Annotated in this window: 55 protein-coding genes and 9 pseudogenes (1 of these 64 running past the window's edge); 33 read left to right on the forward strand and 31 right to left on the reverse strand. The window is 56.2% G+C overall.

What is annotated here, in order from left to right; genetic code table 11:
* The 3 genes from AAEZ06_RS03360 to AAEZ06_RS03370 form a co-directional block, all read left to right on the forward strand.
* Positions 1-235, forward strand: partial view of a c-type cytochrome gene (locus AAEZ06_RS03360; protein WP_350612824.1) — the 3' end only. Its footprint begins 416 nt before the window's first position; 235 of the gene's 651 nt are visible here — the last part of the coding sequence; its start codon lies beyond the left edge, outside the window; its stop codon occupies positions 233-235.
* Positions 232-1,158 (forward strand): c-type cytochrome, encoded by a 927-nt coding sequence (locus AAEZ06_RS03365; protein WP_350612826.1) that lies wholly within the window; start codon positions 232-234, stop codon positions 1,156-1,158. Before AAEZ06_RS03360 ends, AAEZ06_RS03365 begins: the two co-directional genes overlap by 4 nt.
* A 72-nt stretch (positions 1,159-1,230) precedes the next feature.
* The gene (locus tag AAEZ06_RS03370) at positions 1,231-1,461 is read left to right on the forward strand and encodes a hypothetical protein (RefSeq protein ID WP_149414658.1); all 231 of its coding nucleotides are present in this window, start codon (positions 1,231-1,233) and stop codon (positions 1,459-1,461) included.
* 9 nt (positions 1,462-1,470) lie between these two features.
* Here AAEZ06_RS03370 and AAEZ06_RS03375 read toward each other — a convergent pair whose 3' ends face one another.
* Both AAEZ06_RS03375 and AAEZ06_RS03380 read right to left on the reverse strand, forming a co-directional pair.
* Positions 1,471-1,752, reverse strand: a complete 282-nt coding sequence (locus tag AAEZ06_RS03375; RefSeq protein WP_133102678.1) for a hypothetical protein — start codon at positions 1,750-1,752, stop codon at positions 1,471-1,473.
* A gap of 146 nt (positions 1,753-1,898) precedes the next feature.
* A complete protein-coding gene (locus tag AAEZ06_RS03380) occupies positions 1,899-2,084 on the reverse strand; it encodes a hypothetical protein (RefSeq protein WP_016969599.1) in 186 nt (61 codons plus the stop codon).
* A gap of 307 nt (positions 2,085-2,391) precedes the next feature.
* Here AAEZ06_RS03380 and galU point away from each other — a divergent pair, with 307 nt between their 5' ends.
* Together galU and gorA are read left to right on the forward strand one after the other, a co-directional pair.
* Positions 2,392-3,231 carry a UTP--glucose-1-phosphate uridylyltransferase GalU gene (galU, locus tag AAEZ06_RS03385; RefSeq protein ID WP_149414657.1) on the forward strand — a complete coding sequence of 280 codons (840 nt, stop codon included), beginning with the start codon at positions 2,392-2,394 and terminating at the stop codon, positions 3,229-3,231.
* A gap of 131 nt (positions 3,232-3,362) precedes the next feature.
* Positions 3,363-4,721, forward strand: a complete 1,359-nt coding sequence (gene gorA, locus AAEZ06_RS03390) for a glutathione-disulfide reductase (protein WP_350612829.1) — start codon at positions 3,363-3,365, stop codon at positions 4,719-4,721.
* On the opposite strand, the gene AAEZ06_RS03395 is transcribed toward gorA, so the two are convergent.
* Positions 4,722-5,729, reverse strand: coding sequence for a DNA-binding protein (locus tag AAEZ06_RS03395; RefSeq protein ID WP_149414655.1), 1,008 nt, complete (start codon positions 5,727-5,729; stop codon positions 4,722-4,724).
* A gap of 173 nt (positions 5,730-5,902) precedes the next feature.
* Here AAEZ06_RS03395 and AAEZ06_RS03400 point away from each other — a divergent pair, with 173 nt between their 5' ends.
* From AAEZ06_RS03400 to ahpF, 3 genes are all read left to right on the forward strand, one after another.
* The gene (locus tag AAEZ06_RS03400; RefSeq protein WP_149414654.1) at positions 5,903-6,835 is read left to right on the forward strand and encodes a site-specific integrase; all 933 of its coding nucleotides are present in this window, start codon (positions 5,903-5,905) and stop codon (positions 6,833-6,835) included.
* A gap of 133 nt (positions 6,836-6,968) precedes the next feature.
* Positions 6,969-7,532, forward strand: a complete 564-nt coding sequence (gene ahpC / locus AAEZ06_RS03405; protein WP_133102672.1) for an alkyl hydroperoxide reductase subunit C — start codon at positions 6,969-6,971, stop codon at positions 7,530-7,532.
* A gap of 131 nt (positions 7,533-7,663) precedes the next feature.
* Positions 7,664-9,229: an alkyl hydroperoxide reductase subunit F gene (gene ahpF / locus AAEZ06_RS03410; protein WP_149414653.1), complete on the forward strand. Its 1,566-nt coding sequence runs from the start codon at positions 7,664-7,666 to the stop codon at positions 9,227-9,229.
* 62 nt (positions 9,230-9,291) lie between these two features.
* Here the strand turns inward: ahpF and gloA are convergent, their stop codons facing one another.
* The gene (gene gloA / locus AAEZ06_RS03415; protein ID WP_149414652.1) at positions 9,292-9,813 is read right to left on the reverse strand and encodes a lactoylglutathione lyase; all 522 of its coding nucleotides are present in this window, start codon (positions 9,811-9,813) and stop codon (positions 9,292-9,294) included.
* Between the two features lie 199 nt (positions 9,814-10,012).
* Here gloA and AAEZ06_RS03420 point away from each other — a divergent pair, with 199 nt between their 5' ends.
* Positions 10,013-10,549, forward strand: a complete 537-nt coding sequence (locus tag AAEZ06_RS03420; RefSeq protein ID WP_149414651.1) for a DUF4946 domain-containing protein — start codon at positions 10,013-10,015, stop codon at positions 10,547-10,549.
* Positions 10,550-10,774: 225 nt separating this feature from the next.
* Here AAEZ06_RS03420 and AAEZ06_RS03425 read toward each other — a convergent pair whose 3' ends face one another.
* The 3 genes and pseudogenes from AAEZ06_RS03425 to AAEZ06_RS03435 all read right to left on the reverse strand — a co-directional run.
* Positions 10,775-11,140 carry a histone-like nucleoid-structuring protein, MvaT/MvaU family gene (locus tag AAEZ06_RS03425; protein WP_149414650.1) on the reverse strand — a complete coding sequence of 122 codons (366 nt, stop codon included), beginning with the start codon at positions 11,138-11,140 and terminating at the stop codon, positions 10,775-10,777.
* A gap of 197 nt (positions 11,141-11,337) precedes the next feature.
* On the reverse strand, positions 11,338-12,879 hold the full coding sequence (locus tag AAEZ06_RS03430) for an EAL domain-containing protein (protein WP_149414649.1): 1,542 nt from the start codon (positions 12,877-12,879) through the stop codon (positions 11,338-11,340).
* A gap of 122 nt (positions 12,880-13,001) precedes the next feature.
* Positions 13,002-13,340 (reverse strand): annotated as a pseudogene (locus tag AAEZ06_RS03435) (LysR family transcriptional regulator substrate-binding protein); the annotation flags it as partial.
* Here AAEZ06_RS03435 and AAEZ06_RS03440 point away from each other — a divergent pair.
* Both AAEZ06_RS03440 and hppD read left to right on the forward strand, forming a co-directional pair.
* A pseudogene (locus AAEZ06_RS03440) lies at positions 13,333-13,653 on the forward strand (EamA family transporter); the annotation flags it as partial. The pseudogenes AAEZ06_RS03435 and AAEZ06_RS03440 sit on opposite strands and share 8 nt — an antisense overlap.
* Positions 13,654-13,926: 273 nt before the next feature.
* Positions 13,927-15,003, forward strand: a complete 1,077-nt coding sequence (hppD, locus tag AAEZ06_RS03445; RefSeq protein WP_149414648.1) for a 4-hydroxyphenylpyruvate dioxygenase — start codon at positions 13,927-13,929, stop codon at positions 15,001-15,003.
* 66 nt (positions 15,004-15,069) lie between these two features.
* Here hppD and rarD read toward each other — a convergent pair whose 3' ends face one another.
* Positions 15,070-15,951, reverse strand: coding sequence for an EamA family transporter RarD (rarD, locus tag AAEZ06_RS03450; RefSeq protein ID WP_149414647.1), 882 nt, complete (start codon positions 15,949-15,951; stop codon positions 15,070-15,072).
* A 132-nt stretch (positions 15,952-16,083) separates the two neighbouring features.
* On the opposite strand from rarD, the gene AAEZ06_RS03455 reads away from it, so the two are divergent.
* Positions 16,084-16,560 (forward strand): Lrp/AsnC family transcriptional regulator, encoded by a 477-nt coding sequence (locus AAEZ06_RS03455; RefSeq protein ID WP_149414646.1) that lies wholly within the window; start codon positions 16,084-16,086, stop codon positions 16,558-16,560.
* A 79-nt stretch (positions 16,561-16,639) separates the two neighbouring features.
* Here AAEZ06_RS03455 and AAEZ06_RS03460 read toward each other — a convergent pair whose 3' ends face one another.
* Positions 16,640-17,650: an aldo/keto reductase gene (locus tag AAEZ06_RS03460; RefSeq protein WP_149414645.1), complete on the reverse strand. Its 1,011-nt coding sequence runs from the start codon at positions 17,648-17,650 to the stop codon at positions 16,640-16,642.
* A gap of 120 nt (positions 17,651-17,770) precedes the next feature.
* Positions 17,771-19,081: an MFS transporter gene (locus tag AAEZ06_RS03465; RefSeq protein WP_149414644.1), complete on the reverse strand. Its 1,311-nt coding sequence runs from the start codon at positions 19,079-19,081 to the stop codon at positions 17,771-17,773.
* A 171-nt stretch (positions 19,082-19,252) separates the two neighbouring features.
* Here AAEZ06_RS03465 and AAEZ06_RS03470 point away from each other — a divergent pair, with 171 nt between their 5' ends.
* The 3 genes from AAEZ06_RS03470 (at position 19,253) to AAEZ06_RS03480 (ending at position 22,201) form a co-directional block, all read left to right on the forward strand.
* Positions 19,253-20,353 carry a sugar diacid recognition domain-containing protein gene (locus AAEZ06_RS03470; RefSeq protein ID WP_149414643.1) on the forward strand — a complete coding sequence of 367 codons (1,101 nt, stop codon included), beginning with the start codon at positions 19,253-19,255 and terminating at the stop codon, positions 20,351-20,353.
* 111 nt (positions 20,354-20,464) lie between these two features.
* The gene (locus AAEZ06_RS03475; RefSeq protein ID WP_350612837.1) at positions 20,465-21,610 is read left to right on the forward strand and encodes a glycerate kinase; all 1,146 of its coding nucleotides are present in this window, start codon (positions 20,465-20,467) and stop codon (positions 21,608-21,610) included.
* Between the two features lie 78 nt (positions 21,611-21,688).
* Positions 21,689-22,201 (forward strand): GNAT family N-acetyltransferase, encoded by a 513-nt coding sequence (locus tag AAEZ06_RS03480; RefSeq protein WP_350612839.1) that lies wholly within the window; start codon positions 21,689-21,691, stop codon positions 22,199-22,201.
* Here AAEZ06_RS03480 and AAEZ06_RS03485 read toward each other — a convergent pair.
* The gene (locus tag AAEZ06_RS03485; protein ID WP_149414640.1) at positions 22,198-22,890 is read right to left on the reverse strand and encodes an aspartate/glutamate racemase family protein; all 693 of its coding nucleotides are present in this window, start codon (positions 22,888-22,890) and stop codon (positions 22,198-22,200) included. The two genes, AAEZ06_RS03480 and AAEZ06_RS03485, sit on opposite strands and share 4 nt — an antisense overlap.
* Positions 22,891-23,016: 126 nt before the next feature.
* Here AAEZ06_RS03485 and AAEZ06_RS03490 point away from each other — a divergent pair, with 126 nt between their 5' ends.
* Complete coding sequence (locus tag AAEZ06_RS03490) at positions 23,017-23,511, forward strand: hypothetical protein (RefSeq protein ID WP_149414639.1); 495 nt, start codon at positions 23,017-23,019, stop codon at positions 23,509-23,511.
* A gap of 49 nt (positions 23,512-23,560) precedes the next feature.
* Here the strand turns inward: AAEZ06_RS03490 and AAEZ06_RS03495 are convergent.
* Positions 23,561-23,781: pseudogene (locus AAEZ06_RS03495) on the reverse strand (cbb3-type cytochrome c oxidase subunit 3).
* A gap of 14 nt (positions 23,782-23,795) precedes the next feature.
* Complete coding sequence (locus tag AAEZ06_RS03500) at positions 23,796-24,962, reverse strand: cbb3-type cytochrome c oxidase subunit I (RefSeq protein WP_350613418.1); 1,167 nt, start codon at positions 24,960-24,962, stop codon at positions 23,796-23,798.
* On the opposite strand from AAEZ06_RS03500, the pseudogene AAEZ06_RS03505 reads away from it, so the two are divergent.
* The 8 genes and pseudogenes from AAEZ06_RS03505 to AAEZ06_RS03540 all read left to right on the forward strand — a co-directional run.
* Positions 24,908-25,114: pseudogene (locus AAEZ06_RS03505) on the forward strand (cell wall hydrolase); the annotation flags it as partial. The gene AAEZ06_RS03500 and the pseudogene AAEZ06_RS03505 sit on opposite strands and share 55 nt — an antisense overlap.
* Complete coding sequence (locus tag AAEZ06_RS03510) at positions 25,111-25,404, forward strand: hypothetical protein (protein ID WP_149414638.1); 294 nt, start codon at positions 25,111-25,113, stop codon at positions 25,402-25,404. The pseudogene AAEZ06_RS03505 and the gene AAEZ06_RS03510, both read left to right, overlap by 4 nt.
* Positions 25,401-25,721: a hypothetical protein gene (locus tag AAEZ06_RS03515; protein WP_256666355.1), complete on the forward strand. Its 321-nt coding sequence runs from the start codon at positions 25,401-25,403 to the stop codon at positions 25,719-25,721. The genes AAEZ06_RS03510 and AAEZ06_RS03515 overlap by 4 nt, the downstream gene beginning before the upstream one ends.
* Positions 25,688-25,771, forward strand: a pseudogene (locus AAEZ06_RS03520) (DUF2514 family protein); the annotation flags it as partial. The gene AAEZ06_RS03515 and the pseudogene AAEZ06_RS03520, both read left to right, overlap by 34 nt.
* Before the next feature lie 509 nt (positions 25,772-26,280).
* Positions 26,281-26,373, forward strand: a pseudogene (locus tag AAEZ06_RS03525) (peptidase S24); the annotation flags it as partial.
* A gap of 464 nt (positions 26,374-26,837) precedes the next feature.
* On the forward strand, positions 26,838-27,047 hold the full coding sequence (locus tag AAEZ06_RS03530) for a hypothetical protein (protein ID WP_069553013.1): 210 nt from the start codon (positions 26,838-26,840) through the stop codon (positions 27,045-27,047).
* 484 nt (positions 27,048-27,531) lie between these two features.
* Complete coding sequence (locus AAEZ06_RS03535; protein ID WP_226926062.1) at positions 27,532-27,855, forward strand: hypothetical protein; 324 nt, start codon at positions 27,532-27,534, stop codon at positions 27,853-27,855.
* Positions 27,856-27,880: 25 nt separating this feature from the next.
* Complete coding sequence (locus AAEZ06_RS03540; protein WP_226926060.1) at positions 27,881-28,168, forward strand: transporter; 288 nt, start codon at positions 27,881-27,883, stop codon at positions 28,166-28,168.
* 35 nt (positions 28,169-28,203) lie between these two features.
* Here AAEZ06_RS03540 and AAEZ06_RS03545 read toward each other — a convergent pair whose 3' ends face one another.
* Complete coding sequence (locus AAEZ06_RS03545; protein WP_256666354.1) at positions 28,204-28,332, reverse strand: hypothetical protein; 129 nt, start codon at positions 28,330-28,332, stop codon at positions 28,204-28,206.
* A 222-nt stretch (positions 28,333-28,554) separates the two neighbouring features.
* A pseudogene (locus AAEZ06_RS03550) lies at positions 28,555-29,105 on the reverse strand (IS5 family transposase); the annotation flags it as partial.
* Positions 29,106-29,353: 248 nt separating this feature from the next.
* Here AAEZ06_RS03550 and AAEZ06_RS03555 point away from each other — a divergent pair.
* A complete protein-coding gene (locus tag AAEZ06_RS03555; protein ID WP_092230483.1) occupies positions 29,354-29,686 on the forward strand; it encodes a DUF2790 domain-containing protein in 333 nt (110 codons plus the stop codon).
* A 394-nt stretch (positions 29,687-30,080) separates the two neighbouring features.
* Here the strand turns inward: AAEZ06_RS03555 and AAEZ06_RS03560 are convergent, their stop codons facing one another.
* From AAEZ06_RS03560 to AAEZ06_RS28515, 4 genes are all read right to left on the reverse strand, one after another.
* Positions 30,081-31,061 carry a hypothetical protein gene (locus tag AAEZ06_RS03560; protein WP_146427313.1) on the reverse strand — a complete coding sequence of 327 codons (981 nt, stop codon included), beginning with the start codon at positions 31,059-31,061 and terminating at the stop codon, positions 30,081-30,083.
* Positions 31,062-31,506: 445 nt separating this feature from the next.
* Positions 31,507-32,430 carry an NAD(P)/FAD-dependent oxidoreductase gene (locus AAEZ06_RS03565; protein WP_092230476.1) on the reverse strand — a complete coding sequence of 308 codons (924 nt, stop codon included), beginning with the start codon at positions 32,428-32,430 and terminating at the stop codon, positions 31,507-31,509.
* 839 nt (positions 32,431-33,269) lie between these two features.
* Positions 33,270-33,659, reverse strand: a complete 390-nt coding sequence (locus AAEZ06_RS03570; protein WP_226926058.1) for a DUF305 domain-containing protein — start codon at positions 33,657-33,659, stop codon at positions 33,270-33,272.
* A 92-nt stretch (positions 33,660-33,751) separates the two neighbouring features.
* A complete protein-coding gene (locus tag AAEZ06_RS28515) occupies positions 33,752-34,132 on the reverse strand; it encodes a four-helix bundle copper-binding protein (RefSeq protein ID WP_478219646.1) in 381 nt (126 codons plus the stop codon).
* Between the two features lie 462 nt (positions 34,133-34,594).
* On the opposite strand from AAEZ06_RS28515, the gene AAEZ06_RS03575 reads away from it, so the two are divergent.
* The gene (locus AAEZ06_RS03575; RefSeq protein ID WP_034114901.1) at positions 34,595-34,933 is read left to right on the forward strand and encodes a DUF2790 domain-containing protein; all 339 of its coding nucleotides are present in this window, start codon (positions 34,595-34,597) and stop codon (positions 34,931-34,933) included.
* 215 nt (positions 34,934-35,148) lie between these two features.
* Positions 35,149-36,477: an OprD family porin gene (locus AAEZ06_RS03580; protein WP_034114902.1), complete on the forward strand. Its 1,329-nt coding sequence runs from the start codon at positions 35,149-35,151 to the stop codon at positions 36,475-36,477.
* A gap of 595 nt (positions 36,478-37,072) precedes the next feature.
* On the opposite strand, the pseudogene AAEZ06_RS03585 reads toward AAEZ06_RS03580, so the two are convergent.
* From AAEZ06_RS03585 to AAEZ06_RS03605, 5 genes and pseudogenes are all read right to left on the reverse strand, one after another.
* Positions 37,073-37,426, reverse strand: a pseudogene (locus AAEZ06_RS03585) (ATP-binding protein); the annotation flags it as partial.
* A 212-nt stretch (positions 37,427-37,638) separates the two neighbouring features.
* Entirely contained in the window at positions 37,639-40,797 is a 3,159-nt protein-coding gene (locus tag AAEZ06_RS03590) for an efflux RND transporter permease subunit (RefSeq protein WP_149414636.1), read from the reverse strand.
* Complete coding sequence (locus tag AAEZ06_RS03595; protein WP_034114904.1) at positions 40,794-42,269, reverse strand: efflux RND transporter periplasmic adaptor subunit; 1,476 nt, start codon at positions 42,267-42,269, stop codon at positions 40,794-40,796. Before AAEZ06_RS03595 ends, AAEZ06_RS03590 begins: the two co-directional genes overlap by 4 nt.
* Positions 42,266-43,522, reverse strand: a complete 1,257-nt coding sequence (locus tag AAEZ06_RS03600; RefSeq protein ID WP_034114905.1) for a TolC family protein — start codon at positions 43,520-43,522, stop codon at positions 42,266-42,268. The genes AAEZ06_RS03595 and AAEZ06_RS03600 overlap by 4 nt, the downstream gene beginning before the upstream one ends.
* Before the next feature lie 100 nt (positions 43,523-43,622).
* Entirely contained in the window at positions 43,623-43,964 is a 342-nt protein-coding gene (locus AAEZ06_RS03605; protein WP_080758782.1) for a hypothetical protein, read from the reverse strand.
* A gap of 350 nt (positions 43,965-44,314) precedes the next feature.
* On the opposite strand from AAEZ06_RS03605, the pseudogene AAEZ06_RS03610 reads away from it, so the two are divergent.
* A pseudogene (locus tag AAEZ06_RS03610) lies at positions 44,315-45,451 on the forward strand (MFS transporter).
* 29 nt (positions 45,452-45,480) lie between these two features.
* On the opposite strand, the gene AAEZ06_RS03615 reads toward AAEZ06_RS03610, so the two are convergent.
* Together AAEZ06_RS03615 and AAEZ06_RS03620 are read right to left on the reverse strand one after the other, a co-directional pair.
* Positions 45,481-45,948, reverse strand: a complete 468-nt coding sequence (locus tag AAEZ06_RS03615) for a DUF411 domain-containing protein (protein ID WP_069553036.1) — start codon at positions 45,946-45,948, stop codon at positions 45,481-45,483.
* Positions 45,938-46,594 carry a c-type cytochrome gene (locus tag AAEZ06_RS03620; RefSeq protein ID WP_083272243.1) on the reverse strand — a complete coding sequence of 219 codons (657 nt, stop codon included), beginning with the start codon at positions 46,592-46,594 and terminating at the stop codon, positions 45,938-45,940. Before AAEZ06_RS03620 ends, AAEZ06_RS03615 begins: the two co-directional genes overlap by 11 nt.
* A gap of 18 nt (positions 46,595-46,612) precedes the next feature.
* Between AAEZ06_RS03620 and AAEZ06_RS03625 the strand changes: the two genes are divergently transcribed.
* A protein-coding gene (locus AAEZ06_RS03625; RefSeq protein ID WP_115128421.1) for an IS5 family transposase occupies positions 46,613-47,466 on the forward strand; the annotation gives its coding sequence in 2 pieces (ribosomal slippage) (positions 46,613-46,954 and positions 46,957-47,466; 852 coding nt in all).
* Positions 47,467-47,664: 198 nt separating this feature from the next.
* Here the strand turns inward: AAEZ06_RS03625 and AAEZ06_RS03630 are convergent.
* From AAEZ06_RS03630 to AAEZ06_RS03645, 4 genes are all read right to left on the reverse strand, one after another.
* Positions 47,665-48,765, reverse strand: a complete 1,101-nt coding sequence (locus AAEZ06_RS03630; RefSeq protein WP_169850847.1) for a copper resistance protein B — start codon at positions 48,763-48,765, stop codon at positions 47,665-47,667.
* On the reverse strand, positions 48,737-49,009 hold the full coding sequence (locus AAEZ06_RS03635) for a hypothetical protein (RefSeq protein ID WP_139273583.1): 273 nt from the start codon (positions 49,007-49,009) through the stop codon (positions 48,737-48,739). Before AAEZ06_RS03635 ends, AAEZ06_RS03630 begins: the two co-directional genes overlap by 29 nt.
* A 12-nt stretch (positions 49,010-49,021) precedes the next feature.
* Positions 49,022-50,893 (reverse strand): copper resistance system multicopper oxidase, encoded by a 1,872-nt coding sequence (locus tag AAEZ06_RS03640; protein ID WP_115128420.1) that lies wholly within the window; start codon positions 50,891-50,893, stop codon positions 49,022-49,024.
* Between the two features lie 218 nt (positions 50,894-51,111).
* On the reverse strand, positions 51,112-51,318 hold the full coding sequence (locus tag AAEZ06_RS03645) for a co-regulatory protein PtrA N-terminal domain-containing protein (protein ID WP_034114927.1): 207 nt from the start codon (positions 51,316-51,318) through the stop codon (positions 51,112-51,114).
* 399 nt (positions 51,319-51,717) lie between these two features.
* Here AAEZ06_RS03645 and flgB point away from each other — a divergent pair, with 399 nt between their 5' ends.
* Positions 51,718-52,131: a flagellar basal body rod protein FlgB gene (gene flgB, locus AAEZ06_RS03650; protein WP_092237211.1), complete on the forward strand. Its 414-nt coding sequence runs from the start codon at positions 51,718-51,720 to the stop codon at positions 52,129-52,131.
* A 269-nt stretch (positions 52,132-52,400) separates the two neighbouring features.
* On the opposite strand, the gene AAEZ06_RS03655 is transcribed toward flgB, so the two are convergent.
* A complete protein-coding gene (locus AAEZ06_RS03655; RefSeq protein ID WP_034114911.1) occupies positions 52,401-52,601 on the reverse strand; it encodes a heavy-metal-associated domain-containing protein in 201 nt (66 codons plus the stop codon).
* Between the two features lie 627 nt (positions 52,602-53,228).
* On the opposite strand from AAEZ06_RS03655, the gene AAEZ06_RS03660 reads away from it, so the two are divergent.
* From AAEZ06_RS03660 to dmeF, 3 genes are all read left to right on the forward strand, one after another.
* Positions 53,229-53,468, forward strand: a complete 240-nt coding sequence (locus AAEZ06_RS03660; RefSeq protein ID WP_092237208.1) for a hypothetical protein — start codon at positions 53,229-53,231, stop codon at positions 53,466-53,468.
* Positions 53,469-53,878: 410 nt separating this feature from the next.
* Positions 53,879-54,154, forward strand: coding sequence for a metal/formaldehyde-sensitive transcriptional repressor (locus AAEZ06_RS03665; RefSeq protein WP_092239330.1), 276 nt, complete (start codon positions 53,879-53,881; stop codon positions 54,152-54,154).
* Positions 54,155-54,173: 19 nt separating this feature from the next.
* Positions 54,174-55,082, forward strand: a complete 909-nt coding sequence (gene dmeF / locus AAEZ06_RS03670) for a CDF family Co(II)/Ni(II) efflux transporter DmeF (RefSeq protein WP_092239333.1) — start codon at positions 54,174-54,176, stop codon at positions 55,080-55,082.
* Positions 55,083-55,130: the final 48 nt, after the last annotated feature.

Genomic DNA, 55,130 nt, shown 5'->3' on the forward strand with positions numbered 1-55,130 from the left:
CGCCTGTGTCAGCTGCCATGGGCCGTCAGGTGTTGGTGTCGGGGAGGCTTTTCCACCATTGGCAGGCCAGTCTGCGGCTTACTTGGCTGGACAGTTGAATGCCTGGCAGAGCGGGGCGCGGCACAACGATCCCAATGACCTGATGGGGCACATCGCCAAATCCCTTACGGCTGAAGAAGTGCAAGGCGTGGCCACTTACTTCGCTTCGCTGAGCGGTCAGGAGGTCAAGCCATGAAGATCTTTTCGTTTGTATCCCTGCTGGGTTCTTTGGTCAGCTTGCCCGCGCTGGCTGCCACCGTCGTCATGGAAGATCAATCGCAACTGCAGGTGCCGGCGGCGTCGCATCCGACCATCACCCAGTTCCAGCCACCCCAGGAAAGCGAGTTGCCAGATAATGCCTACGGCAAGCTGGTGATGCAGGGGTATGCGTTGTTTGTCGACACCAAGCGCCTGGCGCCGCAGTTTGTCGGTAATGGCCTCAATTGCAGCAACTGCCACCTGGACCAGGGCCGTCTGGCCAATTCGGCGCCGTTATGGGGCGCTTACCCGCTGTACCCGGCCTATCGAAAAAAGAACGACAAGGTGAATACCTTTGCCGAGCGCCTGCAGGGTTGCTTCCAGTTCAGCATGAATGGCGGCAAGCCGCCTGCTTCGGACAGCCCGGAGATTACTGCGCTGTCGGTCTATTCCTATTGGTTGGCAAGCAAGGCGCCATTGGGCGTCGAGTTGCCGGGGCGAGGTTATCCTGATGTGCCGCAACCGGCCAAGGGATATGACCTGGCCGGGGGCGCCGAGGTATACAAGGGCCAGTGTGCGGTGTGTCATGGTACTGAGGGGGAGGGTCAGAAAGTTGGTGACAGTTATGTGATGCCGCCGTTGTGGGGTAAGGACTCCTACAACTGGGGCGCCGGTATGCACCGGATCAACACCGCGGCTTCTTTTATCAAACACAATATGCCCTTGGGCAAGGGTGGCAGCTTGACCGATCAACAGGCGTGGGACGTGGCAGCGTACGTCAACCGCCATGAACGGCCCCAGGACCCGCGCCTGGTGGAGGGTTCCGTGGAGAAGACCCGGGTCAAGTTCCACGCCAATGATGGGGTCAACCTGTATGGGCAAACGGTCGACGGCGTGTTGATTGGCCAAGGCATCCGTTAAACTGTCGGTAACCCACAAAAAATGCCGCTGAGGCCTGAGGTTTTAGCGGCATTGTTTTTTCGGAAATAAGATATGAAACGCGAGCAAGTCAGAGAGCGGCATGCAGAGAATCACATCTCGGCGACCCATGTGATTCAAAATCCGGCCGATCCAGGGGAATGGATTGTATTTTTCAAGAAAAGCGCCGGGCGTAGCTTTTTCCTGGTGGATGATCAGGACGAGGTCGAATCTTTTGCGCACCTAGACGACCTGATCGACACCATTCGTGGCCTGGGTATCAAGTTCGCCGAAATTCACATGTAATCGGCAAGCTTACTTGCAGACCACCACCACGCTGCGGCCTTTGAAGTTGCCGACATCCGCGCCCAAGGTCTTGTCGCTTTCCTTCAGGGACGGCGTGCCCTCGGTGCCGACGATACGGTAGCCGGTGCCCGCGCAAGAAGCTTCGGCTTTTTCGTAGCAGCTGGCCCAGGAATTGGCTTCGCCGGAGCAGTCGATGGTCAGCCCTTGTTCGCCGTTGTTCAGGTAAGTGTCGGAGGCGGTGGTGCAGCCGGTGAGCGCCAGTACCGCAATCAGTGCCAGAATCTTGTTCATGTGAGAGTCGTCGTCAAAAGGTGTTGAAGGGGGGCGCTGACACTGTCGTGGGGCGTTTCGAGGGAGATTATAGCGAACGGCCATCAAGGTACAGGCAAACACAAAAAAGCCCCGTTCACCGGGGCTTGATGCGCAGGGCGGCAGGCTTACTTGCCCTTCGGTCTTTTGCTCGACGCGTGGCCAGCTTCATCCACAAACACTTCGGCTACCGCAATGGCTTCGCGTTCGGTCGCAAATGTTCCGGCGACGCTGTCACCGTGGAAGTTGATCAAGTGCCAGCCATCCGCTCGCTGTGTGATCAGGTAGCCGTTCACGCCTTTTGGTTCTGACATCTATCAATCTCGTTGTTTGGTTCAAGGGTGCAATGATAGCGCCAAACGCGATGGGGTCGCGCAAGTTGTTGCAGGTCAGTGCCGATATCCCCCAAAGCATGCTAAAAAGGTTGCAGACCTTTGAAATAACGAGGTGCAGCCGATTTTGATGGTGCCATTGGTGAGGCTTGTTGGAAGATGAGCGGAACTAACGCCGACATTTTTTCTCTATGTTGACATCGCAACGCCAGCAGCACCCATTGTAAGGTGACTGCGGCCTGATTAGACTGCGCCGAATTTCGTACGCACAGCCCTTTTAAGGACTCATATGATCAAGAAATGCTTGTTCCCAGCAGCCGGTTACGGTACTCGCTTCCTGCCAGCGACTAAAGCCATGCCCAAAGAGATGCTGCCGGTGGTAAACAAGCCACTGATCCAGTACGGCGTCGAAGAGGCACTGGATGCCGGTTTGAATGAAATCTCCATTGTGACCGGCCGTGGCAAGCGCGCCCTGGAAGACCACTTCGACATCAGCTACGAGTTGGAAAACCAGATCAAGGGCACCGACAAGGAAAAGTACCTGGTCGGTATCCGTAAACTGCTCGACGAGTGCTCGTTCTCCTACACTCGCCAGACCCAAATGAAGGGCCTCGGCCACGCGATTCTGACCGGTCGCCCGCTGATCGGTGATGAACCTTTCGCCGTGGTGCTGGCGGATGACTTGTGCGTTAACCTGGACGGCGACGGTGTGTTGACTCAGATGGTCAACCTGTACAAGAAATACCGTTGCACCATTATTGCCGTTCAAGAAGTCGATCCTCAGGAAACCAACAAGTACGGTGTGATCGCTGGCGATGACATCGGTGATGGCCTGATCCGCGTGCGTGACATGGTCGAGAAGCCAGCTCCGGAAGATGCGCCATCGAATCTGGCGATCATCGGTCGCTACATCCTGACTCCGGACATCTTCAAGCTGATTGAAGAGACCGAGCCAGGCAAGGGCGGCGAAATCCAGATCACTGATGCGCTGATGAAGCAAGCCAAAGACGGCTGCGTGATTGCCTACAAGTTCAAAGGTCGACGCTTTGACTGCGGCGGCGCTGAAGGCTACATCGAAGCGACCAACTTCTGCTTCGAACACTTCTACAAAACCGGCAAGGCTTACTGATTCACGGTTGCCTGCTGATCTCAAGAAAGCCACCTTCGGGTGGCTTTCTTGTTTTCCGGGTCCGTATTTCGGGTCATGTATTGCCTAGTGAATGGCAGCAGGTATGCTGATGTCCTGCCGAGGAGAGTGAAATGGCCTACGATTTTGATCTTTATGTAATTGGCGCCGGTTCTGGCGGTGTGCGGGCTGCGCGGTTTGCTGCCGGGTTTGGAGCCAAGGTGGCCGTGGCGGAAAGCCGCTACCTGGGTGGCACCTGCGTCAACGTTGGTTGCGTGCCAAAAAAGCTGCTGGTGTATGGCGCGCACTTCGCCGAAGACTTCGAGCAAGCCAGTGGTTTCGGCTGGTCCCTTGGGGAGGCGAATTTTGATTGGGCGACCTTGATTGCCAATAAGGATCGCGAGATCAATCGCCTCAATGGCATTTATCGCAACCTGCTGGTCAACAGTGGCGTGACCTTGCATGAGGGGCATGCGCGGCTGGTGGATCCGCATCAGGTGGAAATCAACGGTGAACGCTTCACCGCCAAACATATTCTGATTGCCACCGGTGGCTGGCCGCAGATCCCGGAAATTCCGGGGGGCGAGCATGCCATTGGCTCCAATGAGGCCTTCTTCCTTAAAGAGCTGCCCAAGCGCGTGCTGGTGGTGGGCGGTGGTTACATCGCGGTGGAGTTCGCCGGGATTTTCCATGGCCTGGGTGCCCAGACTACCTTGCTGTATCGCGGCGACCTGTTTCTGCGCGGTTTTGATGGCGCGGTACGCAAGCATTTGCAGGAAGAGCTAACCAAGCGTGGTCTGGACCTGCAATTTAATGCCGATATCGAGCGCATCGACAAGCAGGCCGATGGCAGTCTCAAGGCCACCTTGAAAGACGGTCGCGTGCTGGAGGCGGATTGCGTGTTCTACGCTACCGGCCGGCGGCCGATGCTCGACAACCTGGGGTTGGAAAACACCAAGGTCAAGCTGGACAAGCGCGGTTTCGTCGAAGTCGATGATCTGTACCAGACTGCCGAATCGTCGATCCTGGCCATTGGCGATGTCATCGGGCGTGTGCAGCTGACGCCTGTAGCATTGGCTGAAGGCATGGCTGTGGCTCGCCGCCTGTTCAAGCCTGAGCAGTATCGCCCGGTGGATTACGCGATGATTCCGACGGCGGTGTTCAGCTTGCCGAATATCGGTACTGTCGGCTTGAGTGAAGAGCAGGCAAAGGCTGACGGTCACAAGGTGCAGATATTCGAAAGCCGTTTCCGGCCGATGAAGTTGACCCTGACCGACTGTCAGGAGCGTACGTTGATGAAGCTGGTGGTCGACGCCGAGACCGACAAGGTTCTGGGTTGCCACATGGTCGGGCCGGATGCCGGCGAGATCGTCCAGGGCCTGGCGATCGCCCTCAAGGCGGGTGCGACCAAGCAACATTTCGATGAAACCATCGGCGTGCACCCGACGGCCGCGGAAGAGTTCGTCACCATGCGCACGCCTGTGGCTGGCTAATCAGTCCTTGGCAGTTGCCTCTGGCGCCGTCGCAACGACGGCCGCCAGGCGCAACGTTTCGATACTGGCCTGGGCTTTGGCCAGATTCAGTTCCAGAGTCTTGTTGGTCTGCTGGTGTTCGGTCAGCGCCTCCTGGCGTGACTGAGTTTCCAGCAGGGCGACGCGCAGGCGTTCCTGGAGAAGCGTGCGCTCGCTATCGATCAGGCTGACCTGTTCGCTCAGTTGGCGCTGTTGCTCACGGTCCTTGCGGGACTGCTCTTGCAGTGTGCCCAGCTCCTTTATGGTAACGCGATGCTCAATCAGCAGCCGCTCGTTATCGCGGTGCAATTGGGTGATCTCGTCCTGGCGCACCATTGCGCTCTGCTGCGCCTGACGCAGTTCTGCCTGCACCTGCTGCAACTGACCCTCATGACGCCGCTGCTCCTGCTCGCGCTGATCCTTGATCGCGTTGCGGTAATGCTCCAGTGCATCTCGCGCATGCAGGTGCTTTTCTTCCAGTGAGCGAACCTGCTCGTCCTTGTCGTTGATCCGTAGTTCGTAATCACTGCAGGCCTGGCTCAGGCCTGCATTGCGGGTTTGTTCGGTCTGCAGGCTAGAGCGGGTGCTCTGCAGTTTGGCGCTTTCATCGGCCAGTGCTGCGGCTTGTATATCGCACTGCTGCTTGAGTTGCCCGTGAGTCAGTCCCAGTTCTTCAAGCTGGGCGAGCAGGGCGCTCTTCTGCTGTTCGAATTGCGCCAGGGCATGATCAATGGGTTCCTGGGCTTTGTCCTTGAGGCGCTGGGCCAGCTGCGCCACCAGCTCTGCCAGCTCGTCATCGATAGGCGCCTGGGTAATGGTTTGCCGGGAGTCGCTTTCGTCCAGTTCTTTCAAATAGCGGTGAATCGTGGTTTTCGAGCCGGTATTGCCCATTTCGATGCGTACCGCGTCGATGCTGGGGTTTTCGCCGCGGGCGATGATCGCCAGGCGGGCCGTTTGAACGACTGCTTTGTTAATGCCACCACGAGCCATGGAGTCTCCGTCGATTTCGTACTGTGTTACGTAGTATGTATATACATACTGTATCACGATAAGATATTCATTTAAATTGGTGATTTAACAGCTGGGATATTGGCGTATTATCCCGTGTTATAAGCATTTTTGAAGGGTTCTCACCCAATGGCCGTACACATAAGGTCTTCGCCGTGAGCGAGCTGGATCGCTATCTAAACGCGGCCACCCGCGACAACACCCGTCGCAGCTACCGCGCGGCCATCGAACACTTTGAGGTGAGCTGGGGTGGCTTCCTGCCGGCCACCAGCGACAGCGTGGCGCGCTATCTGGTGGCGCACGCTGGCGTGTTGTCGGTCAACACCCTGAAGCTGCGTCTTTCTGCCTTGGCGCAGTGGCACACCAGCCAGGGGTTTCCCGATCCGACCAAGGCCCCGGTAGTGCGCAAGGTATTGAAGGGCATTCGCGCCTTGCACCCGGCCCAGGAAAAACAGGCGCAACCTTTGCAGCTCCAGCATCTGGAACAGGTTGTTGAGTGGCTTGAACGCGAAGGCAATGAGGCAAGAAGCGTTGATGATCAGCCAGGATGGCTGCGCGCCAAGCGCGATGCGGCCCTGATCCTGCTGGGTTTCTGGCGTGGCTTTCGCAGTGATGAACTGTGCCGAGTTACTATCGAGCACGTGCAAGCGGTGCCCGGCTCGGGGATCAGCCTGTATTTGCCTCGCAGCAAAAGCGACCGGGAAAACCTCGGTAAGACTTACCAAACCCCAGCCTTGCTGCGCTTGTGCCCAGTCCAGGCCTACAGCGAATGGCTCAGCGCGTCGGCCCTGGTGCGTGGCCCGGTGTTTCGCGGCATCGATCGCTGGGGCAACTTGAGTGAGGAGGGCTTGCATCCCAACAGCGTGATCCCGTTGTTGCGCCAGGCTCTGGAGCGTGCAGGGATTGCCGCCGAGCAGTACACCAGCCACTCGCTGCGACGCGGCTTTGCCACATGGGCCCATCGCAGTGGTTGGGATTTGAAGTCGTTGATGAGTTACGTCGGCTGGAAGGACATGAAATCCGCCATGCGCTATGTTGAAGCAACGCCTTTTCTCGGCATGACCGTGACCAATGACAAGCTGATTTGAAATTTCTTCTATTAATACAGTCCGTTGATAGCGAAAACCAATCGTCAGCATCAGGTTTGCCAATGAGCCATCGACCGCGAGACTGGGTAGGATTCATCTCATCAACTTCTTAACCCCTGACGGAGAGTCAACGATGCCTATCATCAACAGCCAAGTAAAACCGTTTAAAGCCACCGCTTACAAAAACGGCAACTTCGTAGACGTGTCGGACGCTGACCTGAAAGGCAAGTGGTCTGTCGTATTCTTCTACCCAGCCGACTTCACCTTCGTCTGCCCAACCGAACTGGAAGATCTGGCTGACAACTACGCCGAATTCCAGAAACTGGGCGTCGAAATCTACAGCGTGTCCACCGACACCCATTTTGCCCACGCGGCCTGGCACAACACTTCGCCAGCCATCAGCAAAATCCAGTACACCATGATCGGCGACCCAACCCTGACCATCTCCCGCAACTTCGATGTACTGATTGAAGAAGCTGGCCTGGCGGATCGCGGCACTTTTGTGATCAACCCAGAAGGTCAGATCAAAATCGTTGAACTGAACGACGGCGGCGTTGGCCGTGACGCTTCCGAGCTGCTGCGCAAAATCAAGGCCGCTCAGTACGTTGCTGCTCACCCAGGTGAAGTCTGCCCAGCCAAGTGGAAAGAAGGCGAGGCCACTCTGGCTCCTTCCCTGGACCTGGTCGGCAAGATCTAAACCTGTGAAACGCTACAGGGCGGGTTTTACCGCACCCAAGTAAGCTGTACCGCCCTCAAAAACGCCCGGGCGAGATTCGCTCGGGCGTTTTTTTTCGACCGTATTAAATGAATTAATAGGAAATCGCCCGTATGTTGGACGCCAATCTTAAAGCTCAGTTGAAGTCATACCTGGAACGGGTCACCCAGCCGATCGAGATCATCGCCTCCCTCGACGACGGTGCGAAATCCCAGGAAATGCTTGCCATGTTGCAGGACGTCAGCAGCCTCTCGACGCTGATTACCCTGCACAGCGATGGTACCGATGCGCGTAAGCCATCGTTCTCCATCAACCGTCCGGGTGCCAATATCAACCTGCGTTTTGCCGGCATCCCCATGGGTCATGAATTCACTTCGTTGGTGTTGGCACTGCTGCAAGTCGGCGGCCACCCTTCGAAAGCCAGTGTCGAAGTGATTGAACAGATCCGCGCCCTGAAAGGCGAGTTCAGCTTCGAGACTTACTTCTCGCTGTCGTGCCAGAACTGCCCGGACGTGGTCCAGGCACTGAACCTGATGGCCGTGCTCAACCCGAACATCCGCCACGTTGCTATCGACGGCGCGCTGTTCCAGGCCGAAGTCGATGATCGTCAGGTCATGGCCGTGCCGAGCGTCTACTTGAATGGTGTGAACTTCGGCCAGGGCCGCATGGGTCTGGAAGAAATCCTCGCCAAGCTCGACACCAGCGGTATCGAAAAACAGGCCGAAAAAATCAGCGCCAAGGCAGCCTTTGACGTACTGGTGGTCGGCGGTGGCCCAGCTGGTGCGGCGGCGGCGATCTACGCCGCTCGTAAGGGTATTCGTACCGGTGTTGCCGCCGAGCGTTTCGGCGGTCAGGTGTTGGACACCATGGCCATCGAGAACTTCATCTCGGTCCAGGAAACCGAAGGGCCGAAGCTGGCCAGTGCCCTGGAAGAACACGTCAAGCAGTACGACGTCGACATCATGAACCTGCAACGTGCCAGCGCACTGATTCCGGCGAAGAATGCCGGTGAGTTGCACGAAATTCGTTTCGAAAGCGGTGCCAGCCTCAAATCCAAGACCGTGATCCTGGCGACCGGTGCAAGGTGGCGTGAAATGGGCGTGCCGGGCGAGCAGCAATACAAGGCTAAAGGTGTGTGCTTCTGCCCGCACTGTGATGGCCCTCTGTTCAAAGGCAAACGTGTTGCCGTGATTGGCGGCGGTAACTCCGGCGTTGAGGCGGCGATTGACCTGGCGGGTATCGTCAGCCACGTCACCTTGCTGGAATTCGACAGCAAGCTGCGCGCTGATGCGGTATTGCAGCGCAAGCTGTACAGCCTGCCCAACGTTGACGTGATCACCAATGCGCTGACCAGTGAAGTCAAAGGTGATGGCCAGAAAGTCATCGGCCTGGTGTACAAGGACCGCAACTCGGACGACTTCAAGACCGTCGACCTGGATGGTATCTTTGTGCAGATCGGCTTGCTGCCCAATACCGACTGGCTAAAGGGTACCGTTGAGCTGTCGCCCCGTGGCGAGATCATTGTTGACGCCCGTGGCGAGACTTCACTGCCTGGCATATTTGCTGCCGGCGACGTCACCACCGTGCCGTACAAGCAGATCGTGATTGCGGTAGGCGAGGGCGCCAAAGCGTCCCTGAGCGCTTTCGATTACCTGATTCGCAGCTCTGCTCCGGAATAACGGCTGGCCTGAAAATAAAAAACCCCATGAGCAATCATGGGGTTTTTTATGGCCGGCAGTATTTACATCGGCGCGGGCTGGATGATTTCGACCCAGTACGCATCCGGGTCCTTGATGAACGCCAGGCTTTTCATGCGACCGTCAGTCAGGCGCTTCTGGAAGTCGCAGCCCAGCGCTTCGAAGCGCTCGCATGCAGTGACGATGTCCGGCACCGAGATGCAGATATGGCCAAAGCCGCGCGGGTCGGTGTTACCGTTGTGATAGGCGAAGTCGGCATCGTTTTCAGTGCCGTGGTTGTGTGTCAGTTCGAGAATTCCCGGAATCGACTTCATCCACTGGGTGCGTTCGGCAGCGTCGGCGGGGATCTGGGATTTTTCCACCAGGGCCAGGAAGTACAGGCTGAATTCAGCCTCTGGGAAATCGCGTTTTTCCACCAAGGAGAAGCCGAGGACGCGGGTGTAGAAGTCCAGCGACTTGGTGATGTCCTTGACCCGCAGCATGGTGTGGTTGAACACGAAGTTCGAGGTGGCGGTGTCCGGTTGGGCGGTGACGCCCGGGAAGGTGTTCAGTTCGTGCAGGCTCATGGGCCCTCCAGAAAAAATGGGGCAAACGCGACTCAAGACATGAGCGGTCCCTTGGTGTGCGGTTGCCAGGCGTCCGTGCAGCGGGTCCATGATACGCAGGCCCCGTCTGCCGCGCCAAATGAAAAAGGTCGCGCGGGCCTTGCGGCTAGCGTGCGCTGGGGCTAAAACTTTGTCCCTTGGCCAGCGAGTGTTTTTCACAATGACCCGATTCCGCAAATCGCTGTTGAGTATCCTGTGCCTGTTGCTCGGCAGCACTGCTGTGTTGGCTGCCGACCCGCAAATTCACTGGCCCAGTGGCTGGCAGGTGGAAGAGGTCGTACCCGACGATGAGGCGCCTACCCAGCCCTCGACGGTTTCCCGTCAGCGTGCGATAAAAAACGATGAAAACGGTACGACGCTAATGGTCATGGAATTGACGGGCACCCCCATTGCGGCCGGGCATAAAGTCAATTTGCAGGGTGTGCTACTGGAGATGCGCAAGACCATCCAGAAGGATTTCGCTCGCACGGGTTATCAAAGCGTCTGCAGCAAGATTCATCCGACAACATTAAGCCGTTTTGAGGCTCTGGAAACTACCTGCGTCATCACCGAAAACGGCCGGCATGTGTTGTCGCAAACATTGGTGGGGGCTGTTGATACCGATAAGGCTTATGTTCTTTCATACGCCGGGCAGGCCGAGGCTTATGCCGCGAGCAAGGATGAAGTCAATTCTGTGCGCGACAGCCTGAAACTTTGATCCCTCAGACTAGAGCATCAGATTTTTCCGATGATAGCCAGCGGGTGCAACTTAGTGGCTATATCGTGGCGTTGCGGGTGAGTGGTGTTATTGGTATTTTTACAAAATGAAATGTTTTTTAAAGTTGATTATCGAAAGCGCCAAGCAACGGCTTTTTCTTCGAAAGCGAGTACCCCAAAACAAAAAAAGCCCTGCAGGTGCAGGGCTTTCATTAGTACCTTTGTACTAGCCGCGAAGCCAGGAATCTACAGTGGCTGCGCCGTACTGTTCTTTCCAGGCCTTCAGGCCGCGGTGGTTGCCGCCTTTGGTCTCAATCAACTCGCCGGTGTGCGGGTTGTGATAGACCTTGACCACGCGTGCGCGGCGCTGTTTTGGTGCGGTCGCCACTTTAATGCCAGACTTGCCCAGGTTTGGATCAAGGATGGCGATGATGTCACGCAGGCTCTTGCCGTAGGTTTTCATCAGGCCTTGAAGCTTTTCTTCGAATTCGATTTCTTTCTTCAGGCCGGCGTCGTTCTTCAGGGATTCCAGCTGGGCGAGCTGCTCTTGAAGGGCTTTTTCTGCTGCGCGAAATTCGGCGAGTCTGGACAAAATCTGTACTCCAATAGTGTATTTGGCTGATACCAACTGCATACAAAGCTATAAGCCAAGAGCCTTAAGGTGACTCAACGAAAGTGACCCTCCTGTCAGTTTTGCACAGGCAGGAAAAATTGTAGTAGTTAATTCGTTAAGAGTAAATCATGACGTTTGTATAAATAACGATATTTCATTCAGAGGGTAGATGGCTATCAATGGCTGTGCAGGCTTTGAATAAACTCAGCACACGGCATGGGTCGCCCAAACAGATAACCCTGCAAAAAATCCACACCCTGCGCTGCAAGATACTGGCATTGTTCGTCTGTTTCGACCCCTTCGGCGACGATGCCCAGCTCAAGCTTGGCGGACAGTTCAATGATGCTGTCGAGTATATGCCGCGATAGAGCATCGGCCCCGATCATCGCCACAAAGCTTTGGTCGATCTTCAAGTAGTCGACGTTGAAGTTGCGCAAATAGCCCAGGCTGGAATGGCCGGTACCGAAGTCGTCAATGGCAATCATGACTCCCAGGTTGTGCAGGGCTTCGAACAGTTGGCGAGTGATGTCGGTGGGCTCGATCAGCTCCCGTTCGGTCAACTCCAGCACCAGCGTGACCTGGCCCGGAGGGAAGGCGGCGAGAAATTCCCGGCAGTCCTCTACCAGCTCCAGGTCGTGGCAATGGCTGGCGGTGATATTGATGCCCACATGGAAGCCGGCAATCAATGAATCGGCGTGTGGCGCCAACTGCGCGGCGGTCTGGCGCATCAATGCACGGGTCATCGGGACGATTAGCCCCGAATGTTCGGCCAAGGGGATAAACAGGTCAGGACGCACCAGGCCTTCCTTGGGGTGCTTCCAGCGCATCAGTACTTCACAGCCGGCCCATTGGCGTGTATCGCCGCGAACGACCGGCTGGAAGTAAGGCACAAACTCGTTGGCTCCCAACGCTCGTTGCAGCTCGCGGGTAGGGGAGGATGAGCGCTTTTGCAACCAGTGCGCGAGGATGCCCGCCAGTACGCCGAAGAACACCACCAGGCTGAACAGCGCCGGATATCGGGCCTCCATGTAGCGCCACACCTCACCTTCGGGCATGCCGGCTTCGATGCTGTAGACGTACCGTTTGGAGTCAAGTTGATAATGGGCCACGGCAAACACAGGGGGGGTCGTGTCATGGACTTTTCCGTCGGACGCCAGCCAGTTGGGCCCGACCTGCAGCAGCAGGTCCGCGTAGCGGCTGATCAGGCGCAAAGCGTTCGTCAGGTGGTAGCCGTCGATGGAGGCAAAGGCGCCCTGATCGCCTTGCGTGAGCCGGTACACCAGCAACGCCGTGTCGGGTGTCACCGGATTGCCATTCATCAACCACAGGCGGCCGTTGACGTAGTCGTCCGGATTGACCGGTGACACGTAATTGCCGCCGAACAATGAGCTGCAATAAATGCTCTTTTGCCACGACAAGGTGGTAGCGCGCACGAAGGGGCGGCGGGTGACCTGTTCGCGCAGGGCCAACTGCGTCTGGTTGTCACATTCATGACCGGCCAGCGGCAGCAGTTCCTGGGCGGCAAGGGCGGTGTTGTCGAGCATCAGGTCGAACTGGCGCACCGCTTCCCCAGCAGTTTCGGCGGTGCTTTGTTCCAGCGTGCGCTCGGCCTGCAAGTACAGGATCACTACGCCGAACACAATTGGCAACACTCCACTGAGCAGGGTGATCAGGTGGCGGGTGGTGCTTTTTCGTGGGCCTTTGACGGTCAGTGGCATTGGCGCGGACCTGTAGCGGGTAGCGGCGATAGGGCTCTCAAAGGCGGGCGGGACAACAGGAGCCGTGCAAAAAAGAGTGTGGGTCAGGGCCATGATAGATGGCGCCGCGCATCTGCGCCTGCTCAGTCAGCATTGATACGTGTGGCCAGTCGGATAAAAGCCAGCGTCGCCGGCGACGACTGTCGTTGATCCAACACCGCCAGCCCAACCTGTCGCTTGACTGCCGGCTTGAGGGGCTTTTTCAGGTAGCCCGGTTGTGGCGTATCGGGCAGCGACAGCTCGGCGACCAGGGTCACCCCGTCGCCACGGCGCACGGTGTCCAGGGTGCTGAGCAACTGCGGGCAGCGATAGCGGATATCCGGCTTGAGTCCGGCGCCGACGAACAAACGCGATACCAGTTGCGAAGAGCCAGCCTCGGTCAGGATAAACGGGTCGTCGCACAAGGCCCGAAGGCTGATGCTTGCAACCACCACCCTTGTGACGGGCAGGCTGACGGTTGAAGCGCTGGGCGCCATTCATCTGCCACAACTGCTGAGCCTGCTGTACCTCGGCGTGTTGGGATCGGCCCTGGCCTACATTGGTTACTACGATGGCATCCGGCGCATCGGCGCCACCCGCTCTGGGGTGTTTATTGCCCTTAATCCGCTGACGGCAGTGATTTGTGGTGCGCTGTTGCTGGGGGAACAACTGACTGCGCCAATGTATCTGGGAGGCGCAGTGATCCTGGTGGGGATTTATCTGTGCAATAAACCCCTTGCACCTGCCAGGGCATAGGGTTTTGATAGGGAATACGGACAAACTTGGTTACGCTGTGTAGAATCGGTTTACGTATACAAGAATAAGTGCTTGCATTCACGCAAGCCTCGTCCGTCAGAGACGCCCGTAAGAGAATGATCCAACCATGAAGCTACTCGGGTCCCCACTCATCTATGGTGACTTCCTCGCCCGCAGCGTGCGGGGCATCTCCTGTGCACCACCTGCCGCCCTCATCCTTGCTGGCAACTAACGATATCCGTTAATTCTAAGAAGATGATGAGGCGCCAAACCATGGCAGATTTATACGAAAACCCAATGGGCCTGATGGGCTTTGAATTCATCGAATTCGCATCGCCGACCCCTGGCACCCTTGAGCCGATCTTCGAGATCATGGGCTTTTCCAAAGTCGCGACCCACCGTTCGAAAAACGTGCACCTGTACCGTCAGGGCGAGATCAATCTGATCCTCAACAACGAACCCAACAGCGTAGCCTCCTACTTCGCCACCGAGCATGGCCCGTCGGTGTGCGGCATGGCGTTCCGGGTCAAGAACGCCCAACAGGCCTACGCCCGCGCCCTGGAACTTGGCGCCCAGCCGATCCATATCGAAACCGGCCCGATGGAATTGAACCTGCCAGCCATCAAAGGCATTGGTGGTGCGCCGCTGTACCTGATCGACCGTTTCGGCGAGGGCAGTTCGATCTATGACATCGACTTCGTCTACCTGGAAGGCGTTGATCGCAACCCACCGGGCGCCGGCCTGAAAGTCATCGATCACCTGACCCACAACGTCTATCGCGGGCGCATGGCCTACTGGGCCAACTTCTACGAGAAGCTGTTCAACTTCCGTGAAGCTCGCTACTTCGATATCAAGGGTGAGTACACCGGCCTGACCTCCAAGGCCATGAGCGCCCCGGATGGCATGATCCGCATCCCGCTCAACGAAGAATCGTCCAAGGGCGCCGGGCAGATCGAAGAGTTCCTGATGCAGTTCAACGGCGAAGGTATCCAGCACGTGGCCTTCCTCACTGACGACCTGGTCAAGACCTGGGATCAGTTGAAGAAGATCGGTATGCGCTTCATGACCGCGCCGCCGCAGACCTACTACGAAATGCTCGAAGGTCGCCTGCCAAACCACGGCGAACCTGTGGATCAACTGCAAGCGCGGGGCATCCTGCTGGACGGTTCGTCGGTTGCAGGCGACAGGCGCCTGCTGCTGCAAATCTTCTCGGAAACCCTGATGGGGCCGGTGTTCTTCGAATTTATCCAGCGCAAGGGTGATGACGGGTTCGGTGAAGGCAACTTCAAGGCACTGTTCGAATCCATCGAGCGTGATCAGGTGCGTCGTGGTGTATTGACCGCTGACTGATCGATGACAAGGCTGTAAAAAAGCCCGGTCGAGGACTTCCTCGGCCGGGCTTTGTTTTGCCTGTTATCAGGCTTTGCGTTGTCGCACCAAATGCTTGAACCCTTCAAACACCAGCACCACCACCGCCAGCCAGATCGGGATATACGTCAACCATTCTCCCGGCCCGATGCTTTCCCCCAGTAACAGGGCCACCCCCAGCAACAGCACCGGTTCCACATAACTGAGCAATCCAAACAGGCTGAACGCCAACAAGCGGCTGGCAATGATATAGCTCACCAGCGCTGCTGCACTGATCAGCCCCAGCATGGGAATCAACGCGTACAGCCCCTTGTGGGTACCCAGCACCGCAAAGCCCTGTTCGCCGCTTTGCACAAACCACAGCGCCACCGGCAGCATCAGCGCCATATCGAGCCACAGCCCGCCCAAATGGTCGGTAGCCAGCCGTTTACGTAGAACAAAGTAGGTTGGGTAACCAATGATCACCAACAGTGTCGCCCAGGAAAAACCACCCACCTGGTACAGTTCGTTGAGTACGCCTGCGGCGGCAAAAAATACCGCAATCTGTTGCAGGCGTGACAGCCGTTCGCCATACACCAGGCGACCGGTCAGGACCATGGTCAACGGCAGCAGGAAGTAACCGAGGGACACATCCAGGCTGCGGCCGTTGAGCGGCGCCCACATGAACAGCCACAGCTGCACCCCAAGCAATACCGAAGACAACAAAATCCCTCCGATCAGCCGAGGTTTGCCCGCCAGCAGTCGGACCAACTCCAGCACCCGTCGCCATTCGCCGCTGACTGCCATGAACACGGTCATGCACGGCACTGTCAGCAGCATCCGCCAACCAAAAATCTCCAGGCCACTCAAGGGTGTGAGCAAGGATGTGAAGTAATACATCACGGCAAACAACACCGAGGCCAATACCGATAGAGCAACACCTTTAGACACGCTGTCCTCGCGAAGACGATTCATACAAGAGAGGGGGGAAATCAAGGTGGGAATATATTGCTTTTGCTGTGAGACGTTTGCTCTGTTTTGCGGCATCTTATGAGAAATTTTCTCACCCCAAGGTCTGCCCTGATGCCCGTCAACCTACAACCACCCCTCGATGCCTTCGACCTGGCGATCCTCAAGCACCTGCAGCATGACAACACCACGGCTCTGCGGGTGATTGGCGAGCAGGTCAGCCTGTCTACCGCTGCGGTGCAACGGCGGATCAAGCGCATGGAGCAGAGCGGGGCGATCACTGCCAATACGGCAGTGGTGAATCAGGAGGCGGTGGGCAAGCCCATCACCATCCTGGTGGAGGTGCATGCCGAACGAACCCACATCGAAGACCTCGACGTGCTCAAGGCGCAGATGTCGATCCCTCAAGTGCAGCAGTGCTATTACGTCACTGGCGACGCCGACTTCATGCTGGTGGTTGTGGTGGAAACCATGAAGGCCTACGAAACCCTGGCGCGACAGTTGTTCTATGAGAACCGCAACATCAAATGGTTTCGCAGCATCGTGGTGATGGACCGGGTGAAGGTGAGCCTGGACGTGCCGCTCGATTAACTGACAATACAAATCAAAATGTGGGAGCTATCGCAGCCTCGCCAAGGCTCGACAGCTCCCACGGGGTTTAGGGTGCTCATCAAGGATGAGCAATCCGCCCCGACACAAAATGCCCTACATCATTGAACCCTGGCGTCGAGGCATGCCCTGGCGTCACCAGCGAATCAATGAATGCCTCATCCTCGGCACTGATCTTCACCGCTAGCGCCTGGGTATAGGCATCCCACTGCGCCTCGGTGCGCGGCCCAACAATGGCCGAACTGACCGCCGTGTTGTTCAGCACCCAGGCAATCGCAAACTCGACAATCCCGACACCCCGCCCCTGGGTGTACTGCTGGATCTGCTGAGCAATGCGCAGGGACTCGACCCGCCATTCGGTTTCCAGGATGCGCTTGTCCTGGCGCCCGGCACGGCTGCCGACGTCGGGTGTGACATCCGGCGCGTACTTGCCGCTCAGTACGCCACGAGCCAATGGGCTGTAGGGAACAACGCCAAGGCCGTAGGCAGCAGCAGCGGTAATCTGTTCCACCTCGGCCTGGCGATTGACGATGTTGTACAGCGGCTGGCTGATGACAGGCTTGTCTACCCCCAGGCGCTCGGCCACGCGGATCACCTCGGCGATGCGCCAGCCTCGATAGTTGGACAGGCCCCAATAGCGGATCTTGCCCTCGCGGATCAAGTCGCCAATGGCTGACACCGTCACCTCCAGTGGGGTGTGGTGGTCTTCGCGATGCAGGTAGTAGATGTCCAGGTAATCAGTGTCGAGGCGGCTGAGGCTGGCATCCAGGGCATTGAACATTCGCTTGCGGCTCAAGCCGCTGCGGTTGGGCGGGCCGTCAGCCGGACCGAAGCCAACCTTGGACGCCACCACCCAATCCTGGCGATGACGGGCAATGGCTTCACCGACGATTTCTTCGGAACGCCCACCGGTATAGACGTCGGCGGTGTCGATGAAATTGATACCCTGATCCCAGGCCTTGTCGATGATGCGCAAGGAGTCCTCGGCGCTGGTCTGCTCGCCAAACATCATACTGCCCAGGGTCAGCGCGCTGACCTTGAGCCCGGACTGGCCCAGTGTGCGGTAAATCATGGTGAACTCCTCATAAGGGATGACGTGGGCTATGCAATACCAGAGAGCGAGGCTCTGGAACAAGCCCAGCGGCTGTGTTCACGTGAATCTTCATTTGCGAGCAAGCCCGCACCGAGCGCGTTACACCTTCAGCGTGCGCGTCATCCGCAACGCCAACACACTACCTGCCACGATCACCGCCGCCAGCAGATACAGCGCCATATCGGTAGACCCGGTGGCGTCCTTCACAAACCCGACCAAATACGGACTGAGGAAACCCGCCATCTGCCCCATGGAGTTGATCAACGCCAAACCACCGGCTGCGGCGCCGGCACTGAGCATGGCCGTCGGCACCGGCCAGAACATTGGCAAGCCGGTGAGGGCGCCCATGGTGGCGATGGTCAGGCCGAGGATGGCAATGGCCGGAGTCGTAGCGAAGTTCACCGCGATTATCAGGCCGATGGCACCCATCAGCATCGGTACTACAAGATGCCAGCGCCGCTCTTTGCGCAGGTCAGCGGAACGGCCCACCAGCAACATGAAGACGGCGGCCAGCAGGTAAGGGATTGCACTGAGCCAGCCAATCACCAGATTATCCGAGAACCCCATGTTCTTGATGATCGACGGCAGCCAGAAGTTGATGGCGTATACGCCGCTCTGAATGCAGAAGTAAATCAGGCCAAACGCCCAGATCGCTGGGTTCTTGAATACTTCCAGCAGGGAGTCACTGGTGGTTTTCGGTTTGTTGGCCAAGTCCGTCGCCTGGTCGGCTTCCAGCACTGAGCGCTCATGCGGGGTGAGCCACTTGGCGTTGGCAAAGCTGTCGCTGAGCAGGAAGTACGCCAGGGCGCCAAGGATGATCGTTGGAATGCCTTGCAGCAGGAACATCCACTGCCAGCCCGCAAGCCCGCCTTGGCCAACGGCGAAGTGGTTGAGGATCCAGCCGGAAAACGGGCCGCCCAGCAGGCCGGAGACCGGGATCGCCGACATGAACAGCGCCATGATCCGCCCACGGCGGAAGGTCGGGAACCACTGCGAGAGGTACAGCACCACGCCAGGGAAGAACCCGGCTTCGGCGGCACCGGTAAACAGGCGCAGGGTATAGAAGTGAGTGGGTGTCGTGACGAACAGCAGGCACGTCGACAGGGTGCCCCAGACGATCATCATCAGCGCAATCCAGCGCCGTGGACCAAACTTGGTCAACGCCAGGTTGCTCGGCACGCCGCACAGCACGTAACCGATAAAGAAGATCCCGGCGCCGAGGCCGTATACCGTCTCACTGAACTTCAAGGCGTCGAGCATCTGCAGCTTGGCAAAGCCGACGTTGACGCGGTCCAGATAATTGAATAGGTAGCAGATGAAAATGAAGGGAATCAAGCGCAGGGTGATGCGCTTGTAGACGGCGTTTTTGTCGTCATCGTTGGCCAGGGTAGCGGTGGCGCTCTGTGACATAGCGTTCTCTCTTTATTATGATTTTTTGCAATGCGGGGGTAACGTTGATCGCCCCCAGAGTGTCGGCCACCCCATCGTGGGTGTCTTTGTGCCCGCGCACAGCAATTAATCGTTTGCGCTGTGCCTTTGAACAACCGCTCAAAGAAACCGCTTTCCAAGGAATTTAGCCCCATGTTCGAACTGGATCATGACCTGGCGCAAGATATTGTCGATCGGACGATGGCCATTTTGCCCTATAACGTCAACGTCATGGACAGCCAGGGCCTGATCCTCGGCAGCGGTGAACCGGAGCGCATCAACACCCGCCATGAAGGCGCACAACTGGTGCTGGCCAACGGTCGGGTGGTGGAGATCGACGGGCAGACCGCCAAGCACCTCAAGGGCGTGCAGCCGGGGATCAACCTGCCGCTGCTGCATGATCAGCGCTTGATCGGCGTGCTGGGCATTACCGGCGAACCGGAGCTGTTGCGCACCTACGCCGAACTGGTGCGCATGACCGCTGAAATGCTGGTCAGCCAGCGCCACCAGCAGGCCGAGCAACAATGGCGGCGCCAGCGTTGTGATGATTTGCTCGCCCTGTTGCTGGCCGAGCGCGGCGACTCGCCGCGTCTGGTGGACGAAGCGCAGCAACTGGGTCTCAAGCCGCAACTGGCCCGCACGCCGTATTTGTTTGAGCTGGGCCCTGGGCAGACGGCCGACGCCTTGAGCGCCTGGCTGGCGTCGCGCTACCCGGACAGCTGGTGCGTCAGCTCAGCGCAGTTCTCTTTACTGTGGTGCCGGCCGGCGTCAGTGCTGGTGGACAACCCGCGCCTGCTGGAAAAACTTGAAGGCCTGGGCTGGAACATCCTGCGGGTTGCTGTGGGCGGACAGGCCGATGGGCTGTCTGGATTGCGCCGCTGTTATAGACGGGTGGGCGATCTACTCGCCTACGGGCGTGATGTGCTGCCTCAGTCGAGGCTGCTGACCCTCACGCGCTACCGCTTGCCAGTAATGCTCTGGCGCCATCGCAACGATGATGCCCTCGACGAGCTGCTCAACCCCCTGCGCAAGGTACTGGCCAAGGACAACAACGGCCAATTGCTGGCGACGCTGCGTAGTTGGTGCGAACACGATGGCCAGAGCCAGGCCTGCGCCGATGCCCTGGGCATTCACCGCAACAGCCTGCGCTACCGCATGGAGCGCATCGCCGAGCTGAGTGGTGTCGATCCGTTGACCCTGGATGGAATGCTGGCGTTGTACCTGGGCGTACAGTTGCTCCCCCAGCCTGTGTAGGAGCGGTTTTGTAGAAATGAACAACAAACCTCACCGGAACTTGTGCAAAGGACCGGCGTTATTGCCTGTGTCAACTGGCAGCATGGGCGTCATAAACACCGGAGAAAGCCCATGAAGATCATCATCGCCCCCGACTCGTTCAAGGACAGCCTGAGTGCCGAAGGCGTTGCCGAGGCCATTGCCCAAGGTCTGGCACAGGTCTGGCCTGACGCGCAGTTGATCAAATGCCCGATGGCGGATGGCGGTGAAGGCACAGTGGAGTCGGTGCTCGCGGCCTGCGAGGGTGAGTTGCGTAGCAATCGGGTGCAAGGTCCGTTGGGTGGCACTGTAGAGGCACGTTGGGGCTGGTTGGCCGCAAGCCACACCGCAATTATCGAAATGGCCGAAGCCAGCGGCTTGCAACTGGTGGCGCCGGGCAAGCGCGATGCCTGTTCCAGTAGCACCTTTGGCACCGGCGAATTGATCCGTGCCGCTCTGGATGCCGGAGCCCAACGCATCATCCTGGCGATTGGCGGCAGCGCCACCAATGATGGTGGCGCTGGGGCGATGCAGGCGCTCGGTGTGCAACTGCGTGATGCCAGCGGCGAGCTTCTGGCCCGTGGCGGCCTGGCGCTGGCGAAGTTGGCGTATATCGACCTGGAGCAACTGGACCCGCGCCTGGCCCAGGTACGCTTTGAAATCGCCGCTGACGTCAACAATCCCCTGTGCGGTCCTCACGGCGCTTCGGCAATTTTTGGCCCGCAAAAAGGCGCCAACCCCCAGCAAGTCGAACAGTTGGACAAAGCCCTCGGCCACTTTGCCGATCACTGCGCCCAGGTCCTGCCCAAGGATGTACGCGACGAACCCGGCAGCGGCGCAGCAGGCGGCCTGGGCTTCGCCGCCAAGGCCTTCCTCGGCGCGCAGTTTCGTGCAGGCGTTGAAGTGGTCGCCGAACTGGTAGGCCTGGAAGCCGCCGTGCGCGGCGCCGACATGGTGATCACCGGAGAAGGCCGTTTCGACGCACAGACCCTGCGCGGTAAAACGCCGTTTGGTGTGGCCCGCATCGCCAAGCAGCACAACGTCCCGGTGATCGTCATCGCAGGTACCCTGGGCGATGGCTACGAGCAGATGTACGCCCACGGTGTGGATGCGGCGTTTGCCTTGCCGTCTGCGCCGATGACCCTGGAACAAGCCTGCAGCGACGCGCCGCGACTGTTGCGTGAGCGCGCGGCGGATATTGCGCGGGTGTGGCGCCTGGCGGCCCAGCGTTCCAACTGACGGCAGCGTTGGGCTCGCCTTCCTGTGAGCATGCCCTCTACACTGGTCGGCCATTTGTTTTTCAAAGGATGAAACACAATGCACGCCCCCGAACCCCAGATCGTCATTCGGCGCTTTACCGAAGCCCATCTTGAAGGCGTCGCCGCGCTCTACAACGACCCGGCCGTATGCCGTCAGGTGCTGCAAATGCCTTTCCAGTCCGTCGAGGCCTGGCGCAAACGCCTGGTGATGGATAACGAGCGGCGGCTACAGTTGGTGGCGCTGCATGCCGGTGAGGTGATCGGCCAACTCGGGATGGAACAGTACTTGCGCGTTCGCCAAAGCCATGTTGGCTCACTCGGCATGGGCGTTGCGGTGGCCTGGCAAGGCAAGGGCGTAGGCTCCAAACTACTGGGCGCAGCGCTGGAGGTGGCCGACAACTGGATGAACCTGCACCGGGTGGAACTAACGGTGTACGCCGACAACGAAGCCGCCCACCGCCTGTATCTCAAGTTCGGCTTCGAGACCGAAGGCCGGTTGCGCGATTACGCCCTGCGTGACGGCGTTTTTGTCGATGCCCTGACCATGGCGCGGCTGCGCAAGTCAGCCTAGTCCTCCAAGGCAAACGCCACCGCAGCCTGCGCATGCAGCTCGGTGGTGTCCAGCAGCGGCAGGTCGCAATGCTCGGGCTTGATCAGCAGGCCGATTTCCGTGCAACCGAGGATGATGGCCTGGGCGCCGCGAGCTGCCAGGGATTTGATCACCTGTTGATAGACCTGGCGTGACGCCTCGCTGATCACCCCGACACACAACTCCTCATAGATGATCCGGTGCACTGCCTGGCGTTCTTGCGCGTCTGGCACTAGCACGGTCAAGCCTTGGGCCGCCAGGCGTGCCTTGAGAAAGTCCTGTTCCATGGTAAACGCGGTGCCCAGCAGGCCGACGGTCAGGGTGTTTTCTTGCACCGCCGCGGCACCAGCGGCGTCGGCAATATGCAGAAACGGTATCGACACCGCCGCCTCAATTCGTGGCGCCACCCGATGCATGGTGTTGGTACACAGCACGATGCACTCGGCGCCACCGGCCTGCAGACGGCGGGCCGCATCTTCCAGGATCAGTGCCGCGTCATCCCAGCGCCCGGCGTGCTGGGCCTGTTCCACAGGGCCGAAGTCGACGCTGTACATCAACAGTTGCGCCGAGCGCAGCGGGCCGAGTTGATCGCGCACGCGCTGGTTGATGATCCGGTAATACTCGGCGCTGGACTCCCAGCTCATGCCGCCGATTAGGCCAATGGTACGCATGCAAAGCTCCTGAAACAGGTGGGCGAGTTACCCACCTTACCCAATGGCCACGCTTTAGTCATACGCCCGCTGCCGGCATCTGCCATGATTCAGGCTCGCAACATGGGTCACCCAAGGAACACCGCAATGGACGATGTACAGCAACTGGGCGAGATGCTTCGTCATTACGCCGATAGCGAAGCGCACAAGCAGCAGCAATTTGAGGTGCAATCGGCCCATTGGACGCAAAAGATCGGCGAGTTGTTCGACCAGATCCAGCAGTGGCTGGAGCCAGTGAAAACCGTCGGTTTGCTGGAAGTGCAGCGTGAAGCGTATGTGGCGTTCAGCCCGGCTGTTCTCGCTGAAGTATCGACCTTCAAGACCGAGAAGCTGACCATCCACATCGCCGGCAAACCGGTGGAGTTCGTGCCGGATGTGATGGGCGCCGGCGGCCTGATTTCCCTATCAGTGATGGGCTTGACCGCCGCCCGCTACGGCAGTATTTCCCTGGTGCTGCTGCCGGGTAAAAACGACTGGCTGTGGAAGAAAACCAACGGCCTGAAAGACCCGGACACCTTCGCCTTCGATGCCAACTTCCTGGCCTTGCAGTTGCAGAGCCTGATCCCCCGCGAGCGCGGTTGATCGTGCAGGAGCGAGCAAGAACTAGGCGTCCCCTCGCTCCTACAAAAATCTAAAGCTCGACATTGCCCCAGCCTGGTTTCGCCTCTTGCGGCGCCACCGCCTTGACCTGCTACCGGTCGCCAGCTCCACGCGCCGTGCCACCTATGGGTCATTGGCAAACGGAATCAGGCTGGCCTCATCCAGCGCCTCCCGCGACTGGCCACGCAGGCAGTATTCAACGGCGCCGTAGAGGCACACCACCGCCAGCAGATTCAGCGCTATGTCCCACATGCCCAATGCCTCCTTCAGGCGATCTGCGCATTAAGTTGCGCGACCTTCAAGTCCGCCACCCGCACCACAAATCCCGGATGGCTGGCCTGCAAGGCTTCGACAAACGAATAGGTGAGGGTGCCGTCGTCGTTGATCGCCCGCCACATCAGGCCCTGAGTAATGCCGTTGACCCACATCGAGGCGATGTACAACACCGTGCCGATGGTCGCTAGCCAGAAGTGCAGGTTGATCAACGGGATGCTGTGCATCTGCGCGCGGCCGTAAATTTTCGGGATCATGTGGGACAGCGAGCCGAAGGTGATCATCGCGACCCAACTTGGCGCCAGCAGGATCAGCGACATCGCCATGCCCAACGACTGCACCCAGTCCGGCAGCGCCGTGTAGTGCAAGTGATGGGCCCCGGCCCAGATGTACAGGGTGATCAACGCCCAGAAATGCACGATGGACAGGCGATAGGAATACACCGGCCGACCGACCTGTTTCGGTACGAAGTAATACATCATCCCCAGAAAACCTGTGGTGAGGAAAAAGCCCACGGCGTTATGCCCATACCACCACTGCACCATGGCATCGGTGGCGCCGCAATACACCGGGTAGGACTTGAACCAGTCCACCGGAATCGACAGGTGGTTGACCACGTGCAACATGGCAATCACCACGATAAACGCGCCGAAGAACCAGTTGCCGACATAGATGTGTTTGGTCTTGCGCTGCACCACGGTGGTGAAAAATACAATGGCGTAAGCCACCCACACCACGGTCATCCACACCGCGCCGGAGAACTCGATCTCCGCGTATTCCTTGGTGGTGGTGTAGCCCAGGGGCAGGGTGATGAACATGATCACGATCACCGACTGCCAACCCCAGAAGGTAAAGGCTGCCAAGGTGTCGCAATACAGCCGTACCTGGCAGGTCCGCTGCACCGCGTAATAGCTGGCGGCGAATTGCGCGCTGCCGGCAAAGCCGAAAATCACCAGGCTGGTGTGCAAGGGCCGCAAGCGGCCAAAGGTGGTCCAGGGCAAGTCCAGGTTCATCTCTGGCCACACCAGTTGCGAGGCGATCCACACCCCCATGGCCATGCCGATGACACCCCATACCACGGTTGCGATAACGAATTGGCGGACGACTTTGTCGCGCCAAACCGATCCCGGCCAGGCAGTTCGCCCAGGCCCAGCGCGCAGCTGACCAGGTGATGTCGGGCTCGGTACCAGATCCAACTGGCGGGGCCACGCACTACTACGCGACCACCATGCCAAAGCCGCCGACCTGGGCGAAAGGTGCCAAGCAGACGCTGAAACTCGGGCACCACGTATTTTTCAAGGATGTGCCATGAGTTCCGCGGCGTGGCGGCTTGCAGGTATTGGCCTGGCGGTGCTCCTGTTGTTGGCCGTTGGTGCGGCCGGCGGTGCGCGGCTTGCCGCCGGTCACTACCGCCCACTGCTCGATACCGCGAACAGTGATCTGTCCACGGCCAAAAACGGCCGCGACAACTTGGAAGTGCTGGCCGGTGAGCAGGGCAAGAAACTGGGCGAGCTAGTGCAGGCGGGGGAGTTGCGGGAGCGAAGCGGCGGCGATCCAGTCCAAGCGGCAGAGTCGATCATTGATCAGGCGTTGGGGCTATGAGGTGGCTGGTGATGGGGGCGATGCTGGTGCTGGCTGAATGCGCGACCTGGGAGTCGGAGGTCCGCGCTGTGCGGGTCGAGGTGCCGGTGCTGGTGCTGTGCAAAACGCAGGAGGTGGCGGTGCCGCCCTGGGCCGCCGCTGGCTTGAAGATGTCCGACAGCCTAGAAGTGAAGGTCCGGGCTTTGCTGGCAGAGCGTCGGCAGCGGATCGGGTATGAGCGGCAGTTGGTCGCGCCGCAATGGTGCTTGCCGACGTGCTCAAGCGCGCTGATGAAAGAGCGGGAGAGATGGCGGTTGCGTATGACAGAGCCCGAATAGCCGGGCTGACTTGCGAGAGGAGTTATGAAAGCCTCAGGTTTAGAGGCTAATGAAAAAGCCCGCACATGGCGGGCCGAAGTCGAGCATCTAGGGGGAGTGGTAGCTCGATTGGTGGAGTGTAGACCAAGTAAAGTCTGGCGCCATTCGGCGAGTAGATCGATCCCCGCGGATGCTCAACGAATTGTCGCCATCACCGATAGCGGCAACCAAGTCAGGCGTATGTGAGGGCTATTGCCATTAAATAATAATTTTAGGAATGGTCTCATATATCTGCCCATCTTTGAGTGATAAAAAGTCCACAACAGGGCGGTTTTTGGATTTTTGATCATGGACTTACGGTGGCTTGCATTAACAGCTGTGTTAGCAATTTTCTGGGCCATATTCTTAGACTTACTCGTCAAGAAGCTATGGTCGGCAGGTTGATCGCTCTGCGACCTGAAGGCGTACGTCAGGAGTATTGCGCGCTGACCGACTGTCGAAATCCCCTACAGAGAAATTGACCGCAAGCGCCCTACAAAGTTAACTGTATGTTCGTACAGTTCTTGTGAAGGGCCGCGTCATGAGCTTTACCATTTTAGGTCCTATATCCGAGGGCGGCACGAAGCTGCCTTTCTGCTCTTTTCGGGTGCCTGCGGGCTTTCCATCGCCGGCTCTTGTTTTATAATGGGGAACATATGTCGACTATGAAAGCTCAAGGCTTGAGTGGTGGTTGTATGCAGCGCTCATATGTTTAGATGTGTAAATTTAAGTCAATAAATGTCTAGTCAACATATTTCGGTAGGTTTGCTCTGATCAGAAACTTGTCTATTGTTCAAACCTAAAACCGGCTTGCAGGACGCGACTTGGCTGATGATTTTCTAACGGTTGAGCTTGGTACAAAACTAGAGATTGGAAATTGCATGCTAATTGACCACCACATTTGCATTCGATTTGACCACCTTCAGCTGATTAGTTTTGATCTATAAGAAAACGTCATGGCAACACAATCCGCCCAGTTGTCGCCTAAGCTCTGCTACCAATACATACGCATTGAAGGGATTGCGCATAGGGGCTCATCATCAAATGGCCTGCTAGCCTTTACGCCTCTATAACGATGGCACATTACGGAAATTGGCAATGGCGATAGACCAAACGAAGAGGTTGATCAGCACTCGCAGCGAGGAAAACGCCAACCAGTTGCTGAGGGCAGGATGGACGCTGTTGTTGGTGGCTGATCGTAAAGAAGGAAAGCACCAGTGGCTGGTCTATCAGCTAGCGTGGCAGCGCGAAAGTGACCCCGTTGAGATCACCTTCACTGGTGTAGAGCCGGGGCCAGACCCGTTTTAAACTCACGGAGCGTCGTTGCTATCTGCGGCATTAATCTCTCGATTTATCGTTTAAAAAAATTATTTGCACGGCAGTTGACCACTACACCCCCCACTGCACCGGTATCTGCTCAGACGTTTCCGTCGTCCAGCACTTCAAGTGCTCAAGTCGAATGCAGCCTTGTTGATGCTGATAGTGCCTGCCGCTTGGCTGACTGTCACCTTGGTGATGGGGGGCAGGCGCTATTGGTGCTGGCGCGATAGGGGCGTGCAGATCATGAGGTGCTAGTCCTGTATGAGGACTGGAAACTGCAATGCCAGGCCGCCGGCATCATCCGGAAGCGGTTCAAGGAAGTGCGTGATGCTTTGGTCAATCGAGGATCGGCCAAGAGTATCCGATCGAAGTGCGGCCACACAGTGCTGGTGGCAGCTGTCAGTGCCAAACGAATGCTGATGCGCTACAACAATACATAGAACTCTGGGGTCCTCACAGGAAGCGAGCGAATGTGAATGAAATACAAACTCTGCGTCGTCAGGTTGGTTCGGTTCGCATCCGCTTCGCTCATCATAGTAGCCCCGGTGCAGTCGCAGAGGATCTCGAACCCAGGTCCTACGCCAATACGCCGGTCGGTATCAATTTCCTGCTCATGGGCTACAGCGATCTCAACGGCAGCGTGACGGCCCACCCCTCAATCCCGCTCCAAGATGCCAAGCTCAATATAAAGACTGTCGTGCTTGCTTTTGCCAAATCTCTGGACGTCTGGGGCCGCTCCGGGAAGTTCGATATCGTGGTGCCTGAGGCAAGATTGACGGGCTCTGCTCGCCGGTGAACCCAAGGATCGTAATGTTACAGGGTTGATCGATCCAAGATTCCGCTTCTCGGTCAACTTATATGGCGCCCCGGCGATGTCCCTGACGGAGTTCCCCAGCTATCAACAGGATGTGATAATCGGCGCCAGCCTGGCGATCACGGCGCCGCTCGGCCAATACGACGCTAGCAGGCTGGTAAATCTCGGCAACAATCGCTGGTCATTCAAGCCTGAACTTGGGTGTTTGCGCCGATGCCGAATTGACCCACGTGCCGAGATTTTACTGAGCCCCTCTGAATTCTTGCGAACCAATGCCAGTGCTGCATTTCGTTAGATTGGACTTGGGTCAGTCTTTAGTCGGCGCGTGGATCAATTCGGCATCGGCGCCAACACCATCTTGCTCTGGAACAGCGCCATGGGCATGGCGCGCAGTCTTTGGCAGAGACGCAGACGAACCTGGCCGTAAGCGAACGGGAGCGTGCCCTGCTGACGGAACATTTAACCCGAGCTAAAACCCAACTGACCGAGTTGACCACAGACAAGCAGCTCCTCCTGCAAGATAACGCGGTGCTCTCCAGTCAACTTTCGGAGTCAAAGGCCAAGTGAGAGATATGCCTAGATAAGGGGGGTCATTCGATTCGTCAATAACCTACTGTTATTTATTAATTTCTTATTTTTTACGGTCAAAAATAATTGGTGATGAGCTCCTCAGGAAGCCCGCCGTTGAACTCTTTCAAGATCGCTATTTGTCAACAGCCCTCGTCGGCTATGCATTAAACCGGACTCGGTATCGACGCCAATGTGCGCTTTCATCCCGAAGAAATACATATTCTCCTTCTTCATCTGATGCCTTTCCGGATCGCGCTTGCCGTCCTTGTTCTTGGTCGAGCTCGGGCTCGGGCATGACTGATCGTCGCATCGACCACGGTGCCTTGGCGCCGTATCAAGCCACGATCGTCCAGATAACCGTTGATGATCTGCAAAATCCTGCCCGCCAGTTCATGTTTTTCTAGCAGGCGGCGGAAGTTCAGGATCGTGGTTTCATCGGGAATTCGATCCAGATGTAGGCCGGAAAACTGGCGCAGGATCGTGGTCTCATACAGTGCCTCTTCCATCGCCGGATCGCTGGAGCCGAACCAGTTCGGCATCAGATGAACCCGCAGCATCGCCATCAACGGATACGCTGGATGACCGACTTCGCCCTTCGGATAATGCGGTTCGATCAAGGCAATCAAGCCCTTCTAGGTCACGACCTGATCCATTTCAATCAGGAAGCGCTCGCGGCGGGTCTGCTTACGTTTGCCGGCGTACTAGGCATCAGCGAAGGACATCTGTTTCATGGGGTAAAACCGTCATGTTCGTTATTTCACCAGAGCTGGAAGTCTTTTTCAGAGTTCTCTTAAGTATGCCATTAACGGAGCAAAGACCTTGCCTGACAGACATGTAATGTTAACGGCAGCTTTCTGACAGGTATCATTAGCTACTATCTAGTCACCAGTGAATTAGAGCTCGTAGAATCATGAAAACATTGAATGCAGTCATCGCTATTTCGATATTGGTAGTTTCATCCTTTGCCATGGCTGAAGGCGGAGGAGATCGTGTTTATGGTCGGATGATGCAAGAAAATCAACAGGCGATGGAGCAATACGCTCTCAAAAATAGTAAAGCCATACCTGAGATTGTTCATTATGAATATGGTATGAACCTGGATGTTCAGAAGGTAGTTAGTGTCACCCAAGCCAACAAATCCTGTGACGTTGCGCCTTCGCGCATGACCTATGAGGACTCTGCTGGCAAACTCAATACCTTGGAGTACATAGTTATGGGTACCAAATGCCAGCACGGAGGCTAGTCCAAAGGAGCCATGTCTGCGTCATATTATTTGGTTTGATTGTTTAATCGCGCTTACGGCTAGCTGACATAAAAGTAATTTTCAGGCCGCACTTGAGTTATCTTTTGTATGGAGTCATGTCTGCCGGCGCGTAGAAGAAACTCTCACGTGCCGGAGGGTTTTTATAACGATAAAATATTTCATAAAGAAACTCTGCCAAGCTATAGCCTGGAGTGTTACATGAATAATAAAAACTTTTATGGTCTTCCCCTCATTGCCCTTGGCATGAGTATGGGGCAGTTTGCAGTGGCCGTTGAGCAAAAACCAGAGGGGTTCATTGAAGGGAGCAACTTTAACATTCTCAACCGCAATCTCTACTTCAATCGCGACTTTCGCAACGGTCAGTCCAGTCGAACTATCTTTGCATATTGTGTTGAAAGTAGAGCTTTTCGTCGCCATACCGAGATGCCACGATCTTGGAATTTAGAACCAGCTGGCCTAAAAGTTTAGCCTGCTCGACCGTCTCGCCTTTATCCAAGGCGTAAACGTCGTACAGCACCTCTCCGACAGGGAAGTCAGTCAGCTTTATCCGAAAGTCATCCTGCATTGTCACCCCGTTGAAGCGAGCAACAGCTGCCGGCCGTGGCTTAAAAATAAGTTGATAAGGCGCCCTTGGCGCAGCCACTTTAGAGCCATCGATGTTAATGCCGGCCAGGTGCTCAACGGTCAAGTGACCAGGATCTGAATCTCTAGCCCCAAAACGTATGGCTGCCCATTCAAAGAAACCGGCTAGTAAGCGCGTCGCAAAAGAGGTTGCGGGTGGAATGATGTTGCTGAAAGTCTTTTCGAAGAAGTTGTATCCCTCTTGGCCGTCGATGGAGTTCATAACCTGTAGATTGACCGACGGGTGATTATCGTCAATGAAAAACTTCAAAGCTAAGGCCGGCACAGAGTGCGTATCCGTCGGCTTAGTCGCCACCGAAAGACGGCCGATCACGCAGTCGGCGCCACTTTGGAAGATGCCGGTATAGCGACTCGCCACTCCACGGTTTGCCACAAACCGGAAGCGCGCCTCTGCACCAAATGCATGCACCAATTTGCGCCGCCCTTGCTCCAGCTCATCGCCTTGCGCAGTCAGCGACTTAACCGTAAAACTCGGCATTGCCAAGGTTAAGGTATCGCCGATGCCTGGCGCAGTCAGCGCTGGGAGTTCAGAGCCGTAGAGGGAAGGCACAATCTTGTTTTTCCAGATGAAGTCCTCCTTTTGACACGCCGATTGAGGTCGCGCTACGGCATCCCCAGTGATTGATAATGGCTGAACGCTGGGGGGTTGGCAGCCCGTCGTCGTGAATGCAAAAAAGGCGGATAAGAGCGTACTTGCTTTGATCAACGGCATCGTCTGACTCCGAGTATTCCCTACCGATGTATGCACAATAACCACGATCTCCGTATAGCGCGGCAGATTGGGGTCTTCGGTTCTGCTTCATCGAGCAGCGCCGGTACCTCGGCCCCTCGATATAGCCGTATACGGTGCCATCGCGCCGCCAGCCACCTGACGCTTGATCTCGAGAAAGTCTGCTCCGGCACGGTAAGCGCTCGTAGCCGACCCGCGGCGAAGGCTGTGGCTGTGCTCATCTCCCGTAGCCTTGCCTCTCAGGCTCGTGTCGCCTGGGTGGTATTAACGCTATCCCCATGCAGCGCAGCATTACCGACTAAATCCCTACTGCTAATGAGCAGAAATAAAGGTCGCTGCTCAGTCCGAGCTGCCTCTCACCAGCACGTAATGTCGTGGGCTGCTATCAGTGTATGGCCGAAGCAGACCGTTCTTCGAGATTAACTTATCAGCGATAGTTGTCCTTGAGGGCGTTGTGTATCGCGGTCGCCGCAGTCGCCGCATGGGCGACTCCAACACTCATCTGATTGAGCGCGTTGACTACATCGCCCGCCGCGTACAACCCTAGGACTGACGTGCGCTGGTCGGTGTCCACCACCAACTCGCCATCGCTCTCAAAAGTTACGCCGAGGCTTTTGGCCAATTCGGTCCGTGCGTTGGAGCCAAGCATCGGGTATAGGGTGTCGAAACTGAGTTCGTCGCCGTTAGCCAAGCGTAGCGCCACACGATGCCCTTTGATCTTGCGGATTTGCTCGATCGGTTCCTCGATGAGACGGACGCCTGCCTGTGCAATTTTGAGACGTTCGTCGTTGTCTAGTTCTCTGCCGCCCGGTTGCACAATAAGTGTGAGCTGGCGGGTGTAGGTACGGAGAAATAGCGCATGCTTGAAACCTTCCTCGGCGGAGGCGAGAAGAGCAATGTCCTGGTCGATGACATCGTATCCGTCGCAAATCGGGCACCAACGCACATAGCCACCGAGAGTGGCCTCACGTAGATTGGGTATCTCAGGAGGCTTATCAATAACGCCGGTGGCAAGAATCACAGTTGACGCAACAACGCGGTCATCGTCGATGTCGGCGATGAAGTCGTCTCCTCGCTTTGATAGTGCTTTCACGGTGGCTCGTCGGACATAAACATTGTAGCGCTCTGCCTGATTGCGCAGCCGAGCCAACAACTCGGCGCCCGAAACACCTTGAGGAAAACCGGGATAGTTGTGCGTGATCGGGATCAGCTCCGCACGGCTCTGGCCGGCATCAACCAGGAGAACCTGTCGGCGATAGCGCGCCAAATAGATAGCCGCCGTCAGCCCGGCAGGGCCTGCACCGACGATAAGGCAATCCACCACATGATATTGAGCCTGCTTGCTTGTCATCCGGCTTTCCTTCTATTGCCGACGCTGCCGGAGCCAGAGTCATTTGGCAGTGAATTGAGGCGCCCAGTTCTAACTCCAAAAACTACTGTTTCAGGCGGTCAGACCACCGGCCAACTTGGTATCTATCATTCATTTACCGAGCTGAAACGCTGTCTAAGTCACTGCGTAGCGTTGTCCGAAACTGATAATTAACGGTGTTGGCCTCGGCAGACGCAAGCATCTCGCCGTCTCGCGCCACGACCACGAACGGGTCGCCGGACGACTGTAAAACCGTCGTTTCCGGCAACCGATTAGTCATTTTTGACCGCGTACGATCACTTTGGCGTAAGCGCAGCCTCGGTCCCTCTAAAGTTGGCCATTTTCGAGACGCCCAGCCAGCGTACTTGCGCGGCGCCCCGATCAGACCGTATCTGGCGGTACCAAAGCGCGGAGCGGTCATATCCAACACATTGCACGGGGTATAATCGCTCCGCCGACCACGCGGCTCATCCGCGCCACGAGCAGGACAATACCGGCCATCATGCAGTTATCGAAATTAGCTCGAACAGAACGCTTTGGCCCATGTTCTGGTCTCGCAATGTCTCTACTGCTCTCAAACGATTTTGCTTCTCAACGCGCAGTGACAGAGGAAGAAGATCATCTCGGACTCAAATAGTGCCTTTGCTTGCAGGTCTTTGGCCTATCTCGAATGGTTTTGGAAATCCATGGACCAAGCGCAGCATAGTTTTCGTCCAGTACCAGTTCACCGTGATATGCGCCGGCAGCGAATTACCGTCCAAACCGGCGCGGTTATTTCCTTCAAAGATACGGCGCACAGATCGACTTCGGCATCACCATAGTCATGGCTTTTTATTCGCTTTAATCCACTGATCGAATACGGCGATTTCCTTCTTCTGTGCGGCAATTATGTCCTTGGCCATACGGAGCATCTCTGGATTTTTTCCGTTCTGGAGTTCGGCTTGCGCCATCTCGACTGCCATTTGGTGGTGCATGCGCATGTTGGCCGCGAAGTCATAATCCACGTCACCAGTCATGGACATGCCGCCCATTTGTTTCATCATCTTCGAATGATCCTTCTGCTCGGAAGGCATCTGCATCGCTTCGCTTTTCGTGGGTTCTGCGGCATTAGTCCACGTCGGCGCTGCTGCCATTACCGCGACAGCCATCGCTACCACCCTCATCGACAAAGTGAACCGGCTAGAGCTGTTGTGCTTGATATGCTGTGACATTGTGAATCTCCTATTAGCGCCGAAGGGTTGGCACATGCATGCCATGGCCCCCGAACACGGAAATTGCTATTTCTGTACTGCATGGGGCTTGACTAACTCTGTTCGCCAGCCATTTTTCGGCAGATCTCTGCGCATTCACGGCAGGCCCTGACGCAATCTTCCATACCACCGACCTGTTCGCAGCTCTTCACGCAAGCATCACAGATCTCGGCGCAAACCCCACAAACGTGGTGGTGAAAGGTGGAACCACTCAACAAGAAATTGGCCGACGTCTGACAGATCTCGGCGCAGTTGATCATTAGGCGAAAATGTTCGGCCTCAAGGTGTTTACCCCCCGCCTCAAGGCAATGGGTCATCGCTGTATTCAGACAGGTTTTGTGGCAGTCGCTACACGCCTCAACGCAAGGCCGCAGGTATTGGTGAGTGTTTCTGTGAGAGGTAACCGGGGTGTCGCTCATAGCTATGTTCTCCATTGCATCCAAGGAAAGACAACACTAGCAGTGGTGCTGAGACCAGCGGCATTCGATAATTTCTATTAAAAACAACTGATCATTTCAGACTGATCGCGGATGAGTGATACTGCAGACAAGCACCAAGCGTAACGCGAGCAAGATGCTGTTAAATAGCATTCAAGTAAGTGCATACCCAAGGGCCAAGGGCTCATATTTCACCCTAGACCACGCTCGGCGGACAGTCGACTGAAATTAAAATTACATTTCTGTCAGCTCTTGGTTGGTTAACACTTCGTTGCGAATTGAGTTTAGTACCGAACGTCACCTAATAACGGTCGAAACACAAATTATAGGCGCGCTGTTAAGCATGCCATTAATTGAGTAAAGACCTTGCCTGACAGATATGTAATGTTAACGGCAGCTTTCTGACAGGTATCATTAGCTACTCTCTAACCATCAGTGAATTAGAGTTAGGAGAGGGTCATGAAATCATTGAAGGCAGTCATCGCTATTGCGGTATTGGCAGTTTCGTCCTTTGCCATAGCTGAGGGTGGAGGGGATCGCGTCTTTGGTCGGATGATGCAAGAAAATCAGCAGGCGATGGAGCAATATGCCATCAAAAATGGTAAGGCCATACCTGAGGTTGTTCATTACCAGTATGGTTTGAACCTTGATATCGCAAAAGTTATCAGTATGACCCCAACCACAGGATCTAGATACTGTGGGTTGGCCCCTTCGCGTATGACCTACGAAGACTCGAGTGGCAAGTTGAATACCCTCGAGTACCAAGTGCTGGTCAGTAATTGCCCTCATGGTGGCTGATCGCTTACGGTCCAAGTGCATTAGAGAAACTAAGGTTTATTTATGGAGCACCAAGTGGATAATTACATTCCGCTGACAAAAAAGTAATTTTTAGGTCATGCTAGCGTTATTTTAGATGTGAAACTATGCTGCTGCACGCAGGGTGTTCACCTGCATGCTTATAATCATAAATATTTCACATTAAAACTCTGCCAAGCAAAAGCCTGGGGTATTACATGAATAATAATAATAACTTTTATGGTCTTTCCCTCATTGCCCTTGGCATGAGTCTGGGGCAGGTTGCAGTGGCCGTTGAGCAAAAGCCAGAGGGGTTCATTGAGGGGAGCAGTTTTAACATTCTCAACCGAAATCTCTACTTCAATCGCGACTTTCGCAACGGTCAGTCCAGTCGAACGGGGAACGGTTACTCCGAAGAGTGGGCTCACGGAATTATCGGACGTTTTGAGTCAGGCTTCACACAGGGCACTGTGGGCTTCGGCATTGATGCATTCGCAATGCAGGGGATCAAGCTTGACTCGGGTGATGGCCGTTCTGGAGCCGGTGGCACAGTAGACATCATGCCCTACAACAGCAAGGGTCAGCCTGAGGATACCTATTCAAAAGTCGGTGGAGCAGCCAAGCTTCGCTTGCTAGATACGGTCGTCAAGGTTGGGGACGTATTTCCTTCCACGCCTGTTGTGGCGTATGGGGACTCACGACTGCTGCCTGAGAGCTTTCGTGGCGCCACGTTTGCCAACACCAGCATTGAAGGCCTGACCTTGCAGGGTGGTCGCCTGCATGCGATGAGCCAACCGAATTCAAGCAGCATGCGCGATGGTTTCGCTACGTTCTATGCAGGATCTGTAGACGCGCCTTGGATCGCCTACTTGGGTGGCGATTACACCGTTAACGAACATATCGGTGTGAGTCTCTATACCAGCCGCTTCAAAGATGTGTGGAACCAGTATTACGCTGGCACCACGTTAAGCTACCCACTTTCCGAGACTGTCGCGCTGATTGGTGGCCTGAACTACTACCGAGCAGTCGACGAGGGAAAAAAACTGCTGGGCAGCTTCGATAACAACATCTGGAGCGGTAAGACCGGTATCCAGTTTGGTGCCCACACGCTGACCGTTGGCTACCAGCGCAGCAATGGGGATGACGATTTTGATTACCTGCGCCAATCTGATTCTATTTTCCTGGATAACTCTATCCAATACAGCGACTTCAACTCCCCGAAAGAGCAATCCTTGCAGCTACGCTATGACTTGAATATGCAGTCCTTTGGCATTCCTGGCCTGAGCTTCATGACTCGTTACGCGAAGGGCTGGGATGCTGACTACTCGAATGCGAACAGCGTCTATATGCGCCGAGGAGCTGATGGCGCTCCACTGCAGGACCAGAAGCGTTGGGAGCGAGACATCGAGGCTAAGTACATCATTCAAGCCGGCTCCCTGAAAGACATGTCCTTCCGTGTGCGCCAAGCGACGACTCGGGCTACCGCCTTCGAATCAGATTTGGATGAGATTCGTCTGATTGTGGAGTACCCGCTGCAAATTCTCTAAATCGAGCATTAGCTACCTAGCTCACCAGGTACAACCCGTCTCTTTGTTACTCCTTTGGTTGGGAGGCGGCTTAGGCGCCCTTGTGGCGCCTTTTTTTATGGTGCGCCAGGCATGGCGCGTTGCGCGCAAGCGCAACCAGTTTGGCTGTGGTGGCCACACTGGTGACTTGGAGGTGAAAGTCCTCTACACACCCGGCAAGGGGAAGTGTTAGCCAGAGGCAAGGGTGTCGCGGGTGACCGCGAATCTGAAGGAAGCCCGAGGCAAAATGCTGGCCTGACGAACAGGAAGCGGATTAGGCGGCACAGCGGGGTAAGGTAGCCATAATTGCCCAAGCCCAATACTTGCACGGAGCGCTGTGACGTAAATCCGACAGGCATAAGCAGGAAGGTCGCGCGAATTACCCTGGGAGATCTGTTTAGCCTGCCATGTGCTACCGGCATCGCGAGATGACGGGATGGGCGACAGAAGTCAACAGAGGCCGTAGTAGCTGCTCGAAACCGGAGCAATGAAGGGCTGAACCTGCCATGAGTGGATAGTCGGGTGTGATCTCTGCAGAGCGTAAAGCAGAAACTCCGCGTAGCGGGGGTCGAGACCATCAGGAGGTAGGAGCCGGAAGCTCCGAGGGCCGGTCTGGGCGCTTAGATACCGCAGGCGACACATCAACGGAACCAAACTCGCTGACGCTGTTTGTCAGTAGGCAGGAAGCGTTGTGCACCAGCCGATCCAAAATGGCATCGGCCAAGGTCGGATCGACGATAAGCTCATGCCATTTGTCCACCGGCATAGAGCGGTCATCCAGCAACTCCAGCATGTCGCGCCGTTGCTCGGCGGTAAGCGGCACAAGCCCCCAGTCGAGGATCAGCAGATCGGTCTTGGCGTAGCTGTCCATCAGTTTCGCGAAGAGGTCTTCCAGCAGGTGTGGCAGGCGCAGGTAGCGCACTCTGTAGCCGTTGTACCCACGCCCTTGGAGTCGCCATGATCAGGTTCAGCCCAACGCACTGCCACCAGCGTCGATCTCTATCAGCCGTGTTTTGACGCAGTTCCGATAGAGTTCGATCACCGATTGATTATAAAGGTCGCCCCCTGCCAGACCAAAAAATCAGACTGCTGGATGACGTTGCACAAACAATCATGGGGCGTGCAGTGGCGGACACAATCACTTCATGGCCTGCTTCCTTCCGAGGGTATGGATTCAACCGCGAGGCGTCGTCGGCGCATCAATCGGTAAGCTGCCGGGATGACAAATAGGGACAGTAAGGGCGCGGTAACCATACCACCGACCATGGGCGCAGCGATGCGGCTCATTATTTCGCTACCGGAACCGCTGCCCAATAGGATCGGTAATAGGCCAGCAATGATGACCGCCACCGTCATGGCCTTGGGTCGAACCCGCTGCACGGCTCCTTCGCTAATTGCTGCTATTAGCCCTCGCTCGGTACTGTCGCCGGCCTCTACACGTTCGGCCCAGGCGTTTTTCAAGTAGAGCAGCATGATCACGCCGAATTCGGCAGACACACCCGCCAGAGCAATGAATCCGACGCCGGTAGCCACCGACAGGCTAAAGCCGAGTAGGTAGAGGAACCATGCCCCACCAGTAAGGGCGAACGGCAAGGTGGCCATGATCAGCAAAGCCTCGTCGAATCGGGAAAACGTCAGGTACAGCAGCACGAAAATGATCATCAGCGTGGCCGGCACTACCAGCTTGAGCCGTGCGTTGGCTCGTTCAAGAAACTCGAACTGCCCCGAGTAACTCAGGCTCATGCCTGGCTGCAGCTTGACCTGCTCATTGACAACACGACGCAGATCGGCAACCACTGAGGCAATGTCCCGGCCACGTACGTCGATATACACCCACCCGGAAGGTCGGGCGTTCTCGCTCTTGAGCATCGGCGGGCCTTCACTGACCTTGACCTTCGCCACCGTGCCAAGGGTGATCTGGCTCCCTAGCGGAGTGTAGATCGGCAGTTGCTCTAGGGCGCCAAGCGAATCACGCCACTCTCGGGGATAGCGCACATTGATCGGAAAACGGGCGAGCCCTTCAATGGTCTCGCCAACATTCTCACCACCAATAGCACCGGCGACGATCGACTGCACATCAGCGATATTCAACCCGTAGCGGGCAGCGGCTTTGCGGTCGATATCCACATCGATGTAGCGGCCGCCCGTCAATCGTTCAGCCAGAGCCGAACTGACCCCGGGCACGTTTTTGGCTACGCGCTCGACCGCCTGAGTCGCCGCGTCGATTTCCGTCAAGTTTGTGCCGGCAATTTTCACTCCAATCGGACTCTTGATCCCAGTGGCGAGCATGTCCATGCGGTTGCGGATCGGTGGTATCCAAATATTAGTCAGCCCAGGGACGCGCACCACTCGATCCAACTCTTCCACCAATTTTTCCTGGGTCATACCAGGACGCCACTGTTCGCGTGGTTTGAACTGGATAGTGGTCTCGAACATCTCCAGCGGCGCCGGGTCGGTAGCGGTTTCGGCACGACCAGCCTTACCAAAAACGTGTTCGACTTCGGGTACCGTCTTGATCAAGCGGTCGGTCTGTTGCAGCAGCTGCGCCGCTTTCTGTGCCGACAACCCCGGCAGAGCCGAAGGCATATAGAGCAAATCGCCCTCGTCCATTGCAGGAAGGAACTCGCCACCCAAACGAGAGATCGGCCACAACGCGCTGAGGAAAACCATTAACGCGATTAATAGGGTGACTTTGGGTCGATGTAACACCGCATCAAGGGCCGGCTGATAGATCCTGATCAACCAGCGGTTTAGCGGGTTCTGGTCCTCTTTGGGGATCCGACCACGAATCCAGTAACCCATCAGTACCGGCACCAGGGTTACCGAGAGTCCGGCCGCCGCCGCCATGGCATAGGTCTTGGTGAAGGCCAATGGACCAAACAGACGACCCTCTTGAGCCTCCAGGGTGAACACCGGGATGAACGATAGGGTGATGATCAGCAGGCAGAAAAACAGCGCCGGCCCCACCTCCGCCGCCGCTTCGGTTATCACATGCCAGTGACGTTCGCCCTTCAACTCCTCCCCAGGATGGGCCACATGCCAAGCCTCGATCTTCTTGTGAGCGTTCTCGATCATTACCACGGCGGCGTCGACCATGGCGCCGATGGCAATAGCAATCCCGCCAAGGGACATGATGTTGGCGTTGATTCCTTGATGCCGCATGACGATGAAGGCAATGAGCACCCCCACCGGCAAAGAGATAATGGCCACTAGGGATGAACGTAGGTGCCAGAGAAATATCCCACAGACCAACGCGACGACGATGAACTCCTCAAGCAGTTTGTAGCTGAGGTTTTCCACTGCGCGGTCGATCAGTTTGCTGCGGTCGTAGGTGGTGACGATTTCCACCCCGGTCGGCAGACTGCTTTTCAGGTCGTCCAGTTTGGCCTTGACCGCCGCAATGGTTTCGCGAGCGTTCTTGCCGCTGCGCAGAATCACCACGCCGCCGACGGTTTCGCCTTCGCCGTCGAGTTCAGTGATGCCGCGGCGCATCTCCGGCCCCAGCTGGATCGTCGCCACGTCGCCTAGGGACACTGGCACCCCGCCAGCACCGAGCTTGAGCGGAATGGCACGAAAGTCATTCAGCGTCTTCAGGTATCCGGAGGCGCGCACCATGAACTCGGTCTCCGCCATCTCCAGCAACGCACCACCGGTTTCCTGATTGGCCTTGCCAATAGCGTCGGTTACCTCAGCCTGAGTGATACCGAGGCTGGCCAGCTTGAGTGGATCGAGTTGGACCTGATACTGCTTGACCATGCCACCCACGGTGGCCACCTCCGCAACGTTGGGCAGGGTCTTGAGTTCGAACTTGAGGAACCAGTCCTGCAAGGCGCGCAGTTGCGCCAGGTCGTGTCCGCCACTGCGGTCCACTAGTGCGTACTGATAGATCCAGCCCACGCCTGTGGCGTCTGGCCCCAAGGACGGTTTGGCGGAAGTCGGCAGTCGGCTTTGGACCTGACTCAAGTATTCCAGCACCCGGGAGCGGGCCCAATACAAATCGGTACCGTCTTCGAACAGCACGTAAACGAAGCTGTCGCCGAAAAAGGAATAGCCGCGTACGGTCTTGGCCCCTGGCACCGAGAGCATGGTGGTGGCCAACGGGTAGGTCACCTGGTTCTCAACGATCTGCGGCGCTTGTCCCGCATAAGGGGTGCGGATGATTACCTGAGCATCGGAGAGATCCGGAAGTGCATCGATCGGCGTGCTCTGAACCGACCAGACGCCCCAGACCGTGACGAAGATCGTCGCCAGCAGCACTAGAAATCGGTTGGCCACTGACCAGCGAATCAGGGCGGCGATCATGGCTGACCCCTTAGTTTTTCCAGGCGTTCAATGCGTAAACCATCATCGGTTTGGCTAACCGATACCCTAACCTTGTCTCCCGTCTTGAGACCTTGAACGAGAGCAGGGTCAGTCAATGGGAAGGTCATGGTCATACCAGGCATGCCCAGCGTCTTGAACGGACCAAGGGCGATTGTTACGTCTTGGTTATTGATCTCGACGATCTGCCCATCCGCCTCATGAAAGCTGGAGGCTGCTGCGCTGGGTGGTGACATTTCCAGCGTGCTCGCAACAATGCCCTTGAGACTGGCCTCAGAGTCGAGCAGGAACTGTCCAGAGCTGACTACCTGCTGACCTTCTTCCAACCCCTTCAATACCACCGTTTTGCCTTCGTTTTCCTGCCCGAGTTGCACTTCTAGGGGGCGGTAGCGACCCGCGTCTTCGGCGAGCATCACCAGGACGCGTCGGCCGGTGCGAATGATTGCCTCGCTCGGCACCCACAGCACGCTTTGTTCGGTAGAGCGTTTTAGGTGCACCTGGGCCGTCATGCCCGGCCTGAGTCGCCCATCAGGGTTGGGCAGTTCGACCCGGACACGCACAGTTCGGCTGTCGGGGTTGGTTTCGGGCAGAATCGCACTGACTGTGCCCTTGAGCACTGTTCCCGGAAAGGCTGGCAAACGTGCTTCTACCGCTTGCCCCATGATGATCGATCCAGTCTCCGACTCTGGTACGGCCACTGCCAGCCAGACGCTGCTCAATCCATTGACTCGAGCCAGAGTCTCGCCGGCCGCCACGGTCATACCCGAGCGTACATCCAACTCTTGCAGTACACCGCTAATGGGGCTGGTGAGCGTCAGGACCGGCTGGGTCTTGCCGCTTCGCTCCACTTGAGCAATCAGCGGTGCTGGCATCCCGGTCAAGCGCAAGCGCTGGCGTGCTGCCGCCAGCAAGTCGGCATCGCCACTGCGTTTGAGTGCGAGAAACTCTTCCTGAGCAGCGGCCCATTCCGGTACCAGGATATCGGCCAAAGCCGCATGGGCTTTGAGCACATCGCCTGGAGCACGGGCGTACACTCGCTCCACAAAGCCAGCAGTACGCGATTGAATCACTGCAACATCCCGCTCGTTGAATGCCAACACACCGACCACGTCCAAGTTGGAAGTAAGCACGCCGCGAGTGACTGTGGCCACTCGCAAACCGAGATTCTGGGTCAGGCTGGGGTCGATACTGATGGCCGCACTGTCCGCTGCAGCATCCGCGTAGCGGGGCTTCAACTCCATATCCATAAAGGGAGACTTGCCTGGTTTATCGAACTTCTGCTGCGGGGACATCGGGTCGTACCAATACAGTACTTTGCGTTCGTCTTGGGCTTTAGGGGCCTGTTCGGCTGCGCTATCAGGCATGCGCTGTTGAGCGAACCAGTAACCGCCGGCAGCGCCCAAGGTAATCGAGAGACCTGCCAGCAAAGCCCCTTTCCAGATTCGAGTACTCATTGATTGGTGTCCCCATAGGCGAAATACAGGCGAGCACTGGTGAGGGCTCGCTGTTCTTCGAAGTCGATCTGTTTGAGGCGGGCCTCGATGAGTTCACGTCGGGCAGTGATGACAGGTGCCAGGTCGCTTTTACCGGCCCGGTAGCTGGCCATGGTCATCCCGACTTTTTCCTTGGCCAGGGGTAACAGACTGTCCTGGCTGCGGTACACGGCACGGTTCAGACGCTCGTATTCGGCCAGATCGTCCTCCAGTTGCTGGGTGTGTTCACGTACGAGAGCTTCGCGCTCGGCCTCCAACTGATTCAGTTCAGCGTGTTTGGCGGCGATCTTCGGGTTCTGTCGGGACTCGGGGAACAGTGGCAAGTCGAACGTGAACTGCACGCTGACCATGTCGCCGAACTGACGGTTGCGGCGCTGGTAATCAAGCTCCCAACTCCAGTCGGACTGCTTTTCGGACTCTGCTTCACGGACCTTGGCCTGCGCTTCGCGAGTCATTGGCGCGTATGCCGCCAATGCGGGGTGATATTGCAGCTTATGGGAATAACCTGAGGTATCGATGGGCCACTCGGGCAAGCTGCCGACGGGCTGGTCATTGGCCGCTGGGCCAATCCAGCGTTTGAGGGCCGCTCGGGCTTGCGCACGCAGGCGAATTAACTCGTCCTGTTGTTCCGCCAACTGAGCCGCCTCCTGTTTCGGCGTTACTGCATCGGCAGGTTGGGCACGACCACCGGCGATCTGCGCCCGGACGGTATCGGCCAACAGACGGTTCTCCCGGTAAAAATCCTGAAACAGCACCTCTTTACGCTCGACGGAGTAGCTGCTGATCCAGGCCAATGCCGTGGCCTGACGAACGTTCAGCCGCTCGACACGGCCTTCGGCCGCGGCTCGATCTACGGCCGCCTCGGCAACTTCGATACGCGCCCTACGCTTGTCACGATTGGGCACCTCCTGCATGACGCCGACCATCTGCATGGTCATACCGTCCTGCTCGAGGCGCCAGCGGTCAGGGCCACCGATGGGATAGTCTTGTATGCCCAGCAGGAGCTTCGGGTCGGGTAGTTCTCCAGCTGGAATGGCGGCGCTGCTGGCCGCTTGCAGTTTGGCCGCTTGGGCGGTCAGCGATGGTGCATTGTTTTCAGCCAACCGTAAGGCTTCGTCGAGTGTCAGGGGTGCAGCAAGGCTTGGCAATGCCAGCACGCTTGCCGCCAGGGCAGCCACGAGGGGCCAACCGGTGCAGTAGCACTTGGGATTCATGTTCACGATTCCTGTGATGATCCACTGCGCGTGTCTTGGGCTCGCGCGCAGATATGCCATCCCGCGCCAGGGCGGGATGAGGCTCAGTGGGGTACAGGAATCAAGCGCGAGGCGGTCGCCACACCCCGGAGGGAGCCTGAGTAGACAGGGAGTCGCTGAAGATTGTTAGTATTTGCGGACTGGACAAACGGGTGGCAGGTTTCCCCAACAACACTTGTAGCAGACTGGCGCTCCTGCATTCCTGACCAGGTTTGCAGGGTTTGCCATGATCGGCGGAGCTGCTCATATCACCGCAACAGTCCTGGTTCATATCATCCATCATGGTCATACCCGTCGTGTTCGTCGGGCAAGGTTCTGTCGGTGACTGAATGCCCGCCATCCCGCTCAGGGGAAGCGCCAAGCTGATCAGAAAAATGAGGAACAACCGCAGATAGCGTTTCATGCGAGGAAGTTTAGTCGCTGGCGACGGGCGATACCATTACGAATCTGTCAGGTAGAACCAGCAGCAACGGCGCTCCTTAATTTAGCGGCCTGTCTATACGCATGCTGATAGGTCAGGCTTCGTAAATGATTGTCTCGTGAGTCGGTAATGCCACGATAAGGATCACCGAAATGGGTAGAACCAGTGGACCGTGCCGAGAACAGCGCTCAACAACAGATAGATACCCGCCAAACACCTACTATCCTACCGCCTATAAGTTTGTTGAGCAGATAGCTCAATATGAGCTCGCCGCAACAGAATCACTGGACGCTGTAGATACACTTGCGGACGACAGCCAAGGAAACTGGAATATGTCCGAGACAATAGCTACACATAGCATTCCCCGTACGGTCTGGGCGCTAGGTTTCGTCAGCCTGTTCATGGACTTTTCTTCAGAAATGGTTCATAGCTTGCTGCCTATCTTTCTGGTGGGCACTCTAGGCATCAGCATAATCACTCTGGGTCTGATCGAGGGCATTGCGGAGGCGACGGCCCTGATAGTGAAAGTGTTTTCAGGGGCGATCAGCGACTACGTCGGTCGTCTCAAGGGCTTGCTGCTGGTTGGCTAGGGTCTTGCGGCACTCACCAAGCCGCTCTTTCCATTGGCTCACTCTGCAGAAATGGTGTTCACCGCACGCTTTCTGGATCGGATCGGCAAAGGTATTCGCCGCGCTCCACGTGATGCCCTGGTCGCTGATGTATCGCCACCGCATATCCGTCGCTTGCTTCGGCTTACGTCAATCCATGGATACGATAGGGGCCTTCCTCGGGCCAGCAGTAGCCATCCGCCTGATGTATGCCTTCAGTGAAAACATTCCACTGGTGTTATGGATCGCGGTGATACCGGCGTTGGTAGCGGTCAGTCTGATTTTTATTGGCGTCGATGAGTCCGAACACGAGCATTCAGCTCAGCGCTTTCGTTCACCCTGGCACGTTTTAGTGAGGCCTTCCTGGGCTTGCGCGCTCAGCAAGCAGGGTTGTCTGCAACCTGGGTGCCGATAGTAATGGTGGTGATGGCCTTGTTCTACACGCTCTCGGCCTACCCTGTGGGGAAGCTCTCTGACCGTGTAAGTCGCACAAGTCTCCTCAGGGTCGGGTTGATATTGCTGATCTTGTCCGATCTGGTTCTAGCCAGTGCCGAGTCCGTCTCAATGTTGATACTCGGCGTCGCCCTATGGGGACTTCATATGGGATTTAGTCAGGGGCTACTGGCTGCGCTTGTCGCTGACACGACACCGGCAGAATTGAAAGGAACCGCTTTCGGGATTTTCAACCTGGTGAGTGGTGTATCCATGTTGCTGGCAAGCGGGATTGCGGGGTTATTTTGGCAAACGTATGGCTCAGCAATGACATTTTATGCCGGCGCGGTTTTTTCTGCGATAGCGCTCATACTGCTGATAGCACAACGTAGCAAGAGCACACATCGCTTGCATGATCACGGGCAGTGATCATGCAAGAATCAAGGAAAGTTTGAAACTTAGTTTGCCATGTACTCGGCAATCACTTGGTCAGTACCTGCTTTGCTCAGGCCGATGACCTGATAAACATCCTGCTTCCCACCGACCTCCATGCCAGGCGAGCCTGCCGGCATGCCCGGCACAGCTATCCCGATAAGGTCGTCGCGTTTGCTCAAAGCAACTATTTGCTCGGCAGGCACGTGGCCTTCAACAAACTTGCCGTTGATCACCGCGGTGTGGCATGACGAGAGACGCGGAGCAACACCCAGGCCCTGCTTGACCGCGCTCATGTTGGTTTCTACATGATCAACGACGGTGAAGCCGTTAGCTTCAAGGTGCTGCATCCACTTCTTGCAGCATCCACAGTTAGCGTCACGATGGACGTCGATCGTCATCGATTCTGCTGCATGACCAGCGGAACTGATAAACAGAGCCGCGAATGCAGCGAGGCGAAGTGCCCGGCCAGGACGAAGAAAGTTATTTCGCATGGGTATGCTCCTTCCCATCAGCATGGGTATGAGTTTTTGGCTGATCCGCAGGAGCATCTGCACCCTCAGTATGAGCATGCTCAGTACTTTCATCCTGAGAGGGTGCTGCGTCTTCATCATGAAGATGCGCACTATTTTTGTCGTCATGATGATCGTCGGACTCAGCTACTTCTTCAGCGCCGCCTGCATCATGATGTCCAGCGGCAGCCTCTTTTTGACCGTCATGCTGTCCTTCATGGTTATGCATTTTGGTCTCGCCGCCACCGTGTTGGTGGCCATCGCTGCTTGCTGTCAGGGCCTTATATTGCTCTGCATCCAAGGCGGGAAGCTGCTGAAGAAAAGCAACCATCCCCCAGATGTAGGGGTCGGCCATGCTTTTGCCCCAGGCTGGCATGCCTGTGGACTTGATACCGTGCTTGATGATCCAGAAGGCGGCAGCTGGATTTCCATCAACGCCCAGTTTTGAAAGATTTGGAGGTGCCGGGTAAAGGCTTTTACTCAACTCGGTTCCAGCGACACTCGGAGCGAGGTGGCAGCCAATGCACATTGAGTTGTAATTGCCTGCACCTGCACGAATGAGAGCTTCATCGCTTAGGCTCTGTACGTAAACCCAAGAAATACGATTTTCTGTAAAATACACCGCCATTAAAGCCAGGAGGCCAAGATGGCAAAGCGGTATGAACTCCCCGACGCAGCCTGGGATCTGGTTGCAGATATCTTCACCAAAAATCAGCGCACCGGGCGCCCTCGGGCCGATGATCGCCTGATGCTAAACGGTATTCTCTGGGTGCTTTGCTCTGGCGCAGCCTGGCGAGACATGCCCGAACGATTCGGCCCTTGGTCAACGATCTATCAACGGTTCCGAGGATGGCGTGATTGCGGAGCTTTTGATCAGATGCTCAAGCGTCTTCATATCCGATTGAATGAGCAGGGTTTGATTGACTTGGAAACATGGATGATCGACTCCACTGCCGTACGAGCAACCCGGGCCTCATCAGGTGCCGGGAAAAAAGGGGATTTGAAGAACCGCAAGACCACGCGCTCGGGCGCAGCCGGGGTGGCCTGACGACCAAGATTCACATGCTGTGCGACGCCAATGGTGTGCCTCTGCGTTTCCTGTTGTCAGGCGGACAAGCCAGCGATATAGCCTATGCCCAACCGCTACTCGATCAGGCTTGCATACCCAGCCTGCGCGGTCGCCCACGCAAGCGTTGCCGCTGGTTGCTGGCTGACAAGGGTTACGACGCTGAAGCGCTGCGCCAGTATTGTGATCGTTATCGCATGCAGCCAGTCATTCCGTTGCGAAGCATGAAGCGCAAAACCAAGCCAGGATTGCCTCGACTTTTTGATCGCCCCAAATATCGGCAGCGCAACATCATCGAACGCATGTTTGGCTGGCTGAAGGAGAACCGTCGCATCGTGACGCACTTCGACAAGCTCGCAACAAGTTTTGCGGCGATGGTCTCATTGGCCTGCGCTATGCGGTGCTTGCGACAATACTTTACGTACAGAGCCTAGGTCGGGGACTTTAATGTCGCGTGAACGCACTGCAATCGAGCGATCCCGAGCAGTGGACAGAAGTGCGTAAACGGGATCGGAGTGGGGTTCATCGGCCCCAACGTTGAACACACCAAAATGCACGACGCCGGCCCCCATGATGACTGCAACCACACCGGCAGCAGCCAACGTTTTTATTGTTCTTTTCATATAAGGTTCTCAAAACCACATCCGAATACCTACGACAAATCGCGCCTCGTTCGTATCCTCTCCTTCATCGCTAGCGAGGTCTGCGGTCTTGCCATAGGAGCGACTCCAGGTAACGCCGATGTAGGGGGCAAACTCGCGGACAAGCTCGTAGCGCAACCGCAAACCTACTTCGGTATTGGCCAAACCAGAACCAATGCCGCGTTGCGGGTCGTTTTTCCCGTAAAAATTCATTTCGGCTGTGGGCTGCAAGATCAAGCGATTGGTAAGCAGAATGTCGTAATCGCCCTCTAACCGAGCCGCGGTCTGCCCGTTCTCACCAATGAATGCGGTGGCTTCCGCTTCAAAGTTGTAGAGAGCCATCCCTTGGATACCCAAAGCGCCCCAAGTCTGTGGCGAGCCTGGTTTAAAATCTTGACGCACCCCGGTAACAACGTCCCACCACGGACTGATCGAGTGCCCCCACAGTGCTGTGAGTTCGGCGCTCTCGGTTACACCGTTGGTACGTTCACCTTCCGAACGCAGCCACAGACGATCAACGTCCCCACCGATCCATCCCGTAGCGTCCCAGCTCAGGGCACTGCCGTTGTCAGCGTCCTGATACTCGAACTGATCGAGGAGAAAGAACGTGTTGAGGCTTTTGTCAGAGAGGCCATGACCAGCCACCGGAGGAAAGGCGGCTTCACGATCAGCGTCGGTCAGTACCGGAATAGGGGTTCGGCTCGTGGTAGTCGCCCTTGCATCCATACTCATTTTGCTGTGGTCCATGCCTTCCATCTGGCCTTGATCCATTTGCCCATGATTCATTTTGCTATGGTCCATCGGCTTTTCTTGGCCTTGGCCCATGTTCATTTTACTGTGGTCCATAGGCTCCATCGAACCATGATCCATCTTGGAATGGTCCATCTGGCTGTCTTTGGCGGGGATCGACTTTTGAACCCCCGAGGGTTTCGAGTCCGAACTCGAGGGCATGGTCATCGACGGATCCATTGCCTCAGCGGCGTTCGCCAAGCCAAAAAAAGCGGGGCTGATGGAGACGGTCAGTGCCAGCAGGGTTGGGCGTAAAAAATTACTGGTCATGATCTCAATCCGCTTTTTTAGTTTTTTGGTCATGATCCATCGACTCATCGCTCATTTTGCTGTGATCCATCGAGCCATGGTCCATGGAACTGTGATCGGTTTTGGATTCATTGGTCTTGGGTTTTTGGGTTGACTCTGGCTTGTCCGTTGATGATGCAGGAGTTGGATGGGAATGATCGCCACCGCTTTCTCCTGCCAGTGCAACGGGCACTCCCCCTAATAGGCCAATGACGAGGGCGCAACCGATCAGCGACTTACGATTCAGATATGTGTTCATAACCCGTCTCCTTTACTCATCAACCCGTACTTCACGGAACATGCCCATTTCCATATGGAATAGCAGGTGGCAGTGATAGGCCCAGCGACCCAACGCATCAGCGGTGACTCGATAGCTGCGTTTGGTTCCTGGTGGCATGTCGATCGTGTGTTTGCGCACCATGAATTTCCCGTTCTCATCCTCAAGGTCACTCCACATACCGTGGAGGTGGATGGGGTGAGTCATCATGGTGTCGTTCACCAGCGTAATGCGCAGACGCTCGCCATACTTGAGGCGCAATGGTTCGGCGTCAGAGAATTTGATGCCGTTGAATGACCAGGCGAACTTTTCCATATGACCGGTCAGGTGCAGCTCAATGGTGCGATTGGGCTCGCGGCCATCCGGATCCTGGAAAGTGCTCTTAAGGTCAGAGTAGGTAAGCACGCGACGGCCATTGTTGCGCAAGCCAATACCCGGATCGTTGAGCTTCGGCGTAGGGGTCATGGCTTGCATGTCAACCAGGGGGTTATTGGTTTCGGAGGCGGGGTGAGTCTGCATCTCTCCGCCCATGCCGCCCATGCCGCCCATACCTGCCATACCGGACATGTCACCCTGGTCCATACCTGCCATATTGCTGTGGTCCATACCGGTCATATTGGACATGTCATCCTGGCCCATGCCGGTCATTTTGCTGTGATCCATGCCGGCCATACCGGACATGCCACCTTGCTTCGTAGCGCCGCCATCCATGCCCGCCATGCTGCCATGGTCCATACCGGCCATACCGCCCATCCCCATGTCATCCATGGTCACAAGAGGGCGAGGATCAATCGCCGGTATCGGCGCCTTCAATCCTTCGCGCACGGCCAAGGTTCCGCGCGCATAACCGGTTCGATCCATGGACTGGGCAAAAATGGTATACGCCTCTTGACTGGCAGGCTCGACGATCACGTCATAGGTCTCTGCCACGGCGATGCGGAATTCGTCGACGCTGACCGGGTTGACGTGCTGGCCGTCGGCGGCCACAACGGTCATTTTCAAGCCTGGGATACGGACGTCGAAATAGCTCATACCCGAGCCGTTAATGAAGCGTAGGCGCAGCTTCTCTCCCGGCTTAAAAATACCTGTCCAGTTACCGTTGGGGGCCTGGCCGTTCATGAGGTAGGTGTAAGTATCCCCACTGACGTCCGCGAGATCGGTGGGGTTCATTTTCATTTCGGCCCACATCTTCCGATCCGCCACTGTCGCGGACCAGCCTTTCTCGCTGACATCGTCGATGAAGTCGCCCACGGTACGCTTGTGGTGGTTGTAGTAGTCCGATTGTTTCTTGAGCTTGGCCATGACGCGAGCAGGATCTTCATCGGTCCAGTCGGTCAGCATCACCACGTAATCGCGGTCGTACTGAAAAGGCTCCGGCTCTTTTGAATCGATCACGATGGGGCCATATACGCCAGCTTGTTCCTGAAAGCCCGAGTGGCTGTGGTACCAGTACGTACCGTTCTGATGCACCTTGAATTTATACTCGTACATGCCATCGGGGGCGATGCCGTGGAAACTCAAGCCCGGCACTCCATCCATGTTGGCCGGCAAGATGATCCCGTGCCAATGGATTGAAGTGTCCTGATCCAGGCGGTTTTTTACCCGCAGCGTGACCGTTTCCCCTTCGCGCCAGCGCAGCAATGGTCCCGGCAAGGAGCCATTGATGGTCATGGCCGTGCGTGGCGAGCCGGTGATGTTTACCGGGGTTTCACCAATAAACAGATCAAATTCGTTGCCGGTGAGTACGCTCGGCAGACCAGGACTGGTCACTGCCCATACAGGAGTGCGCCAAAGGCCAAAGCCGCCGAGAATGCCACCAGCGGCCAAGCCTTTAACGAATGTCCGCCTAGAGGTTTTGGAATGCATGCCGTTTATATCCAGTCAGTCGAAAGGGAAACCGTGTGAAACACGCTGTGGATTATGCTTATAGGTTAGCGGGCTCTCAGGAGCTCGTCTCGAATCTCTATGAACCTTGCCCGCCGCCGCAAAGGACTAAACTCATAGGGCAGGCGAGCTCAGAAATTGCCACATTTTAACCACCGAGGTGATTACATTTCTGTCAGCTTGGGAGTGCATCGAGCCGTTCAATATTTGGCTTGGTCGACAGCGTTGGCTTTGCTCTCGGCTACTGGGGGTTGAGTGCCTTGCTTTTGGGCAATTTGGTACGCGTCCATTGACCTCTTCATTGCAGCCTCCATGCGCGCGAACGTCCGGTCACCGCCACCTTCGGCCATCGCCAGAGAAGAGACGGTCAAAGCGGCTATGACAAACAGGGTTTTAATGGATTTCATGGGGGTATCCTCGAATAAGTTTTGGTCATCCCGTTGAATCCACATTGAAAAATGATTCTTGGGGGCTGAGCTCAAGGCTCGATATAACTTTAGGACTCATCCCCTGTCAGAAACCTTAGGTGAATATTACAGTTGTGTCAGGCTGCCACTTTTCTATTGAATAGCAGGCGGATTAATTCGTAAGCTCTCACTCATCCAAGTAACACTGCATCGTATTTAACCGATTAAAATTTATATATGACAATTTTGTAAGCTTCCTGTCATTTTTAAAGAGATTCGACGGTTTTTGAACAGCTGAACAGGATCTGAAATTCGCCGACGCTGATGCATTGTATTTAACCTTGAGTGTTCGATATGCGTATTGCGTCGGGACTGGTAATTCCACAAAGGTGATTAGACGTGAGTATTAATTTTGAAAAAGCCGTTGGTTCTGCGGAAAGAGCGTTAATTTATCGCAGCCAAAGAGCGGAGGTGCTGAGCAATAATATAGCTAACGCCGATACGCCAAATTTCAAGGCCCGCGACTTGGACTTTCCTGCCTTGCTTGCAAGCCAGTCAAAGCGAATGACGGATGCTCAGTTTTCTTTACAAACAACAAACCTAAAGCACATTGCTGGGAACGGATCAGCAGCCGAAATTGATGAGAGAGCTTTACTTTACAGAATTCCAAATCAACCGTCCCTGGACCAAAATACCGTGGATCAGCAAGTCGAGCTTGCGAAGTATACGGAAAATGAAATTCATTTCGAGGCAGCGTTCACCCGACTCAATGGTTCATTTAAAGGCCTGATTAAGGCTCTTCGTGGGGAGTAATTGCCAAAAAACAAGTACTTGCACTATAGAACAGGCCGGTTATCTCTGCCCTGGTTGCCCTAAAGTCAATGTCAGCAGACTTCGACCCATTGCCTACCACATTGTGCTCATTGAACCATTGAGGCGGGCTGGATAGGTGCTGAAGCTATTACTCCAGGAAAGCGCTAAGAAGACTTTGATCAGCTTATCTCGGCCCTGGGCTCATATCTGAAATGAGCCCAGGGAGAGCCTGTATATGGGAGCGTTAAAGCTGGAGCGGATCAGCACCATCAGGCGCTGATTTTGGAAGGAAAACCCAATGTTTCCACAGCTGCGCGGACTCGCTCAGGGTTTTCGCTACTTTCAACGTTGACCTTGCCGGCAGCACGATCCACCAAAACCCTTGCCTCGCTATCCAACGCGTGAATAGCTTTGGTGATTTTGCTAATGCAGCTGCCGCAACCAATGCCGGACACATCTAAGACGAACATAGTTATTCCTCTCGTATTGAGCGGCTTCTTTAGCCGCAAACACAGCATAAACGTTGACATGATGGCAAGGTCAAGTCTTGCCTGCACCCTGGTTTGGGGAGATCGCAAAAAAAGGAGTTCCGCACACTAAGCGACAACCGACCGGCTTCAGCCTTTGTGACACGGCCTATGTCCGGTTGGAGCAGGGGTCATGCCGAGATAAGGGAAAATTAGGACATTTGCTTCGCATGCGGTTGTTCTATAAAGGCTTGCGTGCAATCCACCTCAAGTCCTCCTGAATGGCTGGCGACTTCGGACAATCCGCGCACGCCTATCGCGTTGTCTGGGGTGCATAGAGAAAACGGAAAAAATCGTACGATAAGCCCCTGCTGACAGTCTGTAAGCCCTTGCGTTGTGCAGTCTGTGTCCGAATGGAGTACGCCTCAACCCGGCGTCAGGCCGGACGACGGAGGTACGTCAAGGTAGGGTCTATTTCGGCTTTTCCTGACGTTTCCCTACAAACCTCTATGAGCTCAACCTGACAGGCCACCGCCTCGGGTTGTTTGGTTGTCATAGGACTTCTCAAAACTTGAAGAAGTGGCGGGCTGTCGCTATTAGTTAAGGTTCACTCAACACAAGGACGCGAAGATGATCCAGAGATTCGTTGTTGTTCCTGCGATCCCCACCGAAACAGGATCGGTTCGCAATGGAGCTCGCTTTCACTCCACTACAGTTCCGGCTGGTTTTGATATTTATGACAATCAAGGTAAGCAGCGATTGCAGTTCACCTACTCGACACGGATAGAAGCAGATGCGGAATGCGAAAGACTGAACATGGAGTGCGATCAAACCACCATAACAACACCTACCCGCATCAGCTCACCATGATCTGTACGAACGCAATTTACTGGTCATCTGTTCAGCGATGCGGACTGAAAACAAAAAAACCGTCATGACTGACGGGATTTTTGTTGATGGGAGCTGATCCTTCAGCTCCCATCATTGTAGTTAAGAAATGAGGAGGCATGCGTTTTGAGATCCCTGTTGGTCGGCCTGACGCCGGGTTGAGGCGTACTTCAACCGGACGCAACAGTGCCGAACAATGCTTGCAGCAGAGCAGCATGGCTTAGCGTACAAACATCTCCGTTTTCTGCGATTACCCCCTTCGGCCTGACCCTCCACACTTGAAGCATCGCTTTCCAGCAAGGCACTGCGGGCGGCCTCTCCGTCATACGACGCTTGCATAGGGGTACTAGGTATGCCTATCATGCGACTTGCATAGGTAGGAGGGGTATACCATGGGTCACACAGCTTCAAACAAAGACGCTCTTCTCAAACGAGTTAAACGCATCGCAGGACAAATCCAGGCAGTTGAACGTGCTTTGGAATCGGATCTCGATTGCGCAAAAACATTGCATCTTGTCGCCGCCACACGCGGGGCCATCAATGGATTAATGGACGAAATTATTGAGGACCACGCCAGGGAGCATGTAGCGAACCCAGCGCTCAGCGATGAAGAGCGCAACAAGGGTGTCGAAGAACTTATTGAAGCCATTCGCCGCTATTCAAAGTGAAGAAACCAGGTACAAGTTCATGAGTAGCAGCACCAATATCGAAATTAATCACATACACGACCACGTATTCCTTGGGTCAGCGCACGAAGAAAATGCCAAACGTACCCTTTGGGTCGTGGCGCTTACGGTGGTGATGATGGTTGGCGAAATCACCGCCGGTTATATCACTGGCTCGATGGCTTTACTTGCCGATGGTTTTCACATGGCGACCCATGCGGGCGCTTTGGGCATCGCAGCGGCTGCTTACGGATACGCAAAACGCCACGCGTCCAGTAATCGTTACAGCTTCGGTACCGGTAAGGTTGGAGATCTGGGTGGGTTTGCATCGGCGCTCATACTCGGCATGGTGTCCCTGGTAATCGGCGTAGAGTCAGTAATGCGCCTCCTCCAGCCAACGGAGGTTCAATTCGGGACCGCTACGCTCATTGCGATTGTTGGCTTGATCGTAAACATTGTGAGCGCGCTTCTGCTTGGCCACGGCCACAGTCATGATCATGATCATGGACATCACGGGGATAACAACCTGAAATCAGCGTACGTCCATGTAATAGCGGACGCACTGACCTCCGTGCTGGCAATTGCTGCATTGCTCGCTGGCCGGTATCTCGGGTGGGTATGGCTGGATCCGGTAATGGGTATTGTTGGTGCCATCGTTATCGCGCGTTGGGCGTGGAGCTTGATGGGTGTGACCTCTGCTGTACTGCTAGATCAAACTGATGAGCACGTTGCAGAGGAAATCCGTGAGCTGGTTGAGAAGCCAGGCGATGCAACCATTACAGACTTGCATGTCTGGCGGGTTGGACCAGAAGCGCATGCGGCTATCGTAAGCGTCCTTGGCGAAGCCACTGCGAACGCCGAAATCATTCGTGAACGTCTCAAGCCTGTTCACGAGGTCAGCCATCTGACTGTCGAATTTCGACCTGTCTGATTCAGTCTGATTCCTCTGGTAAGGGGCTCTAATTGAGCCCCTTCGCTA

This window comes from Pseudomonas sp. HY7a-MNA-CIBAN-0227, from assembly GCF_040310325.1.
In the GTDB taxonomy this organism is placed as follows: Bacteria; Pseudomonadota; Gammaproteobacteria; order Pseudomonadales; family Pseudomonadaceae; genus Aquipseudomonas.

Coding starts and splice junctions, on each gene's coding strand:
- AAEZ06_RS03365 (WP_350612826.1), top strand. CDS start 232: ATGAAGATCTTTTCGTTTGTATCCCTGCTGGGTTCTTTGGTCAGCTTG.
- AAEZ06_RS03370 (WP_149414658.1), top strand. CDS start 1,231: ATGAAACGCGAGCAAGTCAGAGAGCGGCATGCAGAGAATCACATCTCG.
- AAEZ06_RS03375 (WP_133102678.1), bottom strand. CDS start 1,752: ATGAACAAGATTCTGGCACTGATTGCGGTACTGGCGCTCACCGGCTGC.
- AAEZ06_RS03380 (WP_016969599.1), bottom strand. CDS start 2,084: ATGTCAGAACCAAAAGGCGTGAACGGCTACCTGATCACACAGCGAGCG.
- galU (WP_149414657.1), top strand. CDS start 2,392: ATGATCAAGAAATGCTTGTTCCCAGCAGCCGGTTACGGTACTCGCTTC.
- gorA (WP_350612829.1), top strand. CDS start 3,363: ATGGCCTACGATTTTGATCTTTATGTAATTGGCGCCGGTTCTGGCGGT.
- AAEZ06_RS03395 (WP_149414655.1), bottom strand. CDS start 5,729: ATGGCTCGTGGTGGCATTAACAAAGCAGTCGTTCAAACGGCCCGCCTG.
- ahpC (WP_133102672.1), top strand. CDS start 6,969: ATGCCTATCATCAACAGCCAAGTAAAACCGTTTAAAGCCACCGCTTAC.
- ahpF (WP_149414653.1), top strand. CDS start 7,664: ATGTTGGACGCCAATCTTAAAGCTCAGTTGAAGTCATACCTGGAACGG.
- gloA (WP_149414652.1), bottom strand. CDS start 9,813: ATGAGCCTGCACGAACTGAACACCTTCCCGGGCGTCACCGCCCAACCG.
- AAEZ06_RS03420 (WP_149414651.1), top strand. CDS start 10,013: ATGACCCGATTCCGCAAATCGCTGTTGAGTATCCTGTGCCTGTTGCTC.
- AAEZ06_RS03430 (WP_149414649.1), bottom strand. CDS start 12,879: ATGCCACTGACCGTCAAAGGCCCACGAAAAAGCACCACCCGCCACCTG.
- hppD (WP_149414648.1), top strand. CDS start 13,927: ATGGCAGATTTATACGAAAACCCAATGGGCCTGATGGGCTTTGAATTC.
- AAEZ06_RS03455 (WP_149414646.1), top strand. CDS start 16,084: ATGCCCGTCAACCTACAACCACCCCTCGATGCCTTCGACCTGGCGATC.
- AAEZ06_RS03460 (WP_149414645.1), bottom strand. CDS start 17,650: ATGATTTACCGCACACTGGGCCAGTCCGGGCTCAAGGTCAGCGCGCTG.
- AAEZ06_RS03465 (WP_149414644.1), bottom strand. CDS start 19,081: ATGTCACAGAGCGCCACCGCTACCCTGGCCAACGATGACGACAAAAAC.
- AAEZ06_RS03470 (WP_149414643.1), top strand. CDS start 19,253: ATGTTCGAACTGGATCATGACCTGGCGCAAGATATTGTCGATCGGACG.
- AAEZ06_RS03475 (WP_350612837.1), top strand. CDS start 20,465: ATGAAGATCATCATCGCCCCCGACTCGTTCAAGGACAGCCTGAGTGCC.
- AAEZ06_RS03480 (WP_350612839.1), top strand. CDS start 21,689: ATGCACGCCCCCGAACCCCAGATCGTCATTCGGCGCTTTACCGAAGCC.
- AAEZ06_RS03485 (WP_149414640.1), bottom strand. CDS start 22,890: ATGCGTACCATTGGCCTAATCGGCGGCATGAGCTGGGAGTCCAGCGCC.
- AAEZ06_RS03490 (WP_149414639.1), top strand. CDS start 23,017: ATGGACGATGTACAGCAACTGGGCGAGATGCTTCGTCATTACGCCGAT.
- AAEZ06_RS03510 (WP_149414638.1), top strand. CDS start 25,111: ATGAGTTCCGCGGCGTGGCGGCTTGCAGGTATTGGCCTGGCGGTGCTC.
- AAEZ06_RS03515 (WP_256666355.1), top strand. CDS start 25,401: ATGAGGTGGCTGGTGATGGGGGCGATGCTGGTGCTGGCTGAATGCGCG.
- AAEZ06_RS03530 (WP_069553013.1), top strand. CDS start 26,838: ATGGCGATAGACCAAACGAAGAGGTTGATCAGCACTCGCAGCGAGGAA.
- AAEZ06_RS03545 (WP_256666354.1), bottom strand. CDS start 28,332: ATGTTCCGTCAGCAGGGCACGCTCCCGTTCGCTTACGGCCAGGTTCGT.
- AAEZ06_RS03555 (WP_092230483.1), top strand. CDS start 29,354: ATGAAAACATTGAATGCAGTCATCGCTATTTCGATATTGGTAGTTTCA.
- AAEZ06_RS03560 (WP_146427313.1), bottom strand. CDS start 31,061: ATGCCGTTGATCAAAGCAAGTACGCTCTTATCCGCCTTTTTTGCATTC.
- AAEZ06_RS03565 (WP_092230476.1), bottom strand. CDS start 32,430: ATGACAAGCAAGCAGGCTCAATATCATGTGGTGGATTGCCTTATCGTC.
- AAEZ06_RS03570 (WP_226926058.1), bottom strand. CDS start 33,659: ATGTCACAGCATATCAAGCACAACAGCTCTAGCCGGTTCACTTTGTCG.
- AAEZ06_RS28515 (WP_478219646.1), bottom strand. CDS start 34,132: ATGGAGAACATAGCTATGAGCGACACCCCGGTTACCTCTCACAGAAAC.
- AAEZ06_RS03575 (WP_034114901.1), top strand. CDS start 34,595: ATGAAATCATTGAAGGCAGTCATCGCTATTGCGGTATTGGCAGTTTCG.
- AAEZ06_RS03580 (WP_034114902.1), top strand. CDS start 35,149: ATGAATAATAATAATAACTTTTATGGTCTTTCCCTCATTGCCCTTGGC.
- AAEZ06_RS03590 (WP_149414636.1), bottom strand. CDS start 40,797: ATGATCGCCGCCCTGATTCGCTGGTCAGTGGCCAACCGATTTCTAGTG.
- AAEZ06_RS03595 (WP_034114904.1), bottom strand. CDS start 42,269: ATGAGTACTCGAATCTGGAAAGGGGCTTTGCTGGCAGGTCTCTCGATT.
- AAEZ06_RS03600 (WP_034114905.1), bottom strand. CDS start 43,522: ATGAATCCCAAGTGCTACTGCACCGGTTGGCCCCTCGTGGCTGCCCTG.
- AAEZ06_RS03605 (WP_080758782.1), bottom strand. CDS start 43,964: ATGAAACGCTATCTGCGGTTGTTCCTCATTTTTCTGATCAGCTTGGCG.
- AAEZ06_RS03615 (WP_069553036.1), bottom strand. CDS start 45,948: ATGCGAAATAACTTTCTTCGTCCTGGCCGGGCACTTCGCCTCGCTGCA.
- AAEZ06_RS03620 (WP_083272243.1), bottom strand. CDS start 46,594: ATGGCGGTGTATTTTACAGAAAATCGTATTTCTTGGGTTTACGTACAG.
- AAEZ06_RS03630 (WP_169850847.1), bottom strand. CDS start 48,765: ATGACCAAAAAACTAAAAAAGCGGATTGAGATCATGACCAGTAATTTT.
- AAEZ06_RS03635 (WP_139273583.1), bottom strand. CDS start 49,009: ATGAACACATATCTGAATCGTAAGTCGCTGATCGGTTGCGCCCTCGTC.
- AAEZ06_RS03640 (WP_115128420.1), bottom strand. CDS start 50,893: ATGCATTCCAAAACCTCTAGGCGGACATTCGTTAAAGGCTTGGCCGCT.
- AAEZ06_RS03645 (WP_034114927.1), bottom strand. CDS start 51,318: ATGAAATCCATTAAAACCCTGTTTGTCATAGCCGCTTTGACCGTCTCT.
- AAEZ06_RS03655 (WP_034114911.1), bottom strand. CDS start 52,601: ATGTTCGTCTTAGATGTGTCCGGCATTGGTTGCGGCAGCTGCATTAGC.
- AAEZ06_RS03660 (WP_092237208.1), top strand. CDS start 53,229: ATGATCCAGAGATTCGTTGTTGTTCCTGCGATCCCCACCGAAACAGGA.
- AAEZ06_RS03665 (WP_092239330.1), top strand. CDS start 53,879: ATGGGTCACACAGCTTCAAACAAAGACGCTCTTCTCAAACGAGTTAAA.
- dmeF (WP_092239333.1), top strand. CDS start 54,174: ATGAGTAGCAGCACCAATATCGAAATTAATCACATACACGACCACGTA.